This is a genomic window from Lentzea rhizosphaerae, from assembly GCF_042649515.1.
GTDB classification, from domain to species: Bacteria; Actinomycetota; Actinomycetes; order Mycobacteriales; family Pseudonocardiaceae; genus Lentzea; species Lentzea aerocolonigenes.
Genome location: NZ_JBHRZI010000008.1, coordinates 1 through 55322 on the forward strand (window position 1 = coordinate 1; position 55322 = coordinate 55322).

Below are 55322 nucleotides of genomic sequence, written 5' to 3' on the forward strand. Positions count from 1 at the left end.
GAAGCTGGAGCTCGCGTTCGGGATGGTGTCGCGGAAGTCGCGGAAGTCCACGTGCGCGACGCCGTCCGCCACCCGCACGCTCTTCAGCGCACGCGCCGTTCCCGGCACGAACATCGACCAGTAACCGTCGGCCTGCTCCGCCGCGGTGGGTCCGGGCAGCAGCTCGTTCAGCGCCGCGGTCGCGACCGCCACCGTCTTCGGCACCGACCGCCGCACCGCGACGACCTGACCCGGATCACCCGGAGCGCCCCGGTGGAAGTACACGAGCAAGTTCGTGGTCTCGCCGCTCTGGGAGGTCGTGGTCGTGGAGTTCGGCGCCGCCGGTTCCGTTCGGTCGCCGCGCACCGTGACCAGCACGACGACGAGACCCAGGACAACGGTCGTGGCGGCGACTGCGGCGATGACGATCCGCGTTCGTCTGGTCATGTCACGCCACCGCCAACGAGCGCAGAACCTGGACACCGGACGCGGTCAGCACGGCCGGCGCCGGTTTGCCGAACGCCGCTTCCCGCGCAGGACGGAACAATCCGCCCGTGAACAGCTCGACCGTGGCGGTGAAGTCACACCACAGGCCATCGACGCTCAGGCTCGGGGTGCGCCCGCACACCAGCTCGCCACGTCCGTCCGCGATCGCCTGCAGCATCGCCCGATGCCTCGCCGTGTAGCCGTTGGTGGTCATGTCGCTCCCCTTCCTCCGCGTTTCCGGCAACTGAGGTGAGCCTGCTCTTCACCGCGGACGTGACGCAGAACACAAGGTGACCATCAGTCCGGGACCATTGCCGCGGACGGGACAGACCTCGGTCCCTGCTCCTCGCCCCGGCCGGATCGGGACGCTGGTCCCATGAACACCGGACTGCCTTCAGTTCCGCTCGGGCGGCTGCGCGGCGTCGCGGTCGGCGCTCACTGGTCCACGCTCGTGGCGGTGATCGTGATCGCTCAGATCGTCGCGACGTCCGTGCTTCCGCAGGCGGCACCGGGCCACGCCGTGGTCGTCTACTGGATCGCGGGCGTGCTGTCCGCACTCGCGTTCATGCTGTCGTTGCTGGCTCACGAGCTCGCACACGCACTGACAGCGCAACGGTTCGGCATCGGCGTCGACCGCATCGACCTGTGGCTGCTCGGTGGCGTGTCGCGGCTGTCGTCCTCGCCGCGCAGCCCGAGGGCCGAGTTCCTGATCGCCGTGGCGGGCCCGGCGACGAGTGTGGTCGTCGCGGTCCTCGCGGGCGCAGCCGGTACCGGGCTGGCGGCGTGGGGCGCGCCCGCGCTCATCGCCTCTCCCCTGCTGTGGCTGGCGATCACCAACGGCGTCCTGGCCGTGTTCAACCTGGTACCCGCCGCACCGCTGGACGGCGGTCGTGTGCTCGCGGCAGCGGTGTGGTGGCGCACGGGCGACGAACATCGCGGCACGAAGACGGCGGCCTTGGCGGGCCGGGCTTTCGGCCTGGCGCTGGTCGCGTTCGGGCTGATGCAGGTGTTCGCCGGCGCGCTGTCCGGACTGTGGCTGGTGCTGCTCGGTGCCTACCTGGCCGTGAGCAGCGCGGCGGAACAGTCCGCGAACGAGACGAAGCACCGGCTCGGCGGCGTGCGCGTGCGTGACGTCATGGTCCAGGACCCTCCGATCGCGCCGGGCTGGTGGACCGTGCGGACGTTCCTGGACAGCCTCGCCACCGGCCCGCACCGGTTGGTGTTCGCGGTGGTGTCGTTCGACGGTGCCGTCGTGGGATCCGTCGGCCTCGCAGAGCTCGTCCGCGTGCCGGACCCGCTCAACACCAGGATCGGTGACGTGTGCCGCGCTCCGTCAGCGGAGACCGTCGCGTCCCCCGACGAACAGCTGCTCGACGTCCTCGGCAAGGCGCCGCTCAGACAGGGACGGGATCTCGTGCTCGTCCTGCGCGACGAGCACCTCGTGGGCGTCGTCGGACCCGAGGACGTGGCGTGGGCGCTGGAGCTGTCCCGCAGCGCGCCGATCACCCGTCACGAGGTGACGTCATGAGGTCCGCAGCAGTGGCCGACGGCCCCGCACACGGGACCGAAGGTCACTGCCCTGCGGCCGCGCGCAGGGAGACCGTTGTGGTGGAAGGGAGACCAACCATGTCCATCGAACAGAAGTCCGAGACCCGCCTGCGCGGCGACGCACTCGTGGAGAAGGCCAAGCAGCTCATCCACGAGGGCAACGTCCGGCGCGTCATCATCAAGAACGACAAGGGACACACCGTGATGGAGGTCCCGGTCACCGCGGGTGTGGTGGCCGCGATCGCCGCGCCCGTCGTGACGGCCGTCGGTGCCATCGCCGCACTCGCGAGCGACTGGACCATCGAGGTCGAACGCCAGGGAGAGCAGCCGTGAAACCCGTGCGGCTGTGGATCGGGCTGGTACTGCTCGCACTCGGCGTGTTCGGCATCCTCGACGCCGTCGGCGTGCTCGACTCCGGTTCGGTCATCGCGGACTGGTGGCCGGCCGCGGTGATCGTTCTCGGGCTCGTCGCCGTGATCGCGGAACGCCGGGTGTCGCTCGGGCCGGTCGTGATCGTGGTGCTCGGCCTCGTGCTGCTCGCGGGCACTCTCGACTGGACGAGCGGAGACCTCCTGCTGCCCACGGTGCTCGCCGGGGTGGGGATCGCGGTGCTCGTCGGCCTGCGCCGGCACCACGGGACTCGCACGCCCATCGCGATGTTCGGCGGTGCCAGCACGAAGGAGCGGTCGAAGCACCTGCGGCACGCCGACGTGTCGGCCATCTTCGGAGGCGCCACGCTCGACCTCCGGGAGGCGCACATCGACAAGGACGCGGACATCGACGCGTTCGCGCTCTTCGGCGGAGTCGACGTCCTCGTGCCCGAGGGCTGGCGCGTCTCGGTCGGCGGTCTGCCGTTCATGGGCGGCATCGACGACAAGACGAGCAACGACGAGCGCGAACTCCCCGATGACGCGCCGGTGCTGACCGTGAACGGCACGGCGCTGTTCGGTGCCGTCGTGGTCGCGAACCAACCGAAACCATGACCGACCGCCTGCGCCGGTGGAGCCGGGGCGGAATTGCCGCACTGGTGCTGCTGGCGCTCGCGTACGTCTGCTGGCGGGTCGCGGCGGCGTTGGCCGCGGTGCTGATCCCACTGGCGGTGGCCGTGCTCCTCGCGGCGCTGCTGTGGCCCGCGGTGTCCTGGCTCCACCGGCGCCGAGTGCCGCGGGCACTCTCCGCCGGGCTGGTGCTGCTGACTTCATTGGCACTTCTCGGTGGCATGCTGGCGTTCACCGTCGACGCGCTGGTGAGCGGTGCCGGTGGCATCGGTGCCGCACTGCGCGACGCCGTCGTGGCGACCCGCGACTGGCTCGTGCACGGACCGCTCTCGCTGAGCGAGCCGCAGATCGACGCCGCGGTCGACAACCTGCTCAGCCTCGTCACCGGCCAGACCGAGCGCATCCTGGGCGGTGCGACCGCCACCGCCGCCGCGGTGGGCACCGCGCTGGCGGGTGTGGTGCTGAGCCTGTTCGCCCTGTACTTCTTCCTCTACGACGGCGATCGGCTCTGGCGCAACGCCGTCCAGATCGTGCCGGAAAGCGTGCGCGAGCGTGTCGACCAGACCGGACGACGGGTGTTCCACGCGCTGTCGGGATTCACCAGAGCCACGCTCGCGGTGGCGGTCGTGGACGCCGTGGCCATCGGCGCGGGGCTCGCGATCATCGGTGTTCCGATGGCGATCCCGTTGACGTCGTTGGTCTTCCTCGGCGCGTTCGTGCCATATGCGGGAGCATTCGTAGCGGGCTGTGCCGCCGTGCTCGTCGCTCTGGTGACCGGCGGCCCGGTCTCCGCACTGCTCGTGCTCGCGCTGACGGTCGCCGTTCAGGAGCTGGAAGGCGATGTGCTGCAACCGTTCCTGCTCGGCAGGGTGGTGCGGCTGCACCCGTTGACCGTCATCGTCGCCGTCGCGACCGGTGTGGTGCTGGCGGGCGTGGTCGGGGCGTTGTTCGCCGTCCCGGTCGTGTTGACCGCACGGGAGATCTGGCATCGAGAGGATGGCGACCATGGCGCTGACCGCACGGCAGAAAGCGACACTGCACGAGCTGACGACGCGCGGAGTGCTGTCGGCTGAGCAGGAAGGCGCGGTGATCGCGGCGCTCGAGGACACCGGGGTACCGCCTCGTGTCGCCGATCGCATCGCCGAGATCGCCGCGTACCTCGGCGGAGGACTGGTGCTCGGCGGTGCCGCACTGGTGCTCGGAGTGTCCTGGGAGGACCTGACCAGGCCGGCGAAGGTCGCGGTGCTCGGCGGGGCCACCGCGGCACTGATCGTCGCCGCTGTCGTCGTGGCGGGCTCAGTGTCCGCAGTGCGGACGGTCTCGCACCGCAGGCGGCGGGTGGTGAGCACACTCTTCTCGCTCGCCGCCGTGACAGCCGCGTTCACCGCCGGCACGGCAGCGAGTTCACACGAGTTCGTGGTAGGAGCGACGACGGGTCTCGTCGCGGCGGCCGCCGCGTACGTCCTGGTCACCACCGCACTGGGCTACTTGACGCTGGCAGCGGCGGCGATCCTCGCGGTCATCGCGTGGATCACCGAGCTGGCACCCGACAGCGCGCTTCCCGGCGGCGCGGCGTTGTTCGCACTCGGCGTCATCGGCATGTTCCTGTCCGTTGTGGACGTTCTGCGGCCCGCCCAGCTCGCGCTCGCCGTCGGTGCCGCCACAGCCCTGTTCGGCGCGCAGCAACTGCTGGCCGGCCATGCGCCGGTGGCCTACGCGCTCACCGGCTGCCTCGCGCTCGTCTGCTTCGTCACCTACTTCGGGATGCGGTCGACGGTTCTGCTCGTGGCGGGCGTGGTGGCCACGACGATCGTCGTGCCGGAAGTGGTGTGGGACCTCACCGATGGCGCCGTGGGCGGGGGTGTGCTGCTCCTCGTGGCCGGTGCGGTGTTGCTCGCCACCAGCCTGGGCAGCACGTGGATGCGCCGCACGCGCTGAGATTTGGCCACTTGGGAGACCACCCCGCACCGCAAGAGACTGCTGGCATGGACAACTGGCGAAGATCAGTGGTGCCCGCTCTCCTCGCGACCGCGGGCTTGGTGCTCTGGCCGATCGGCACCGCCTCCGCGCAGCCGCCGCCCACCTGCAACGGCCTGGCCGCGACGCAGGTCGGGACGAACGGCGACGACGTGTTGTTCGGCACCAACGGTCCGGACGTGTTCGTGACCCTCGGCGGCGACGACGTCGTGTTCGGCCTCAACGGAAACGACACGGCGTGCCTGGGGGCCGGTGCCGACGAGTTCTTCGGCGGCAACGGAAACGACTGGGCCAGCGGAGAGGCAGGAGCCGACACCCTCAACGGCGAAGCGGGCAACGACACGCTTCTCGGTGGCGAGGGCCCGGACCGCCTCGACGGCGCCGCCGGCAACGACACCCTCAACGGGGGCGCGGCCGCGGACACCATCGACGGAGGTCCGGACGACGACACCGTCAACGCCGGTGCGGGAGCCGACTCCGTCAACGGTGGTAACGGCGCCGACACCTTGAACGGCCAGAACGGCGCGGACCGGATGAACGGCGACAACGGCAACGACCGCCTCAACGGCGGTGCGGGCGTCGACGACCTCGACGGCGGTGCCGGGAACGACGTCGTCAACGGTGATGCGGGCAACGACACGCTCACCGACCCGTCCGGGCTGGACGTCGGAGACGGTGGAGCCGGTCAGGCCGATCGCTGCGACTCGCGGTTCGAGTCGCTGTCCAACTGCGAGATCATCTTCTGAGAAGTGGCTCCGCCTCGTTCCACGCCTGTGTGGCCGTGTTCGCGTCAATCCACGACCACGGCCACACCTGGACGGATCCGTCGGCGACTACGTCACCGAGGCCGCCGTGCCGTCGCGCCGGGACCGGCCGGCGGTGAGCGCGGCCGCCAGCATCAGGACCAGTCCCAGCACCGCCAGCACGCCGCCACCGACGATCAGGCCGATCGACACCGGCCGCAGCGCGGGCACTTCGGCCTGCGCCGCGAGACGGGTGTCGACCACCCGCGAGCGGTCGGCGTTCAGAACGACGGCGGTCCAGTTGCCCTGGTCTGCTCGCCAGGTCACCTCACCGGTGCCTGAGGCCGCCCAGAACGTCTGCGTTGCCGGGTCGGCGGGCGCGCCGCCGCCGCGGTGCAGGTAGCTCACCCGCGACTGCGCCATCGTCACCTCGTCGTGCTCCACATCGGACAGATAACGCGTGACGTCGTCCGTCCTGGCGATGCCGATGAACACGTCGTCGTCCGCCTTCACCCGGACCTCGCCGAGCCAGCTGTCCGCGAGCCCCCAGTCCGCGTCCGTCCACCGCAGTTCCACCGTGCCGAACTCCAGTGCGTAGCCCGTGCCGCGGAACGACTCCGCGCGGGTGCTGAGGAACCCGGCCGCGTCGCGTTGCGTCGAGTCGGCCCAGAGCCCGAACCCACCCGTGCCGCCGATCGCGGCACCGGTGATCAGCAGCAGTGCCCCGATCACCACCGAGATCACGCGCCCCGGCGTCCAGCCGGGATGTCCTGGCGCGGGAGCGGGTGGCGCCTGGTCGATCGTCGTCGTGCCCGGTTCGTCGCCGCCGGAGTCGAACCGGAACGGCGGATAGGCGTCCGTCATCAGTCCGGCGTAGGCGGCCACGCGCAGCGCCCAGCGGTCCATGCCGAGCACGAAGTCGAACAGGCTCTTCGGATACTTGCCGGTGAAGAGCAGCGCCACGCCCGCGAAGACGACCAGCAGGCCGATCAGGCCGCCGCCCGCGTTGCGGATCGTCTCCCCCGCCTGGTAGGTGACGTACGTGCCACCGCCGACGAAGAATCCGACGATCAGGTAGTGCGGAACGGCGAGCAGCCACCACTTCACCAGAACCAGCCCGCGGGACAGGTGTTCCGGGTAGGCGATGTCGAGCGTCGCCGGGTAATCCGGCTCGGCGCCGAGGCTGAACGGCGGGTAGCGGTCGGTCGCCAGCGCGCCGTAGGTGTAGTAGGCGACGCGCCACGACCAGCGCAGCACGCCGACGTTGAAGTCGAACAGGGCGCGCGGATAGCGGCCGGTGAACAGGATCGCGAAGAACGCCACCACGCTGAACACCGCGAACCCCAGCCACAGGAACGCGAGCACCAGGTAGTGCGGAATCGCGAGGAACCACTTCACCAGCCACAACCACCGGCTCAGGCCGGGGTCGAGTCGCGCGTGCACGTGCACCGGATAACCGGCGGCAGCAGTCGTCATCATTGCCTCCCTGCGTTTCCTCGCCCGGCAGGTGCTCGTTCGGCGGGATCACCCTCGTCACCGGAGTCGACCCGGATCTCGACCGCCGGCGGCTGTCGGAGCGTGTTGTGGACGGTGCAGTGGTTCGCGACAGCCTGCAGCGCTGCTTTCTGCTGCGGCGTCAGCGAAGTCTTGACCTGCACGGTGACGCGGATCTCGGCCACGCGGGCCGGCCGGTCGGTCGCCATCTCGTACTCGGCGTGCACGACGTGCCCGGCGTCCGAGAGCTCGTGCCGGCGCAGGTACGTCCCGGAGTAGTGGGCGACGCACGTCGCGAGCGACACCACGAACAGCTCGATCGGTGACGGCCCGCGGTCGGTGTCCGGTTGGTCGGTGTGCAACTCGTGGGCACGGAGCCGGACCACGAACTCGTCGCCGCGGACGTGCTCGACGGTGAGACGGTGCAGGCCCGAGCTCATGACGACTCCTTGATCACGACGACGGGGCAACTGGCGTGGTGCACGCAGTAGGCGCTCACCGATCCCAGGAGCAGTTCGACCGCCGCGCCGTGCCCCCGGTTGCCCACGACGAGCATCCGCGCGTCCCGGGACATCTCGACGAGCAGCTTCTTCACGTCGCCCTCGATGAGGATGCGCCGCACGTCCACGTCGTCGACGTCGGCCGTCGCCGCGTCGAGCACGGACCGGTTCGCCGCCTCGATGCTCGCCGGGTCCAGCCCGGAGGCGGCGGCTCCAGGCGACATCATCACGCCGTAGTCCATGTGCCACACGGAGACGGCGTCGATCGGGCAGCCGTGCTGACGTGCTTCCTCGGCGGCCCAGCGAAGTGCCGCCGCACCGGCCGCCGACCCGTCGACGCCGACCACGATCGGCCGAAGTTCGTCATCGCTCATGTACTTCAGCGTCGCGGTAGGCGCGCGTGCCGGTCAGTGGCCCGGGGCCTGCCCTGCTCGGGACCTTCGTCCTCAGGACGCGACCTGCGTCCCGCGCACGCCGGGCACCGTGCGCACGAGAGCCTCGACCACCTTGCGCTCGGCCACGTCCGCGAACGGCCCGGACACGCTGACCTCGCCGTCGTGCACCTCCACCGTCCACCGCGGACTGCCGCTGTACGACCGCAACGCCGCGTCGACCCGCGCCGCGAGCACGGCGTCGGCCGGGGTCAGGATGCGCAGCAGGTCGCTGCGGCTCACCACCCCGACGAGCAGTTGCCCGTTCGACACGATCGGAAGGCACCTGAGCCTCTGCGACAACATGGTCGCGGTCAGCTCCGCCGGTGTCGCCGACATCGGCGCGCTGATCACGGACTTGCGCATCACCCGCGCCACCGGACTGTTCGCGGTTTCCGGCGTCATACCCGCCATCAGCAGGTCGGCGCCGGACACGATGCCCACCAGGCCACCTTCGTCGTCCACCACGGGCAAGGCCGAGAACCCGTGATCGCCCAGCACGGCACTCGCCTCGCGAACCGTGGTGGCCGGGCTGACCACGACCGCCGGGCTGGTCATCACATCTGCAGCGTTCATACCGCTCAGCTTCGATCGCCGGGGTTCGCGCGGGCAGTGCGGTTGGCCATCACGTGGCGGTGACGTAGGTCCCGGCCGTCACTTCACCGGGCGGACGATCGCCAAAGGACACGGTGCGTGGTGCACGAGCGCCTGGCTCGTCGAGCCGATCAGCATGCCCGTGAACCCGCCGTGGCCGTGGCTGCCGACGACCAGCAGCTGCGCCTGGGCCGCGTACCGCATCAGCGCCCGCGCCGGCCGGTCCCGCAGCACCACGCGGTGCACGTCCACGTCCGGGTACTTCTCCTGCCACCCGGCCAGCCGCTGCGCGAGCAACCTGCGTTCGTCCTCCTCCACCTGCGCCCAGTCGACGGCCATGCGCGACACGTTGTAGGCGCTGTCGACGGTGAAGTCCTGCGAGGTCATCACCGCGACCAGCACCGCACCGCGGGTCGAGGCCTCGTCGAACGCGAACGCCAGCGCCGCCTCGCTCGTCGGTGAGCCGTCCACGCCGACGACGACCGGACCGTGCGCTGTCTCCGTCCCGCGCACCACGATCACCGGACTGTGCGCGTGCGCCGTCAACGCCACCGCGGTGGAACCGACGAGCAGCCCGGTGACGGTGCCGAGCCCCCGCGAACCGACCACCACGAGCCGGGCCTTCCTCGACTCCTCGATGAGCAGACCCGCCGCGCCGCAGCACAGGATCTCCGTCGTGATCTCCACGTCCGGGGCCGTCGCACGGGCGGCCGCTGCCGCCTCGGTCAGCCAGTCGCGAACCTGCTGCTCGATCGCGTGCAGCACCTCCGCGCTGGTCACAAGGACTTCCGGGTAGTCACTGGTGGGCAGCATGAAGCCGTGCACCAGCCGCAGCGGCACGTGGTGCCGCGCGCACTCGGCCGCGGCCCAGCTGACCGCGGCGAGCGCGGAAGCGGAACCGTCGACGCCCACCACGATCGGCGCGGAAGGAGATTTCGGCCTGTCGCCACGGGAAGTTCCTCGCATGCGATACACGATTCGCTCTGCGGCGCGGCCTGGGCAGGGCGAACGGGCCTGCCCCGCCCAGGCCTTTCGCCCCTGCTCCGCACCCGCACCGAGCCGCGAGTCTCGAACCGTCGCCGTCAACCGCAGTCACGGCCCGAGGAGCGTTCGATGCACTGGTACAACGGCAGCTCAGCCGGCTTGGGAGGGTTCGCGGCGGCCGTTCTCATGCTGCTGCTGTGGGCTGCTCTCACCGTCGCGGCCACGATCATCGTGGTGTGGTGGCACGAGACGCATCATCGGCCCTAGCGGGTGAGACGTTGCCGCGCGGCCGCGAGGTACGTCGCCGCCGGCATGCCCGCGAACAACTGCAGCTCCTGCGGCACAACGGTTTCCTCGTCCAGGAAGCGCAACGCGGGCTCTGCCGTGCGGTAGCGGAACAACGCGCCGAACGCCCGCTCCAGCTGCGTCGGTTCGCGGGTGACGACGTCGAGCAGCACGCCGTCGAACAGCCTGAACCTCGCCGGTGCCCGCGGCAGGTCGAACGGGTGGCCGTGCCGCTGCATCGACTCGGCGATCGCGGCGCTGTCCCGCTGCACGCGCTCGTAGGCGAAGCCCGTCGAGGCTTTCAGCAGCCCGCCCCGTGCGCCGATCGTCAGCACGTGGTCGTGCTGCCGCGTTGGTTGTGCCGCGCGCAACGGCAGGACCGCGTGTTCTTCCCGGTCGATCTCGTAGTGGCCCGCGCCGGCGACCTCCCCCAGGTATTCGGCGAGCGCCTCTTTCTGCGCGGTCTCGTCCGGTGGCGTTCCCGGAGGGACGAACGAGGTGTGCTCGACCAACGCGTGATGAGCGTCCTCGGGCAGCACGTAGACGAAGCTCGCCCCGTGCGCCTGCGAGGTGCGGAAGTCGAACAGCGTCGGGATCTCCGGGTCGAACACCGCCCGTTCGCTCGCCACCCGCCAGCCGCGGAACACGAGCTCGCCGTCGGGTGGTGGCTCGTCCTCCGGCCCGATCACGCTGTCGAACACCCACCTGGCACGCAGGAAACGTCCGTCCACGATCAGTCCGCCGTCGGTGAGGCCGTCGACGTGTCCGCGCTCGTACGTGAAGTGCCGCAGGGGATCCGTGTACCTCCGGACCACAGCGGCGAGGTCGGCGCCCCGCACAACGCGGTAGCGGTACCTGCCGAGCCGCAGCACCGTGGTGCGGCCGTTCACGTGCACACGGATCTTGTCGAACCACCTGCTGGCCGCCGCGTCGAGCAGACCAGGCCTGGAACTCCACGACGCCCACGTCATGGCGTCCAGCGGACGACTACCGTCATCGATCACGACGACGGGATGCCGGTGGTCCGCGACAGCGAGGTGCGCCGCGAGACTGAGCCCGCTCATCCCTCCGCCGGCGATCACGATGCGCGTCATCACACCACTCTCATCGCCGGACCGTCGCACGGGAAACGGCATTGCGCCCGTCGATGTGAGGACCTTCGTCCCTGCGTGCTCCGACGCCGTTGCCGCACCGTTGAGGCATGAGCACCAAGCAGACGACCAGCACGTGGACGGCCTGGTTCCTCTGGGTGACCGCCGGCGAGTTCGCCGGCTTCCTCGCCCCTGCGGTCACGGGCGCTCTGACGTCGTCCGCGCCGTTGCTCGTTCTCGCAGGCATCACCGAGGGTGCGGTGCTCGGTGCGGCGCAGTGGCTCGTCCTGCGCCGCGCCGTCCGCGGGCTCGAGCCGGGTGACTGGATCGGCGTCACCGCCTTGGCCGCGGGGTTCGCCTGGGCCGTCGCCATGCTGGCCGTGCACTACGGCGAACCACTTCGCACGTTGCCGCTCGGGGTGCTGCTTCCGCTCGCGACGGTGGCCGGTGCGGGAGTACTGCTGTCCATCGGCATCGGCCAGTGGCTGGTGCTCCGCCACCACGTCGACCGAGCGTTCACTTGGGTGTGGGCCAACGCGGTGGCGTGGTGCGGCGGGCTGATCGTGTTCACCGCCTTCACCACTCCCCTGTGGCAACCCGGCCAGCAAGTCGCGCTCATCGCCGGAATCGGCGCCGTCGGCGGTCTGCTCATGGCGGCCACGATGGCCGCGATCACCGGCTTCGCACTCGTCCGCCTCCTGCCACGGCACCTGACATGACTGCCGCACCGGCCACAGCCGCGACCACCCGGCTGAGGCCGCTGTGGACGAGCCTCGCCACCTGGTCGCTGGCGGGTGTGCTGGTGGGCGCCACGCTCTACGGGCTGTTCTCCGAGCGCGCCTACCGCACGGGTTCGCTACCAGGACACCTGCTGTGGCTCGGGCTGCTCGGCTACATCGCCTACACGTACCTCGTCTACGCCTTCGGGGTACCGCACAACTCGGCGTTCCTCCTCTACGTGGACCTGTTCGCCGTCGTGATCGCCGTCTGCACAGCGATCTTGTGGCACGGCAACCGGCAACTCGCCGACCCGGCTCCAGGCCGGCTGCGTCCCGCGCTCTGGGAGTGACCCGGGACCTTCGACGCCCGCACGACAGGTCCGCAGCCCCTGCATACCGGCAACCACGACGAGAAGCATGAAATCGGGATGAACCCGAATGCATTCAGAGGAAGGCGCAGGTTCGATGACGGCGACAGCGCAACTCACGACCAACACCGCCTGGCGCGGATTCCGAGACGGGCCGTGGTGCGACCAGATCGACGTGCGCGGCTTCATCCAAGCCAACTACTCCCCCTACGGCGGCGGCGCCGAGTTCCTGGCCGGCCCGACGCCGCGCACGACCGCGTTGTGGCGGCAGCTCAGCGAGATGTTCGTCGAGGAACGCGCCCGCGGCGTCCACGACGTTGACGCGCACACCCCGTCGTCGATCACCGCGCACGCACCCGGCTACATCGACCGCGACCACGAGATCGTCGTGGGACTGCAGACCGACGCTCCGCTCAAGCGCGCGATCATGCCCCAGGGCGGGCTGCGCATCGTGGAGTCAGGCCTCAAGACATACGGCTATGAGCTCGATCCGCAGGTGCGGGAGATCTTCACCCGCTACCGCAAGACGCACAACGACGGTGTCTTCGACGCCTACACCGCCGAAATCCTCCGTGCCCGCAAGGCAGGCATCATCACCGGGCTCCCCGACGCCTACGGGCGCGGCCGGATCATCGGCGACTACCGCCGTGTTCCGCTCTACGGCATCGATCGGCTCGTCGCCGCGAAGAAGGCAGAACGCGCGGCCCTCGACGAACTGTGGTCCACAGAGGACGTGATCAGGGATCGCGAGGAGGTCGCCGAGCAACTCCGTGCGCTCGAAGAGCTCCGCCAGATGGCGGCTTCCTACGGTTGCGACATCTCAGGGCCGGCCACCACTGGCCGCGAAGCCGTTCAGTGGCTCTACTTCGCCTATCTCGCCGCGGTGAAGGAGCAGAACGGTGCCGCCATGTCACTGGGCCGCACCTCGACGTTCCTCGACGTCTACCTCCAGCGCGATCTCGACGAGGGCCGGCTGACCGAGAGCGAGGCGCAGGAGCTCGTCGACGACCTCGTGATCAAGCTGAGGATCGTGCGGTTCCTGCGCACACCGGAGTACGACCAGCTGTTCTCCGGCGACCCGACCTGGGTGACCGAGTCCATCGGCGGCATGGGCTGCGACGGTCGCCCGCTGGTCACCCGCACGAGCTTCCGGTTCCTCCAGACCCTGTACAACCTCGGCCCCGCACCTGAGCCCAACCTGACCGTGCTCTGGTCCCCGCGCCTGCCGGAGGGCTTCAAACGGTTCTGCGCCAGGGTCTCCATCGACACCAGCTCAATCCAGTACGAGAACGACGAGCTGATCCGACCGCATTTCGACGACGACACCGCCATCGCCTGCTGCGTCTCCGCCATGCGCGTCGGCAAGCAGATGCAGCTGTTCGGAGCCCGCGTCAACCTCGCCAAGGCCCTGCTCTACGCGATCAACGGCGGCCGCGACGAGGTGTCCGGCGTGCAGGTGACGCCGGCCTTCCCACCGATCACCTCGGAGTACCTCGACCCGCGCGAGGTGCGCGCCGCGTTCGACCGGACGACCGACTGGCTGGCCAGGACCTACGTCGAAGCGCTCAACATCATCCACTTCATGCACGACAAGTACGCCTACGAACGCATCGAGATGGCGCTGCACGACCACCCCGTCCAACGCCTGCTCGGCTGCGGCATCGCCGGACTCTCGGTCGTGACCGACAGCCTCTCGGCGATCGAACACGCCCGCGTGCGAGTGATCCGCGACGAGACCGGCCTCGCCGTCGACTACGCCGTCGAAGGCGACTTCCCGAAGTACGGCAACAACGACGACCGCGCCGACGCCATCGCGGTGGAACTCGTCGAGTCCTTCATGAAGAAGGTCCGGCAGCATCCCGCGCACCGCGGCGCCGTGCACACCCAGTCCGTCCTCACGATCACCTCGAACGTGGTCTACGGCAAGCACACCGGCAACACCCCCGACGGCCGGCGCGCGGGCGAACCGTTCGCACCCGGCGCCAACCCGATGAACGGCCGCGACGGACACGGCCTCGTCGCCGCGGCCCTGTCGGTTGCCAAACTCCCTTACGACCAGGCGCAGGACGGTATTTCCCTGACTGCGAGCATCACACCGTCCGGCCTGGGACAGACCGCGGACGAGCAGGTGACCAACCTCGTCGGCGTGCTCGACGCGTACACCGACGCCGGCGGCTTCCACCTCAACGCCAACGTCCTCAACCGCGAAACCCTGCTCGACGCCATGGCACACCCGGAAAACCACCCGCAGCTGACCATCCGCGTCTCCGGCTACGCGGTGAACTTCATCCGCCTCACGCCGGAACAGCAGCGCGACGTCATCAACCGCACCTTCCACGAGTCGCTGTGAGCACCACCGGCTCCGTCCACTCCTGGGACATCGCAACCGCGGTCGACGGACCGGGCACCCGTTTCGTGCTCTTCCTGAGCGGGTGCCCGCTGCGCTGCCTGTACTGCCACAACCCCGACACCTGGCACATGCGCGACGGCCACCGCATGACCGTCGAGGACGTGGTGGCGGAGATGGCCAAGTACCGCCGGTTCATCGAGGTCGCCGGCGGCGGCATGACCATCAGCGGCGGAGAACCGTTGCTGCAGCCCGACTTCACCACCGCCGTGTTCCACCGCGCCAAGGAACTCGGCCTGCACACCGCCCTCGACACCTCAGGATTCCTCGGCGCGCGAGCGACCGATGAGCTTCTTGCCGACACCGACCTCGTGCTGCTCGACATCAAGTCCTGGGACCCGGTCGTCTACCGGCACGTCACGGGCGGCGAGGTCACGCCGACGCTGGAGTTCGCTCGCAGGTTGTCGGCCCTGGGCAAGCCGATGTGGATTCGGTTCGTCCTCGTTCCCGGCCACACCGACGCCGTCGACAACGTCGAGGGCATCGCGTCCTTCGTCAGCACGCTCGACGCCGTCGAGCGCGTGGAGGTCCTCCCGTTCCACAAACTCGGCGCGCCGAAGTACGCCGAACTCGGCATCCCGTTTCCCCTGGAGAACGTGCCCACGCCGGACACCGCGCTGATTCAGCGGGTTCGCGACCAGTTCTCCGCCTGCGGAGTGCCGGTGCACTGACTCCGACGACGAGGAGTTCCGTTGATCGACCGGACAAGTTCCGACGACGTGATGTCGCTGAACTCGGGCATGCAGGTCGGCGCAGTGATCGTGCTCGAACGGGATCCCGGCGACGTCGAATCCCTGCTCGCGGACCGCATCCGCGGTGTTCCGCGACTGCGCCGACGGCTGGTCAGGACGCCGTTCGGATGCGGCCGTCCCATCTGGGTCGACGACACCGAGTTCGACATCACCGGGCACGTGCACCAGGTGGCCTGCCCTGGTCCCGGCGATGAGACAGCGCTGCTGGACATCGCCTCCGCCCTGATGACCCGTCCGTTGCCGCTCTCGTCACCGCTCTGGTCCGCGACGCTGGTCACCGGGCTGGCGGAGAACAGAGCGGCGCTGATCCTGGTGTTCCACCACGTGCTGTCGGACGGCATCGGCGGCCTCGCCGTGCTGGCCAACCTGGTCGACGGAGCACCTCCCACCGAGACCGCAGCATTTCCCGCTCCCGCGCCCACCCGCCGTGAACTGGCCGAGGACGCGTGGCTGAGACTGCCTCGGCACTTCTCGCTTCCCAGGCTGCAGCGTCCGTCACTCGGCGCGCGCTGCTCCCTGAACCAACCGACCGGCCCCCGACGGCAGCAGACCATGGCACGAACGAGCGTCTCCCGGTTGCACGCTGCCGCACACAGCTGCGGAGGCACGGTCAACGACGCCTTGCTCACCGCCGTCACAGGCGCGCTGGGCACGCTGCTGGCTGAACGCGGTGAGAACGTCGAGGAGCTGGTCGTCTCGATTCCCGTCTCGACGCGCCGCTCGACCACGGCCACTCACCTCGGCAACAGCACCGGCGTCATGCCCGTCGCGCTGCCGACCGGGGGTGATCACTGGTCGCGGCTGACCCGCATCGCCGCCATCACCAGGTCGCACAAGAAATCAGTCACGTCGGCCACCCCGATCTTCCGTGCGCTGAAGGCGTTCGGAGTGGCGGACTGGTTCATGAACCACCAGCGCATGGTGCACACCGTCGTGACCAACGTGCACGGGCCTGATCACCCCATGCGCCTGGGCGGCGCAACGATCACCGGCCTCATCCCGTTGTCCGCCACCACCGGCAACGTGACCGTGGCGTTCGCAGCCCTCTCCTACACCGACACGTTCACCGTCACGGTGGTCGCCGACCCCGACCACGTACCCGACCTGCCCGAACTGACCCAGGCGCTGCAGGAGGGGCTTGACGCGTTAGCTAATCATGATAGCTTTTAGCTAATGCCATTAGCCAGCGACCGTGTGGAGACAGACATGACCGAGTTCCTGAACGTCGACGGCGGGACAATCGCGTACGAGGTGACCGGCACCGGGCCGCTGATCGTTCTCGCCCACGGCATGGGAGACAGCCGCAAGGCCTACCGGTTCCTCGCACCCGCGCTGGTCGAAGCAGGATTCCGGGTCGCCGCAACGGATCTGCGCGGCCACGGCGAGTCGAGTGTCAGCTGGTCCTCCTGCACCCGCACCGATCTCGCGCAGGACCTGATCGCCCTGGTGAAGCACCTCGGCGGGCCCGCTGTGCTGGTCGGCCACTCCATCTCGGGCGGCGCGGCCACGATCGCCGCGGCGAAGGCACCGGAACTGGTCACCGCGCTGGTCGAACTCGCGCCGTTCACCCGCAAGCAGCAGGTCCGGCTGTCCGACCTGCGGGTGAGCGGTTACCGCCGCGGCATGACCCGCCTCCTGGGCACCGCCGTCCTCGGCAGCACCAACCAGTGGGCCAAGTACCTGGACATCGCCTACCCCGGCACCAAACCGGCGGACTGGGACGCCCGCCTGGCGGAGATCACCGCGATGCTGAGCGAGCCCGCACGCATGAAGGTCCTCCAGGCGATGGGCAAGACCTCCCCCGCCGACGCCGGCGAGCAGCTGGCCAACGTCACCTGCCCGGTACTCGTCGTCCAGGGAACGCACGATCCCGACTGGGCCTCGCCGCTGGCGGAGGGCGAGGCCGTCATCGCCGATCTCCCGGCCGGCCTGGGCAAGCTGGAGATGATCGAGGGTGCCGGGCACTACCCGCACGTCCAGTTCCCCCGGCAGACTCTCACCGCGATCCTGACGTTCCTGGCCGATGTCCGTGCCTAGGGCGGGCCTGCACGCGGACACGATCGCCGCGGCCGGCGCCGCACTGGCCGACGAGATCGGCTTCACCGAACTGACCATGGGCGGGCTGGCGGAACGACTCGGAGTGCGTGCCCCGTCCCTGTACAAGCACATCGCCGGCCAGGACGACCTCATCCGCCGGATCGCAGCCCTCGCCTACGTGGAGATCGCTGACGCCATCGGCACGGCCACCCGGGGCCGCGCGGGACGCGACGCGCTGGCAGCCGCCGCACACGCGCTCCGCGACTTCGTGCTCACCCACCCCGGCCGCTACGCCGCCACCCTCGGGCTGGCTCCGACCGGTCCCGACGACCCGATCGCGATCGCCGCCTCGCGCGGACTCGGCCCCTTCGCAGCCGTCCTGCGGGGATACGACATCTCTCCGGAGAAGATGACCCACGCACTGCGTGCGCTGCGCAGCCTCTTCCACGGCTTCGCGGATCTCCAGGCCGCCGGCGGCTTCCAGTGGTCCACCGACGTCGGCGAGAGCTTCGAGTGGCTCATCGACCTGATCGACCACGGCCTCCGCCACGCCGCGTGACAGATCCGGCCGACGTCAGCCGGAGTGTGTTCGATCGACCCAGCCGTGCGTCAGGGGAAGCCGGCCGGATCGGTGTGCGGCACGCTGTTCGACCACCCACTGTTCGATCTCGTCGACAGACCGGGACACGGGCTCGTCGGTGGTGTCGACGATGTGGGTGCTCCACCGCGGATCGCCTGCGGTCCAGTCGGTCCAGCGGTGCCAGGCCATGTCCGGGGCGCTGCCGTTGGTGATGGCCTCGGGGAGGTGCCGAGGATCCCTGGCGTGTCCGCGATGCCAGGCGGCCCAGCCCAGGAACGCGTCGACCGCCTTCGAGTCCCACCGGCCGGAGTCGCGGTGGGCGAGCCGGGCGCGGCGGATCTCGTCGTCCACATCGACCAGACAGAGCGCGATCCCGTCCACCTCCGGTGCGGAGGGAGCCGCCAGGACCTCGCCCAGTGGGGACTGTCCGGTCAGCAGCAGGTCCAGTCCGCGTTCCTGGTACTCGAGTGCGCGGCGCACCCACAGCTCGGTGTTGCGGTGGCGCCAGTGGGGGTCGGCGTCCCGCGGCACACCGACCTCGTCGAAATCGTGGACGACGACGTCGCGGAGCCGGTCTGCCACGGCAAAAGCGAGTGTGGACTTGCCCGAACAGCTCGACCCCGTCAACTTCAGCAGCACGTCCTCAGGGTTGCACGGTCCCGGCGCTCGGCACACCCGACTTTCCCTTGCCGACGCCACCTGTGTAGCCGAGCCGTCCCCTGGTGACGACGATGACGACGAGGCTCAGCACGCCGAGGCCGAGCACAGGCCCCCAGAGCAGTTCTTCGCCGCCATCGGGGAAGAACTCGGAGAAGGCGACGGTCTGGAAGTTGTTGATCGAGCAGTGCAGCAGCATGACCAGGGGCAGGCTCTGGCGCCCCTTGTTGTAGACCAGGGTGATCAGGAAGCTCATCTCCATGGCCATGACGGCGAACCGGACGAGCGTTTCGGCCGTGACGTCGGGGCCTCCCCAGGGGGTGAGGAACAGCGGCAGGTGCCAGATGATCCACAGGGTGCCGAGGACGAACGTGGCGATCATCGGCTGGTGGCGCTGCTGCAGGCGGCTGAGGGCGAAGTCGCGCCAGCCGGGTTCCTCGGCGAGGCCGGTCGTGAAGAACTGGAGCACCAGCATCGGCACGTAGACGGCCAGCACCATCAGCGAGGGCGCCCGGAAGCCTTCGCCGTCGGTCACCGCCAGCGTGCCGAGCAGGACCGCCACGGGGACGGCCAACAGAGCGAACGCGTACCACGGGACGCCGGCGCGGAACTGGAAGAGCCGCTTGCGCCACCGCCGGAGACCTTCGCGGCCCTCGGTCACGGCGGTGACGGTGAACGCGGCGGTCAGCGGGCCGAGGTACGCGCCGGGCAGGATCGCGGTGAGCTGGTTGCCCATCAACAGGTCCGGGTACCGGAAGTGCAGGACGCCGAACCCGTCCAACGACAGGATGTAGGGCACCCAGGCCAGCCAGCTGATGCCGTTGGCCAGGGTGAAGAACGTGATCAGCGGGTAGCGCTGGACCAGCGCCTGCCAGCCGCTGGAAGCGACGCGGCCGGAGTCCGCGACAGGGATCGAAGTCATGGTCGGAAGACTAGAAATCGATCTTGCGGGAGTCAGTGCAGTCAAGGGCCGTTCTCGGGGTGGAGTCTGCTCTACCGCGCGTCTCGCTTGGTGAACGTGATCACGGTGACCGCGCACGTGATCACGAGCCACGCAGCCATCACCGCACCTCCTTCCCACGCGGAGAGGACGCCAGGCCGGTAGAGGCTCGCCCCCGCGCGGTCCGGGAGGTACTCGGCAACGTCCGTGGCCGCCGCCAGCAGTGGGGACACCACGAACACGAACGTCACCAACGTCGCGACGGCGCCGACGACGCTGCGCAGCAACACGGCGACGGCGAGAGCGAGGAGTCCGATCACGACCAGGTAGACGGTGGTGCCGGGTAGTGCGGTGCCAGACGCCTCGGCGGCCACGATGGACAGTGCGCCGGTGAGCAATGTTGTCGGGGTGGCGACGGCGAGGTAGGCGAGAACCTTTCCGGACAACAACAACGGCCGGTTCGGGACACTCAACAGACTGGTGCGGATCTGGCGTCCGCCGTACTCACCCGCCGCAGTCAGGATGCCGAGCAGGATGAGGCCGAGCTGGCCGTACTCCACCGCGCGGAAGCCCGCTGCCCAAGCCAGACCCGGTGTGGCGAGGACTGTGATCGCAACGGTGGTGTGCACCGCCGGCAGTGTTGCCAGCTTGCGCAGCTCGGCGGCGAAGACGTGACGAAGGGCGTTGCTCACGATGCCTCCCGCTCACGCGTCGCGGCGGGCGAAGACGACCACGCCCACCACCAGGCCGAGCACGGTCCACGCCGTCAGCACAGCTGCTCCCACCAACGGCGGAAGTTGTTCTGTGAACGCGGTTCCGCGTGCGAACAGGTGAATTCCGGCGGCGTCGGGGAGGAACTTCGCCCACGACGTGACCTTGGACAGCAGCAGTGACACGGAAACCAGCGAGCCGTTGACGATGAGCACGATGAGTGGGACGACGCCGCTGCGCGTGATGGTGGTGACAGCGAAGGCGATCAGCGCCATGCAGACGCAGTAGAAGACGGCGCCGGGCAGTCGCCAGCCGAGTTCACCGGCAGCCTGCCACGGCGAACGCCCGAACGGCCCGAGCAGCGCCTGTCCCACGACAAGCCCCGTGAAGATCGTGGCGGACGAAAGCAGCACGGTCACGAGCGTGAGCGCGCCGGCCTTGGCCACGAGCAGCGAGCCCCGCCTGGGGACGCTGGTCAGCGTGGCCAGGATCTGCCTGCCGCCGCCGACGTCGCCGGCGTTGGCGGTGTACTCGCTGCTCATGATGACGACACCGAGCACGATGCCGGCGATCACCGCGAACATCACGGCCTCGAACCCGCCCTCGGCGACGGACCGGTGGCTCAGCAGACTGGTGTCACCCGCGGCGAGACGGGTGCGCACGGAGTTCCCGTTCAGCCCGGCTATCGCCGGTGCTGCGACGAAGCACAGTCCCGCGGCGACGAGCGACGCGCGGAGCGAGACGAGTTTGCGCAGCTCGGCACTCAAGTGTCTCATCGGTCCTCCGTGCCGGTGAGTGCGAAGAAGGCGTCCTCCAGGGACGTGTGCCCCGCACTCACTTCGGCTGTCGTTCCACTGTGGACGATCGCGCCGTTGTTGATCACGACCAGGTCGTCGGCGGTGCTCGCCAACTCGGTCATCAGGTGACTCGACAGCAGCACAGTCCGGCCGTCCGCCGCGCACGACCGCAGAAACTCGCGCAACCAGCGGATGCCACGCGGGTCAAGACCGTTCACCGGCTCGTCCAGCACCAGCACCTCCGGTTCACCCAGCAGTGCGGTGGCCAGCCCCAGTCGCTGGTTCATGCCCAGCGAGAATCCGCCGACCCGCTTGCGGCCGACGTCGCCGAGTCCGACGAGGTCCAGCACCTCCGGCACCCGAGTCCTCGGGATGCCGTTGCTCGCCGCCACCCACGACAGATGCCCGCGCGCGGTCCGCGACGGGTGTGCGCCACTGCCTTCCAGCAACGAACCCACGGTTCGCAGCGGGTTCCGCAACGTCCGGTACGGCTTGCCGCCGATGAGTGCGGTGCCGGAATCGGCCGAGTCGAGACCGAGCAGGATGCGCAGTGTGGACGACTTGCCGGCGCCGTTCGGGCCGAGGAATCCGGTGACGCGCCCGGCTCTCGCGGTGAAGCTGACGTCCCGCACGGCCACCTTCGGGCCGTGCCGCTTGACCAGGTGGGAGACTTCGATCATGTCCCCAGCCTGCGGCCGCACCGCGCGGGAGTGCATCAGCCAAAGGTTGACACCTATCGCCTGAGCGTGTTCACGAACCCCGACTCGTAGGCGAGGATCACCAGCTGGGTGCGGTCACGGACGCCCAGCTTGTCGAAGAGGCGGCTCAGGTACGTCTTCACCGTGGCCCTGCTCAGAAACAACGCGGTGGCGATCTCGTCGTTCGACATTCCTTCCACGACCGCCGCCACCACGTCGTGTTCGCGGTCCGTCAACTCCGCGAAGCGCGCCAAGTCAGGTTCTGCGCGGTGCTGCTTGGCGAACTCCGCGATCACCCTGCCCGTGACCTCGGGTGCCAGCAGCGAATGTCCGTTGTGGACGGTGTGGATCGCGTGCAGGATCTCCTGAGGGCCGGCGTTCTTCAGCAGAAACCCGGAGGCACCTGCGCGCAACGCCTCGTAGACGTACTCGTCGAGGTCGAACGTCGTCAGGATCAGCACCCGCACCGCTGCCGGCGTCGCGCACACCACACGGGTGGCCTCGAGTCCGTCCAGCACAGGCATCCGGACGTCCATCAGCACCACGTCGGGGCACAGGCGGTGCACGGCGCTGATCGCTTCCGCGCCGTCACGCGCCTCACCGACCAGCACGAGCGATCCGTCGGAGGCGACCAGCTCGCACAACGAACCACGCAGCACCTCGTCGTCCTCGGCGACGAGGACCCTGATCCGCCCGCTCACTCGCCCGGCTCCGGCAGCACCGCGCGCAACGTGAATCCGCCCTGCGGACGTGAACCGAACGTCAGCTCTCCACCGAGTGATTCCACCCGCTCCCGCAGCCCGATCAGCCCGAACCCCTTCTCGTGGTGGCGTGTCTCGACCAGTGTTCCACCATCGTCGGTGACCTCGACGATCACCGTGCCGTCCAGCGCGTCGACGGTCACCTCGCAACGACAGCCCGGGGCGTGCCGGGCCGCGTTCGTCAGCCCCTCCTGCACGATCCGGTACACCGCCAGCCCTGTGCCGGCCGGCAAGCCGTCCGCGCCGCGCACGGTGAGAGCCACCTCGATGCCGGCGGCGCGCATCCGCTGGGTCAGGGCGGAGAGGTCCTTCACTCCCGGCTGTGGCCGCCGTTCGGCAGGCGTTCCGGCGTCTCTGACCGTGCCGAGCACCGCACGCAGATCGGCCATCGCGTCCTTGCTCGCCCGCTCGATGCGAGTCAGCCGGTTCCGCAGCTTCTCGGCGTCACCTGCGTCGACGTGGGCTGACACCCCGGCGGTCACCGCGATCGTGCCGAGCGAATGTGAGACGACGTCGTGCACCTCCCGCGCCACCCGCAACCGTTCCTCCAGCACCGCACGAGCGCCCTCGGCCCGTCCGGCGTGCGCGGCCTCCTGGCGCTCCCGCCGGACCGCCTCACCGAGCCGCCAGGTGCCGGCCAGGACGAGCAGGCTCACGATGACGTACCGCAGGACGTCCTGCCGCTCGGTGACCCCGACCGACAGCATTGCGACCACTGTCAATCCGAGTGCCACCGACATGGCCCGCGACATCCTGGAACTGCCGTGCGCGACCGCCACCGGGTACAGCGTCCACGCCGCGGCCACGAACGGATCCCAGGCCACGCCGAGAAGTGCCCCCGCGAGGGTCGTCGCCGCGACAGTTCCGAACGCCACGACCGGCCACCGCGATCGGAGCAGCACCCCGGCAACGACCAACACGGCCAAGGCACTCGGCGGCGTGCCGCGAGGCAGCCAGAACACCAGTACACAGAGTCCCGCGACTCCCGCGTCGACCAGCAGCCTGGAGAACACCACCCGACCGAGCTTACGGAGCGACGGATGTGCCGGGGGCATCACAGTCGCAGACGTGGACTGCGACTGTGACTGTGATGCCCCCTCAGGCCCTACTTCACCGCGTAGGCCCTGGTGATCGTCTCCGTCACCGAGTTGCCCAGCACGTCGGTGGCTGTCGCGCGCAACGACGCGAAGCCCGCCGGTCCCGCGGGAATCTCCAGCTTCCCGCCGGCGACCTCGACGCGGCGCCACGTGACGCCGTCGTCGAAGGAAACCTCCACGCCGATCGACCGCACACGCGCGGCCTGTGCACCGGGCTGATGTGCGATGGACACCGTGCCGCTCACCGCACCGTGCGCGGTGTTGCGATCGTCGAGGTTCAGCGCGTACCTGATGTCGAGCAACGGCAACGCCGTCCGCTCATCGGTGCCGGACCGCGAGTGGAACCTCCACTCCGAGCGCACCGCGGGAGACAGTGCCGGGTCGAGGTTTCCGAGCGGCCGCTTGGCCTCGGCGGTGAGGGTGAACCACCCCGGACCGGAAGGCACCTCGTACGTTCCGAGCGCGGGCCGGTCTCCGCGGGCGATCTCCTTGCCGTTCCGCGACAACACGGTCGTCCCGGTGTGCAACGGGGTGAAGAAGCTGGCCGTGGCGGGATCGCTGTCGGAGAACATCGGGATCGTCAGGCTGATCCGGTCGCGCGTGCGGTACGCCCACGGCAGCGGTTTGCCGTCCTGCCGCGAGATCGGCGGCGTGGTCAGCTCCGGCCCGAACGGCGCGGCGAAGACGCGGGAGGTCCGCTTCTCCCCCGCCTCGAGCTGCACCGGCAACGTGATCTCCGCGTGCAACTGGTCCTCGTTGTCCAGGTGTGCGCCGGTGTCGGCCAACTGCACCCCGACACCGGGTGTGACGTAGTCCGTGCGGCGCTGCGGCCACTTCGACTCCACCTCTGCCCCTGCACGCATCAGCCCGAGACTCCACGACGCGAAACCGAATCGGTACGTCCTCGGTGGCATGGTGTCGATCAGCCTGCGTTCGATCCGGCCGAGGCCCGCCCTGGCGAACTCGAAGTCGTACCCGCCGGGCAGACCGCCCTTGACCTCCTTGCCGAGGAAGTACGACACCGGGCTGTTCGCCCGCACTGACAACGTGGCCTGCACGGTCCGTTGCGCCATCAGGTCCTGCACGCGGCGCAGATCCGCCGCGTTGTAGACGAGGCCGGTCGGCAACGCGGGTTCGGCGTCCGGGTCCGAGTCGCTGCTGGGCATGAAGAAGGAGAGCACCGCACGCGCGCCCTTCTGCTTCAGCAGCTTCACGCCGTCCATCAGCTGCTCACCCGGCGGGTACACCGGGTCGTCCCAGTTCTTCGGTGTGATCACCGCGATCGCGCCGGAAACGTCACCGGCGGCCTCGATCGACGCCCGGTCCGCCTCACCGACGCCGACCAGCCGGCCGGTGTGCGTGCCCGTGAAGTCGTTGGTCCACGGGAAGTACGTGTCCCCGAGCTCGAAGCCTCCGGTCCCGTTCACCGTCGTCAGCGCCCACGGGTGGTTCCAGTAGCTGAGGCTCGTCAACGTCAGGCCGGGCATCCGAGGGCCCGCGACGCTGTACAACCGGGCGCCTTCCCTGGGCACACCACCGCGCAGGATGCCCGCGAACTCCATCGGCCCGGACTCGTCGGGGTCGGACATGAGCCCGATCCCGCCGCCGAGTTGCGGCCGCGCGTCCGGGTCGTCCACGCCGACCGTGATCGGCTTTCCCGCTGCGGTGTTCACGTCGACGTTGGTGTCCTTGGAGATCTCCACGCGCTGGGCGAACATCGTGTCGTTGCCTGCGGTGTCCACGATGAGCCCGAAGACCCGGTACGGGCCGTTCGCCACGGTGAGGGTCACCAAGTCCGTGGAGGCGGAGGTGAAGTCCGCGTACGCCTGGCCGGTGCGTTCGTTCTGCGCGATGACCAGCGCCTGGAACGTCTCGCCGGACCTCGGGGGGACCTTCACGGTCAACGTCCGCCGCTCGCCGTTGAACTGGCCGGTCACCGGAGTGTTCAGCACCACGTCGCCGCCACGCGCCCGCAGCACTCCGGTGACATCGCCCGCCGGTTGCGCGGACGGACGCGCGGTCACGGTGACCGCCGCCGAACCACCCGCCGGAACGGTCACCGACTTCGGCACCGAAAGGACGCCCTCGCGGTCGACCTCCAGGTCCAGCGCGAGAGTGACCGGAGTGCTCCCGGAGTTGACGTAGGTGATCTTGCGGGTCGACTCGGCCGTGCCCCACACCGCGCCGAACCCGGCCACGCCCTCGGCACGCACCTGTTGCGCGACACCGCGGGCGATGTCGAGCCTGCCCGCGCCCTGGGCCAGCGTGGAGATGCCCGGCAGTCGCTGGGACGACCCGATCAGGGCGCTCTTGATCTGCTCGCCGGTCCAGTCGGGGTGTTGCTGAGCGAGGATCGCGGCGGCACCGGCGACGTGCGGGGACGCCATCGAGGTACCGGAGATCTGCGCGTACCAGTCGCCGGCCGCGTACTCGGGGAGCGTCCCGGCCGCCCGCGCGGCGACGATGTCCGTGCCCGGCGCGGCGATCTCCGGCTTCAGCCCGAAGTCACCCCGCCTCGGTCCCTGGCTGGAGGTCGCGTTCAGCTCGTCCCGCTTGGTCACGTTGGCCACGGTGAGCGCCCTGTCCGCGGCAGCCGGCGAGCTCACGGACTCACGAGCGCCGTTGTTCCCCGCCGCGACGACGAACAGCGCGCCACTGGACTCGGAGAGCTGGTTCACCGCTTGGGACATCAGATCCGTGCCGTCGGTGACGCTGCCGCCGATGCTCATGTTGATCACGTCGGCGCCCTGCTCGACGGCCCACCGCATGCCGCTGAGGATCCAGTCCTCCCTGCCGCCGTACTGGCCGAGCACCTTGCCGACCAACAGCCGGGCGCCGGGTGCGACGCCCTGGTAACGCCCCTGCGACGCCACGCCGCTGCCCGCGATCGTGCCGGCCACGTGGGTGCCGTGCCCGTCCGTGTCCTGCACGCCCTCACCGGTGAAGTCCGCGGACGAGTCCACAACGGACTTCAGATCCGGGTGTTCCCGGTCGTACCCGCTGTCCAGCACCGCGACCTTCACACCGTCGCCGCGGAACCCGGCCTGCCACGCCTTCGGAGCGCCGATCTGCCTCACGCTCCCGTCGAGCACGGGCCGGACACGGCCGTTGAGCCAGATCTTCTCCTGAGCAGCCGCCACACTGACCGAGCCGCGCTCACGCCAGCGTTGCGCCGCCTCGGCCTTCGGGATGTAGACCGCCGTGACGCCCGTGGTCAGGGCTCGCGCGCCGGAGTTCGTCACGATCGTCGGCACGGTGGACTCGTGCCGGTCGTCGTAGTCCTGCTGGACGAGCCCGGTCACGTCGAACAGCCGCTGGTCCAGCTTGCCTGCCTCGAGGTCCGCGACGGCGTCCTCGGGCACCACGTGGTCGTGGCCGTCGAGCCGGTAACGCCAGGCGCGCAGTCGCTCCCGGCCTTTCGCCATCCGCACGGACGAGACCCGGTCGCCCGCCACGACCACCTGGTCACCTGTGATCAGCGTGACGACTCCAGGCGTGGCCGCGGCTTGCGGCGCACCTGCGCTCGCCGTCGCCGGCGTCGCCACCACGACGGAGAGCAGGAGCGCGGCCACCAACGCCGCGCTTCGTTTTCTGTACATGCGCATCCTTCGAGCGGGACCGATGAGTCCCCGAACGTAGGGGTGCGCGCCGCGCCTTGTCTGCGATCTTCATGACCTCTTCACAACCGGGATTTTCGCCGCACACAACGAAACCGAGTCAGGCACCGCTTCTGGCCATCACTCGCCGCGCGATGGCGAGGGCGAAGCGCCGCGGCATCAGCTTGCCGAACAAGGAGGTGATCAGCTTGTTGGTGCAGCCGTCGACGACGGACGGTCGATTGCCTGACAGGGCGCGGAACACCGTGCTGGCAACGGCTTCAGCGGTCCGTGTGCCGTGACTGTTCATCGGCGTCTTCGTGGGACCGGGGCTGACTTCCACCACCCGGACTCCAGTACCACGGGTCTCGGCCCACAGCGCCTGGGTGAACGAGAGGACGTACGCCTTGGTCGCCGCGTACACCGCCAGGTAGGGCGCGGGTGTGTACGCCCCGGTGCTCGCGATGTTGACGACAGCTCCGTGTCCACGGGCGACCATCGCGGGCATGAGGAGAGCGGTGAGCTCGGTCAACGCGGTGACGTTGACGTCGATCACAGACCGGAACCGGGCAGGGTCACCGTCGAGCACCGGCCCTCGCGTGCTGACACCGGCGTTGTTGACCAGCACCTCCACCTCGATACCCAGGTCGGCCAACGTCTTCGCCAGCCGCGTCGGCGCGTCCGCGGTGGCGAGATCGAGCGGGACGGCGTGCACGGTCACTCCGTGGCGCCGGCTCAGCCGCGCGGCCTCTTCCTCGAGCTTGCCGGCATTGCGGGCGACCAGGACGAGGTGCACACCGTGAGCGGCCAGCCGTTCGGCGACAGCCGCCCCGATGCCGCTGGAGGCACCGGTGACGACGGCGAACCTGTCGCGCATCTGCACTGCTGTGATCATGACATCGACGCTAAACCTTGACGTCCACGTCAAGGTCAAGGTGAACTGACGCGTGCGCATCGGGGAGTTGAGCAAGGCGACCGGCGTCAGCAGCCGGGCACTGCGCTACTACGAACAACAGGGCCTGCTGCGCAGCGAGCGCCGGCCCAACGGGTACCGCGAGTACGCTCCCGAGTCGATCAAGATCGTCGCGTTCATCCAGGACCTGTTCCAGGCCGGCCTGTCCTCCGACGTGGTCCGCGAAATCCTGCCGTGCGCCCGAGACGAGCACCCGCCCGGCGACTGCGCCGAACTCCTGACGCGCGTCCGGCAGGTCCGTGACGAACTCGTGCGACAGGAGCAGCACATCGCCGAGCGTCGCCGGCGACTGGACACCTATCTCACCGAGGGCTACGAGGCGCCAAGACGCGGCATCACTTGACCCGTGCGGAAACCTCGTCCAGTGCGGTCGTCTCGTCCGCGGTGAGCTCGAACTCCGCCGACGCCATCAACGCCGGGAGTTGTTCAACGGTACGTGCGCTCGCGATCGGGGCGACGACACCTGGGCGCCCGCGCAACCAGGCGATCGCCACAGTCGACATCTCCACTCCCCTGGCGGAAGCGATGTCCTCGACCGCCTCGACCACAGCGAGCCCCGCCTCGGTGAAGTACCGGCCGGCGACAACGCGACGGACGATCTCGCCGAACTCCTGCCTGTTCCTGCGGTTCTTGCCGGTGAGGAACGCGCCGATCAGCTGGAAGTACGGCAGCGCCTTGCGATGAGCGCCGACCTGGCGGTACTTGCCGGTGAGGAAACCGCTTGCCAGCGCGAAGTACGGCACCGCCACCATTCCCTCCTCAGCCAGCACGGGAGCGATCTCGCGCTCGTAGCGGTGACGCGTCACGAGGTTGTAGTCCGGCTGCACGACCGTCGGCGGCTCGTACCCCTCACGACGTGCGATGTCGAGCCACTCCTTGATCCTCGGAGCGGTGTAGTTCGACAAACCGATCACACGAATCTTGCCCGCCTTGTGCAGCGCGTCGAAGGCACCGGCGGTCTCGGCAAGTGGCGTCTTGGGGTCGTCGAAGTGCGCGTAGTAGACATCGACGTGATCGGTCCCCAACCGGACCAGCGATGCCTCCAGGGCCGCCTTGACGTTGCCGGCGGCCAGACCCTTGAACGCGGGGTGCTGACTCACCTTGGTACCGAGGACCAGGCTGTCGCGATTCCCGCGGGCAGCCAGCCACGAACCGATGATCGTCTCCGACTCACCACCGGAGTTGCCCGGCACGGCCGCGGTGTAGCTGTCCGCGGTGTCGACGAAGTTCCCACCGCCCGCGACGAACGCGTCCAACACCCGGTGCGACCCCTTCTCGTCACTGGTCCAGCCGAACGTGTTCCCACCGAGCACCAGCGGGAACACTTCGACGCCGGAGCGGCCGAGCCGTGCCATTGAAGATCCTTCCGTTGGGAACATAGGGAATCGGGCGTCCCCGAAGAACTTCTTGACCTTGACGCCAACGTCATACCTTAACGTTCGAGGCATGACGTCCGCGCCCTCGAGAAGAAGTGCCTCGGCTGCCCGATGACCGCAATAGCGGCAGTCCACGGCGTCCTTCCCCCGCACAGCTACCCGCAGGCCCAGATCACCGACCAGCTGACGCGGGTGTTCCAGCCCGACACGGCATCGCGTGCCCTTCTGAACCGCTTCCACGCCAGCACGCGGGTCGTCACCCGGCACCTGGCTCTACCGATCGAGGAGTACGTCGACCTCGACGGCTTCACCGCGGCCAACGACGCCTTCCTGGCCGCGGCGGTGGACCTCGGTTGTGACGCCGTGCTCGGTGCTCTGTCCGCGGCCGGGCTCGAGCCGGCCGACGTGGACGTCGTGATGTCCACGACCACCACCGGAATCGCGGTGCCTTCCCTCGACGCCCGCATCGCGACCCGGATCGGGATGCGGGCCGACGTCAAACGGGTACCGCTCCTCGGGCTCGGCTGCGTCGGCGGCGCGGCCGGGGTGGCCCGCCTGCACGACATCCTCCTCGGCACACCGAGTTCCGTGGCGGTGCTGGTGGCCGTCGAGCTGTGCTCGCTCACCTTGCAGCGCCAGGACCTCAGCGCCGCCAACATGATCGCGTCCGGCCTGTTCGGCGACGGTGCCGCCGCCGTGGTGGCGGTCGGCGTGGATCACCCCCTCGCCGCGACAGGTCCCCGCGTCGTCGGCACCGCGAGCCACCTGTACCCGGATTCCGAGCGGGCGATGGGCTTCGACGTCGGCACCACGGGCTTGCGAATGGTCCTCGGCGCGGAAGTGCCCGGCCTCGTGCGCGCGCACCTGGCCGGCGACGTGCGCAACCTCCTGGCACCGCACGCGTTGGCGATCGACGACATCTCCCACTGGATCTGCCACACCGGCGGGCCGAAGGTGATCGACGCCGTCCAGGCGGCGCTCGGCCTGGACCACGGCCACCTCACGATGACGTGGAACTCGCTCAACCGGGTCGGCAACCTGTCGTCGGCCTCCGTGCTGCACGTGTTCGCCGACACGCTCGCCCAACGACCCCCGGCTGCCGGGGACTGGGGTGTGCTGATGGCGATGGGACCCGGCTTCTGCTCGGAACTGGTGCTGCTGAGGTGGTGAGGCCAGCTGTCAGCACTAGCGTCCTGCCAACAGTCCTGTCGGTTACTGCTCCTGTTTGGCGCGAAAAGCACGTTCTGGCCATCTATCGGCCCCAATGTCACGTTCGCGCCAAACAGGCCTGGGGAGCGAACGTGACGTTCGGGCGATCTAGCGGCCCGAACGTGCTTTTCGCGCCAAAACCGGGGCAGCGGCGGTGCGGACAGGAGTTTGGCCTGGTGCTTAGCGGTCGAGCAGTTCCAGGAACCGCTCGAGCATCATGCTCTGGTACTCCTCCTGGCTCCACCCGCAGTCCCGCACCAGCAACGTGTAGGCGCTGTGCTGCGCGGTGACCCAGCACAGGTCGACCGTGCGGTCGACGTCGTCGGGAAGCCGGCAGAGTCCCCACTCCACCAGACGGTGGATCAGGCGGCGGCCTTCCTCCCGCATGTCCTCGATCCTCTTGCGATAGGCGACCGCGAGCGCCGGTTCGGTGTTCGCGCCCTCCACGAAGGCCGACCACATGCCGGCGCTGCGCCGGTTCGCGTCCGTCAGCGTCGCGGAGACGAGTGCGAGAGCGTCGGCGAGCGTTCCGCCCGGCGGCGGCGTGGCGAGTTCCGGGCGTGCGTACAGAGCCGTGCCGTCGGTCGTTCCGCTCAACGTGATCTCCAGCGCACGGAGGAACACGTCGGACTTGCCCCCCAACGTGTAGATCGTGTCCATGGAGACACCGGCGACGGTGGCGAGCTGGCGCATCGACGTCGCCGCATACCCCTGTTCGGAGAAGAGGGGTATCGCGGCCAGGCAGATCTGGACTTTCGTCTGCTCAGCCCGGTTCTCCCGCGACGGTGAGCGATAGGTGCGGGCCACATCTCTCCTTTCGCCCCTTACGAGATAGTCTAAGGCGAAATTGACCGGAACATCGTTCTGCCGAATTCAGGAGAGAGCAACTCGTGAGTCGTGTTGTCGTGGCCGCCAGTCCGCTGGCGGGCCACACGTTCCCGATGATCCAGATCGCCGGCGAGCTCGTCACCGCCGGACATGACGTCACCTTCGTCGGTGGTGAGCGGTTCGCCGACCACGTCGCGCAGGTGGGCGCCACCCTCCGGCCCCTGACCGGGAAGGCCGCCTACGACGACCGCCGGATGGCCGAGTTCTTCCCGGAGCGGTTCACGCTCTCCCCCGGCCCCGAGATGCTCACCTGGGACATCTCCCACGTCTTCGGCGACGCCATCCCCGACCAGCACGCGCTGATCCAGGAGTTGCTGACCGAAGACCCGGACGCGGTGGTCGTCGCCGAGCTGATGTTCCTCGGCGGCCTGCCGTCGCTGCACGGCGCCGGTGTCCGGCCGCGTCGCTGGATCGGCGTCGGCATCTCGCCGCTCTACTACCCCAGTGACGACACCACGCCGTTCGGCCCGGCGCCGGTTGCTCCGGGTACCGAGCAGGTGGAGGCGAACCGCGCGATGAACGCCGGGCTCGCCGCCGCGCTGTCCGGTGCGGCCGAGCACCTGCAGCGAGTGGTCGAAGGCCTGGGCGCAACCGGGTTCACGATGCCGAACTACTTCGCCACGATGTACACCGAGCCGGACGACGTGCTGCAGCTGACCGTGCCGGAGTTCGAGTTCCCCCGCTCCGACCTGCCGGAGAACCTGGTGCGGTTCGTCGGGCCGCTGCCGCCGGTCGCCCCCGAGAGCTGGACCGAACCCGCCTGGTGGCCCGAGCTGGACGGCGACCGCCCGGTCGTCGTGGTGACGCAGGGCACGCTGGCCAACGACGACCTCTCCGAGCTGGTCGAGCCGACGCTGGCCGCGTTCGACGGCGAGGACGTCCTGGTGGTGGCAGCGTTAGGACGCCCGGCCGCCGCCCTGACGTGGCCCGTGCCGGCGAACGCCGTCATCGAGGAGTTCGTGCCGTTCGACCGGTTGCTGCCGCGTGCGGACGTGTTCGTCACCAACGGCGGCTACGGCGCCACGCAGCAGGCGCTCGCCGCGGGCGTTCCGGTCGTGGTGGCGGGCCAGACCGAGGACAAACCCGCGATCGCCGCGCGGGTCGGACTGCTCGGCCTCGGCATCGACCTGCGAACCCAGCGTCCGAAGCCGGAGGAGGTGGCAGGCGCCGTCCGGCAGATCCTGACGACACCGTCCTATCGGGACAGGGTCGCCGAACTGTCACGGGCGTACGAGAAGGTCGACGGTCTGCGGCTGATCACGGACGTCGTCGCGGAAGCGTTCCGGAAGTGAGACGCGGCGGGCGAGGCCACACGGTCTCGCCCGCCGCACAGCGTTCGCTGCACGGTTCAGCACTGCTGCTCCCACTCGATTTTCTCCCAGCGCCTGGCGGCGATGTCCTCGCGGGTTCCCACGGCCAGGTTCAACGTGAACAGGGTCTCGTCGACGCCGTTTCCCGCGATCTGGATCAGCAGCACGAGCCCGTCCTGATCGGGCGGCACCTGCCATTGCCTCGAGAACCCACCGATCTGCGCGACAGCGTGAGGTGCAGGTCCACTGTGGACGCTGTTCACGACCGCCTCCACGAAGCCTTCCAGAACCTCGTCGCGGTCCGGTGCGCTGTCGCCGAACGCCCTCGTCGCAGGGGCGCAGTCCCAGTCGTGGTCGATGGTCAACCCGGCCACCGCGTACAACGAGTGCGGTTCGTGGGGAACGATTTCCTGGTCGTCCATGCCTTCCGGTGGAACACGCTCTGTCGTGGGAACCCCCGCGGGAACGTGAAGCACCGCGGAGCGCTCGGGTTCGTACCGGAAGCTGGTGAAGAACACCAGACGCCCGTCCGGCGGCAGGGCGATGTCCAGACAGCCGCCGGGCAGGGACGCGCAGTCCACGGCCAACGCGAACGGTCCGGCCCCGGCCGGCCACTCGACGCCCTCCGGCAGCGAAGGCAGTCCACCTGTTCGCCCGGCAGGACGACCAGGCGACTCGACGCCGCCCGGCAGGTCCTCGTGCCGCACCAGGAGAACAGAAGGACGCAGCAGCCCGCTCAACTCCTGCGCCACGTCCAGAGGAACTCCGTGTCGCTCGGCCAGTCCTGCGATGACGCGCTCACCGACGAAGGTCACTGCGTGATCCTGCCAGTTGCGCGATCACGCGTTCACGTCTTCCCGGAACTCGCACACGAACTTCTGTCCACTTGGGACCGGCCCGATCTCGAGGCGATTCCCGCCGACAAGCTGTCGCACGGGCCCGATGCGAACCTGTTCTTGTTATCGCTAACAGCGATGCTGCCGAACAGGCAGCAGCGGATCCACTCAGACCGTTCGAGGCCGAATACCACCAGTCGGCGGAGGCCCGACCACCGAAAGATGCAACTTTCCGGAAAGAAGGTCTTGAGCTGCACGTACGGCCGCTGTTAGCGTTCACACCCCCTCGACCCCCACGATGGAGTGGACCGATGAACACTGCTGTTCCGAGGCGGTTCGTCCGCAGACTGGCTGTGGTCGCGTTGGCGGTCGCCACCGCATTCGCAGGCCTGGTGGTGGTGCCCGCGGCGCACGCGTCGCCGGCCGTGCAGTTCACGAACTCGTTGGCGGAGCAGCGGGCGGACCCGCACGTCTTCAAGCACACCGACGGCTTCTACTACTTCACCGCGACGGTGCCGGAGTACGACCGGATCGTGCTGCGCCGCGCCACCACGATCCAGGGGCTGGCGAGCGCGCCCGAGACGGTGATCTGGCGCAAGCACGCCACCGGGGAGATGGGCGCGCACATCTGGGCGCCGGAGATCCACTTCATCAACGGCAAGTGGTACGTCTACTTCACCGCCGGGCGGTCCGACGACAAGTGGCGCATCCGCATGTACGTGCTGGAGACCGCCGACCCCAACCCGCTCACCGGCACCTGGGTGGAGCGCGGGCGGATCGTCACGCCGTGGGACACGTTCTCGCTCGACGAGACCACGTTCGTGGCGAACGGCGTCCGGTACCTGAGCTGGGCGCAGGCCGAGCCCGGCGGCGACTCCAGCATCTACCTCGCGCGGATGGGCGCCGACCCGTGGACGATCACCGGGACGGTCACGAAGCTGACCTCGCCGACGTTGGCCTGGGAAACCCGCAGGAACAGGGTCAACGAGGGACCGGCGGTGATCCAGCGCGACGGCCGGATCTTCCTGACCTACTCCGCCAGCGCCACCGACGCGAACTACTGCCTCGGCATGCTTTCCGCGTCGTCGACGGCCGACCTGCTCAACCCGTCGTCGTGGACCAAGAGTCAGAACCCGGTGTTCGCCAGCAACTCCGCGACGAGCCAGTACGGCCCCGGCCACAACTCGTTCACGGTGTCCGAGGACGGGCAGAGCGACATCCTCGTCTACCACGACCGCAGCTACCGCGACATCGTCGGCGATCCACTCCTCAACCCCGACCGCCGCACCCGCGTGCAGAAGATCTACTGGAACGCCGACGGCACACCGAACTTCGGCATCCCGGTCGCCGACGGCGTCACCCCGGTGCGGCTCAAGTCGTACAACTTCCCGGACCGGTTCGTGCGGCACTGGGAGTACCGGGCCAGGGTCGAGGCCGGTGTCAACCCGTTGGCGGACTCGCAGTTCCGGATCGTGACCGGCCTCAACGGCTCCGGCACGGTGTCGCTGGAGTCGACCAACTTCCCTGGCTACTACCTGCGGCACCGCAACTACGAGTTCTGGGTCGAGCGCAACGACGGCAGCGCGCTGTTCCGCAACGACGCCAGCTTCTTCCAGCGCGCGGGTCTGGCCGACAGTTCGGCGGTGTCGTTCGAGTCGCAGAACTTCCCCGGCCGCTACCTGCGCCACAACGGCACCACCGTCAACCTGACCACCGCGACCGACGCGGTCGCCCGCGCCGACTCCACGTTCGTCCTGGAGTGACGCTTCACCTGTCGTAGCCGAACCTCGGTGGCCGGGCGGTGGTCAGCCCGGCCACCGCCCGGCCACCGCCGCTCCACTCGACCGTGGAGCCGATCGCGCCTGTCCCCGTGTCGTGCAACGCGGCCGTGCGAGCCCGCACGAGTCCGAACCCTGTGGCACCCCGGAGTGATCATGATGTCTTCCCGGCCCCGTCCAGCCTCGCGGCGTCTGCTGTCGCTCGTCGCGAGCTTCTTCCTGGCGCTGTCGTCAGTCCTGATCGGCCAGGGTGTCGCGGTCGCGGCGCCCGGCCCGTCGTTCGTCAACCCCGTCGTGCCTCTGCCGAACAGCGCGGACCCCACGCTGGTCACCTACAACGGCGCGTACTACTACGTGGCGACGACGTGGACGTCCGACATCGTGATGCGCAAGTCGACCACGATCGCCGCCCTGCGCAGCGCTCCGGAGCAGCGGGTCTTCACGGCGACCCAGAACGACGGCTGCTGCACGATGTGGGCGCCACACCTGGAGCAGATCAACAACCGTTGGTACATCTACTACTCGGTGCAGCCCAAGGCGGGGTTCGGCGAGCGCCGCACGCACGTCCTGGAGAGCGCGGGCAGTGACCCGTTGGGGCCGTACACCTACCGCGGCATCCTCAACCTGATGCCCAACGGCGGTTGGGCGATCGACGGCGCGGTGCTCAAGCTCAACGGCGCCAACTACTTCCACTTCTCCGCGTTCGGCTCGGACGGCCTGCAGTCGCTGTTCATCGCGCCGATGGACACGCCGTGGTCCGTCTCGGCGTTCGGCACCCGCATCTCCGCGCCCACGCTGGCCTGGGAGCGGCAGGAGGGCAACGTCAACGAGGGGTCGTTCGCGTTGCAGCGCAACGGCCGCACGTTCCTGACGTACTCGGCCAGCGCGTGCTGGGGCCCCAACTACAAGCTGGGCATGCTGGAGTACACGGGCGGCGATCCGCTGGCGGCGAGCTCCTGGTCGAAGTTCCAGAGCCCGATCTTCGAGCGCAACGACGCGAACGGAGTTTTCGGCCCCGGCCACCACTCGTTCTTCACCTCGCCGGACGGCGCCGAGACGTGGATCGCCTACCACGCCAACGACTCGGCGTCGCAGGGCTGCGGCACGACCCGCACCACCCGCGTCCAGAAGATCTCGTGGAACGCCGACGGCACGCCGAACCTGGGCACCCCGGTCTCCACCTCCACCGTGCTGCAAGGCCCCTCGGGTGAGACCGGCGGTCCGGTGGCGCGCGTGCACATCAAGAACCGGCACAGCGCGTTGTGCCTGGACGACTACAACTTCGGTCTCAAGCCCGGCGCCGAGGTCCGGCAGTGGACCTGCAACACCGCGGCCGTGCAGGACTGGTACCTCACGCCGAAGGGCGACGGCTACTACGAGATCTTCAACGGCTACAACGGATTGTGCTTGGACAACAAGGACTTCGCGACCGCACCGGGCTCACCGGTGCAGCAGTACACGTGCAACGGCCTCGCGGTCCAGCAGTGGCGGCTGACCACCACCAACGGCCGCACCACGCTGGTCAACAAGCACAGCGGCCTGTGCCTGGACAACTACAACTGGGGCACCCAGCCCGGCGCCGAGATCCGCCAGTGGACCTGCAACGGCCTGGCCGTCCAGCAGTGGGACCTCGCCTGACGCGGACACGCCGGCACGGATCGCGAGAGGAAACAACCATGGTACGACTCGTTCGGCCGGTACTCTGCTGGCTCGCGGCGGCGATGTTCGCCGCGGGCACCGGTGCCGCCCCGGCGCAGGCCCAGGCGGCCGACGCCGCCTACGTGATGGGGTACTTCAAGGAGTCCCAGAACGGCTCTGGCAACGTCAACGCCGTCCACCTCGCCGTCAGCGACGACGGTCTGGAGTGGACTCCGCTCAACGACAACAACGCCGTCCTCACACCGACCGCGGGCACCAAGGGCATCCGCGACCCGTTCATCACCCGGCTCAACAACGGCACGTGGGTCGTGCTCGCGACCGACATCCCGGTGGGCGGCTCGTTCACCAAGCCCAACCAGAACATCCACGTCTGGACCTCGCCCGATCTGGTGACCTGGTCGGCCGACCGGCTGCTCAACGTCAACTCGACCAACACCACCTCCTTCAGCTGGGCGCCCGCGCTCCACTGGGACCCCTCGCGCAACGCCTACGGCATCACGTTCTCCACTGTCCCCCCAGGCGGCTCGCACGCGGTGATCTCCGTCGCCTACACCACCGATTTCGTCACCGCGACCACGCCGGTCGTGTTCTTCGACCCCGGCACGTCCGTCATCGACTCCCACGTGATCACCAACGTCAACGGGATGAACTACCTGTACTACCGCAACGACGCGACGACCGGGATCATCGGCGCCCGCTCGACGTCGCTGCAGCCGGGCAGCTTCACCCGCTACAGCGGCGCGATCGGCGACAACCGGTGCACCGAGGCGCCGACGCTGGTCAAGTCGCTGACCGCGGACAAGTGGTGGCTGTGGGCCGACACCTACTGCCCCAACGCCAAGTTCGACCTGTGGGAGGGCGACCTCACCGCGGCGACGTGGACCAAGGTCGGCCGCCAGTCCTACACCGCGCCGTTGAACGGCAAGCACAACACGATCCACCCGATCACCGCGGCCGACCGCGACCGCCTGCTCGCCCGCTACGGCGGCACGAGCTGGAACCGGGTCAAGTCGCTCAACTTCCCCGGCCGCTACGTCCGGCACGCGGACTCCGTCGGCCGCATCGACGAGCTGCCGTTCGAGCCGTACCAGGACTCGCAGTGGCGGCTGCGGGCCGGCCTGTCCGACCCGAACGCGGTGTCGTTCGAGTCGGTCAACAAGCCCGGCTACTTCCTGCGGCACCAGGGTTTCGAGGTCAAGCTCATGCAGAACGACGGGACCTCGCTCTTCGCCGCCGACGCCACGTTCACACGGGTCGCCGGCCTCGCTGATGCCACCTGGTCGTCGTTCCGCTCGGTCAACTACCCGACCCGCTACCTGCGGCACTCGGCCTACGTGCTGCGCATCGACGAGATCACGACCGCGACCGGCCGTGCCGACGCGACCTTCCGCGTCGTGTACTGACACCTGCGGACAGGCATCACCACGAGCGCCCGTCAGCGCTGCCGCCGTCCGGTGGCAGCGCTGACGGGCAGTGGGACCAAGCGGAGCCGATTGAGACGCGATCTGGCGTGGAAGCGCTTACATGCTAGCTTCGAGTGAGAGTGAATCACTCGAAACGGAGCAGCCTATGCCGGCTCTTTGGGGTGTCTCGTTCGATGCCGCGGCCATGTCCGGCGTGGTGGTCGAGTTTCTCAAAACCGCCAGATCCTTCGCTGACCAGGGCTATCGCGTTCATCTCGACCTCGGGTACGACATCAAGGCCGACAAAGGAAGATTCTTCGAACCGTACCGGAACGAACGCGTGCCGGACTGGGTCACGCTCGACCGCGTTGACGGAATTGCGCGAATTGCGGGATACGACCAGGAATTCGTTGCGGCGACGTTGGAAGCCGTGCGCCGCGACGATGTGCCCGAGACTGATCGCATCGCCGAAGAACTCGCCGATGCGATCGTGCGCACCTGGGAGGACCGCGGTGTCGCGCTCGTCGTGGTCGAGAACGGCACGTTGCCGGAGAACGTCGCCTACACGAAAGCGCTCTACCTGGCGATCGCCAGGTACGGTGCGGCGCACGATCTCGGCCGCTACGTGCTGTGGCGCGACCACGACCTGATGTGGCAGAGCGAGCCGGCCAAGTACGGCAGCTTTCCTTACCCCGCAACGCCTGCGATGGTGAACTCGCCGCACATCCACTACTTCGCGTTGCACGAGGACGCGAGACGGCGCACGCTGGAGTGGATGCCGCACCTGCGCAACCTCGACCTGCTGCCGAACACCTTCACCGAACCGAGCCGCCCGGGCCGGCCTGATTTCCTCGCCCACCACGGCATCGCGCCGGGCACCAAGATCATCGCCAGGTTCACGAGGATCATCCCGCAGAAGCGTGTCGATCGCGACCTGCACCTGGCGGCCCAGCTGCCGGGCACCTGCCTGTTCATCGCCGGCGACACCGATGAGGATCCGGCCGAGACCAGGAAACTCCGCGCGCTCGCCGAAGAGCTTCGGGTGCCTGTCGTCTTCGGGGGCGTGCTGGAGCCGTGCGAGTCGGCCGGTCCGGGGTTCTCGGTGCGCGACCTGCTGGCGCACGCCGACGTCGTGTCGTTCCTGACGTCGTACGACTACGAGAGTTTCGGCAATCCCATCGGCGAGGCGATCGCGGCCGGCGTGCCGTACATCACGAGCCGTTATTCCTTGTACGACACGGTTTACGCGGGCTACGAGGCGCCGGTGCTCGACATCCTGTCCCACGACCTGCCGACGCCCGAGTTCGTCCGGCAGGTCCACGAACTCATGACGAACGCGGAGAGGAGGGCGGACGTGGTGGCGCACAACAGGCGGGTCGGCACGCACAGCCGCGAGGCCGCGAACGACCTCGTGGGCAGGTTGTTCCCGCCCGCGATGGGGGCCGGCGTCCGGCTCAGCGTGGTGCTGCCGGTGTTCGACGAGGCCGCGAACATCGAGGACGTGCTGCTGTCCCTGCGCGACCAGCAGGACATCGATCCCGGCAGCTACGAGATCGTGCTGGTGGACAACAACTCCACGGACGGCACGGTCGAGATCGCGCGCAGGTTCGCCGAGAGCTCGCCGGTCGCCGTCCACGTGATCAGCGAACGCGAGCAGGGGGTGGCGTGTGCGCGCAGAGCCGGCATGGAGTTCGCGGTGCGCAGAAGCCGCAACCGCAAGGACCCCGGCGAGCGCTTCTACCTCGTGTCGGCCGACGCGGACTGCCGGGTCGACAGCCGTTGGCTCACCGAACTTCTCGCGGTGATGGAGAGGGACAAGGCCGCTATCGGTGTGTGCGACTACTACTACAACGCCGAGCACTTCGTTGGTAGGCCTCGACTTTGGGACGCCATCCAGCGCACGTTGCGGTGCCGCGCGGTGACCTTCTCGTTGTTCGGCGGGTTTCCCGACGGCAAGGGCTTCGCGGTCGAGCGCGAAGCCTACGAGGACGTCGGTGGCATCGAGATCTTCTACCAGCTGCGGAACGGGAGGTTCGTCAACCACCTGTCCGACGACTGGGACTTCGGCATCAGGGTCGCGAGCTCCGGTCACGACATCACCTACGCTCCGCAATCGCGGGTCGAGATCAACCCGCGGCGCGTGAACCACGCGATCGACGAGGTCATCTCCGGCCGCGCGTACGGCAACGACGGCATCATCGTCATGCGGGACATCAGGCCGGAGGCACCGCCGACGACCGTCGACCTCACCGAGGCCGAGGCGCTGCAGGCCTGGGAGTTCTCGATCAAGGACTTCACCCCGAAGAACACGATCCTCCCGGTCCTGCTGACTCCGTCCCTGCTGGACGAGGACGCCGTGGTCGCGTTCTTCGGCGCGGACCTGGCGGCCGGGCTGCGCACGCGGATCGCGGAGATCAAGGCCGAGATGCGCGTCGTCGACTTCCTGCCCATCCACTCCTACAAGACGCCGTCGTACCGGCTGTACCTGGAGTTCCGCGACGAGATCTTCGCGCGGCTGCGCGCCACCGTCGGCGACGACATCGGCTACCCGCCGCCGCTGCCGGAGTGCTTCGACGCGGTGCCGGAGGACAGGTTCGCCGAGTTCGTGAAGTACTACTGCGAGGATCGCGAGTCCGGGGAGGCACACAACTACTTCGGCAACGGAGGCGTGTTCTGATGGACAGTGTTCTGACGCACGAAGAACCGAGGGTGTGGGCGGCTCTGCAGGACCCCGCCAACGCGCACCTGCTCGACTACGTCACCGAGGACCCGTTCGGGGCGCACGTGTTTCCCGGCAACGTCCCCGGCTACGGCGTCGACGACTTCCTCACCGACCTGAGCGACCAGCTCACCGGAACGGCACCGATCCACCTCTGGTCGTACATCCCGACGTGCGCCTACAAGTGCCGCTTCTGCCAATACCCGGTCGTGCTCGTCAAAGGCGGCCGCGCCGAGGAGAAGCTGTCGCAGTGGGTGGACTGGAACATCAGGGAGGCCGAGCTCTGGCTGCGGCGGGTGCCGGAGCTGAAGGACGCCCCGGTCGGTGAGTTCAACGTCTTCGGCGGCACGCCGTCGTTGTTGCCGGAGAAGGACATCCGCCGGCTCCTCGGCTTCTACCGGGAGAACTTCGGGTTCACGGCGGACACGACGATCCGCTTCGAGGGCGATCCGAGCACGTTCACCCCGGCGAAGCTGGAAGCGTTGCGGGAACTGGGCTGCACCAAGCTTTCCAGCGGCGTGCAGTCGTTCGACGACGACGTCCTGCGGGAGTGCGGGCGCGAGCACACGGCGCAGATGTGCGTCGACTTCGTGCGCAACGCCCAGATCGCGGGCTTCGAGTGGGTCAGCATCGACCTGATGTACGGCCTGCTGGACCAGACCGTCGACAGCGTCAAGCGCGATCTCGACGTGGTGCTGGAGAACGAGATCACCGCCGTGGTGTGCACCAAACTGCACCTGAAGTCCTACGCCGAGACCAGGACCGGCGTGGCCGGGGAACAACCCGCACCGTGGCAGCTGCCGCGGTACCGCGAGAAGCTCGTGCGCGACGGGCACTTCTGGCCGTCGCTGCGGCAGCAGTACCGGATGCGCGAGGTGCTGACCGACGGCCTGCGCGCCGCCGGCTACACCGAGCACCCCACGATGTACTTCGCCCGTGACGGCCTCGGCCCGGAGAAGTGGAAGTCCATCATGGTGGACCAGGACAAGCAGGAGGCCGAGGTGGCGATCGGCCTGGGCGGCAGTTCCAGCTGCCGCGCCTCCGAGGCGATCACCGACGTGAACTGGAAGAACTACGCCCAGGCCGTCGAGGCGGGCCGCGTGCCGCTCGGTTCGGCAACCGGATTCGACGCCACCGCACAGGAGGCGAGGGCGGTCAAGATGGCGCTGTCGACCTTGCAGCCGGTGCGTTCGGATCTGCACCGCGCCCGGTACGGCAGGTCGCTGCACGACAGCCCGTGGCGCGAGAAGTTCGGCTCCCTGGCCGAACGCGGTCTCGTCTCGGTCGACCCCGGCGGAGTCTCGCTGACCGAGGACGGCGAGGTCCTGGTGGAAGCGATCATCAACACGGAACTCTGACACCATGACCCGCACACTGCTCGCGGTGCACGCCCATCCCGACGACGAGTCGACGTCCACCGGCGGCATCCTGGCCCACTACGCCGCGCTCGGCACCCGAATCGTCCTCGTGACCTGCACGAACGGCGAGCTCGGCGACGCACCGGACGGCGCCAAGCCGTTCACCCCCATCCACGACCCCGCACGGGTCGCGTCGCACCGGCTAGGCGAGCTGCAGGCAGCGTGCCGCGTCCTCGGCGTGACAGACGTCGAACTGCTCGGGTACCACGACTCGGGCATCGCGGCGTGGGAGAAGCCGCGCGGCGCCTTCGTGGACGTACCGGTGTCCGTGTCCGCCGATCGGGTGGCACGGCTGATCGAGCACTACGAGCCGCAGGTAGTGGTGACCTACGACGCCGAGAACACGGCGCAGCACCGGGACCACCTGCACGCCGCACGGGTCGCTTCGGCGGCGTTCGACCTGTCCGGAGTGGCGGCCAAGCTCTACTTCAAGGCACACGGCCGGGCGTACTGGGAACGCGTGATCCGGGTAGCCGCCTCGGTCGGAATCCACCGGGACGCGCCCACCGGACTCGATGACGTCGACCGGCGCATCACCACCAGCATCGACACCCGCGCGGTCGTCGACCGGAAGCGCGCCGCGCTGCACTGCCACGCCTCCCAGCTCGACACTTCGATCGCGGGCAGGCTGCCACCAGTGGAGTTCGCCGAGGCTTTCGGCGTCGAGGACTACATCCGGGCACGGGACACCACTGGGTCACCTGTCCCGGAAACCGACCTCTTCGCGGGGCTCGGGTAGCACGGGGCGACACGCTGACCGCAGGTGAGGAATCAGGCGTCGATGATCACGCGCCACGCGGAAACCCAATCCGACCAGGAAGCCGACGAGTTCGTACAACTCCGGCGGCAGCGGCGTGACCCGGTGCTCGTCCTGTCCTTCGCGGTCTTCTCGACCACCCTCGGGACAGGAGCGGGCGCCGTGTAGCCGACCGCACACCCGAGTCGAGCAGGTAGGCATGCGCCATCTCGGTGATCCGCTCCCGGAAGAACACCGCGGCCTCGTCCACCGTCCGCTGCTCGAACGGCACTTCGTCGCGCAGGGCTGCCCACTCACCGGCAGTGGTCCAGTCGCTCATGCCGTCGATGAGGAGACGCACTTTCCAGCCGCCGTACCGGCGGTTGATGTCGAGGTGCGCGTGGACGCTGCTGTTGGGCGTCGGGCAACTGCTTTGACCCGCAGTTCAGCGGCCCTGAACGAGCGCGTACGACGATCACGGCGCAGGTGAGTACTTGGTACCTCTGGGAGTAAGCGCCATGACTCATCTGTCAGCTCCGAACGCACGCTCATGGCTCCCCTCGACCGCGCGGCACGCAGCTCCGGCCTTGTCGAGTTGGGGACAGTCGAGCCGGAACCCGCTGGATATGATCCGGACGTGCTCAGGACTCGTCTTGATCTCGACCGGATCCAGGCTGCCCGCCGTGTGATCGACCCCGTGTACCTGAACACCCCGATGTACCGGTGCGATGCGCTGGGACGCCGGCTCGGCTGCACCGTGAGCATCAAGCTGGAAACGGCGAACCCCGTGCGCAGCTTCAAGGGCAGGGGCACCGAGCTCGTCACCGGCCTGCTGGCCGAGCAGGGCCGGACTGCCGTGGTGTGCGCCAGCGCCGGCAATCTCGGTCAGGCGCTTGCGTGGTCAGGTCGCCGTCGTGGCCTCGACGTGACGGTGGTGGCGTCTGTGCGGGCACCTGTCGCCAAGCTCGATCGGATCCGCGCGCTGGGCGCGGAACTGGAGCTGGTGGACGGCGACATCGAACTGGCCCGCGAGCGAGCGGTGCGGATCGCGCAGGAGCGCGGCATCCGGCTGCTCGAGGACAGCCTCGACATCGAGACCTGTGAGGGCGCGGCGACGATCGGCCTCGAGCTGACGAGCGGGGAAACCACGTTCGACGCTGTTCTGACAGCTCTGGGTGGCGGTGCGATGGCCACCGGCGTGGGCTACGTCGTGAAGACCTTGGCACCTGGCGCCGAGGTGATCTGCGTGCAGCCCACGGGCGCGCCGGCGTTGACCCGCTCCTGGCACGAACGCCGCGTCATCACCACCGAATCGGCCGACACCATCGCCGACGGTGTCGCCGGACGGTTCCCCATCCCCGAGGTCCTGGACGACCTCCTCGCGGTGGCCGACGACGCCGTCCTCGTCCGCGAGTCCTCGATCATCACCGGCATGCAGCTGCTGCTGGAGCACACAGGCCTGATCGTCGAACCCTCAGCCGCACTCGGCGTCGCTGCCGTCCTGGAAGACCGCGACCGTTTCGCCGGCCGTCACATCGTCACCGTGATCTGCGGCAGCAACGTCGACCTCGATGCCTATCACCGCTGGGTTCGTCGATAGCTGCACCGACGCACCTACATGCCGAACAGCGGACGTTCTGGGCGCAGCGCGCCAACACCGACGCACTTGCCGCGCGGTCTGCGAGCACCCTCGTGATCAGCTCAGCCGCTCTGCGCGTGGTCTCGTTCGCTCGCCTCAGCCAGGTCGGGAAGTCCGGCAGCGAACGCGATGAGGCGACGTTGATGGTGCTCGACGGGGGCGGTGGAGAGCAGGTCCGTGATGCGCCGCTGCTGCGTGGCGGTCGGCCGCGAGTACATCGGCAGGTCGCGCTGACGGCCCATGCCGGCCAGCCGCGCGTCGGAGTCGTGGAGGAGCTCGAGATCAGCGATGACTGCTTCCCACCCGCCGCGGCGGCGGTGGATCCACCAGGCCCGCCGGCGAAGTTCCGGGTCCTCGGCCGCCTTGAGCGGGGCCAGTTCGGTGAGGGTCCACATCCCAGGGCTGCCGATGAGGACCTCGGCGGCCAGGCGAGCCACTCGCGAGTGGTCACCGGCCACCGACCGGAGCAACAACGGGATGTCTTCGGCGGTGGCACGGCCCCGCAGCAACGACAGGCCGACTTTCCGCAGCGGAAGCTCCGTGCTGCGGACGAGGGCGACGACCTCCTGGCGTTCGATGGCGGTGCCGGTCTCGGCGAGGCCGATGTAGGCGCGAGCGCGCACGATCGGCGTGGCGGTGGAACGCGCGGACGTGGCATAGACGACGGCCGGATCGTGTCCCATTTCCTGCCAGCGACGACGAGCCCACAGACGGGTGAGCACAGAGGAGTCGAGCAGAAGCCGCTCCACGTCGGCCGGGTCGAGCTGCGCGGCCGTCAGCTTCACCAAGGCCAGGGTGCGGCTCTCGGCGGACCGGTCTCGAAGCAGCACCCTGGCGATCACATCAGGAGTCGCCGAGTCGGCGATGACCTCGATGAGCCGCCGACGGACCACCTGGTCCCTCTCTCCGGGCAGCAGCACGATCGCGTCCGGCAGCCCGAGCAGTCCGGAGTCGAAGCTGTGCAGGAAAGCGGCGCGCCGCAGGTCGTGGTCCGCGGAATTCCTCAACCGGGCCCACACGTTCGCCTCACCGTGCTCGGTGACCAGTGCGTGCAGGTACAGCGCCAGGACCTCGGAGCCCCGGCCGCGCTGCTCGATCCGGTGCAACAGCGGCACCACGCGGTCGGCGTGATCCAACGTCTGTCGTCGCAGCACCTCACGCACAGCGACCTCGCGGATCACCCCGACGTGGTCACTGACCCGGACTGCCAGCGCACGATCGCTCAACGCATCGAGCGAGGTGATCAACGACCGAACGGCGCGCTCACGCACGTGTCCGTCCGGGTGCATGCTGGCCAGCACCGCGACGACAGGCACCGGACTCGCCAGAACCTCGCTCGTCCACTTCTCCGACTTTCCCAGCGCCGGCCCCTCGTAGCGGAACTGGCGAGCATCGTGGTCGATCCGCAGCAACTCACGTGCGGTCACCGAGGTGAGCCAGGACGCGGTCTGGTCCAGAACGAACCGGTCGCCCTGAAAGGCCGCTGCGGCACTCTCACCCAGGCGGCTGTGGATCTGCGGCGGATTCAGCATGCAGCCGATTCTGGCGGCTGCACGTCCAACGGTCATGTCAAATGAACCGGCCGCGGCCGTACGAGGCCGACTGAGCAACGTCGTGTCATGCCGCTGATCGTGCTGCTTGAGTGCGCCCATACCGACGTCAGCGCAATCCGGTTCCTACCGGCCGACCGCGACCGGCTGGAGCAGCTGGTTGCGCGCGAGGATCGCTTCCTGAGTGGGTGGCACGAGAAGCGCACCACCACCTTCGACCGTGCCCTGAGCGAAGTCGACATAGGGCCGTTGGCGGGCCTCGTACCGCGGGAACGCCGTGACGTGGTCACCACCCGATCGCTCCAGTTCCTCGGCGAGGAACTGGGCTCCCGTCAGCGCCAGGGACGTGCCCCGGCCCGCGAGAGGGGACGCGCAGTGGGCGGCGTCGCCCACGAGCGCGACCCGGCCCCGGTGCCAGGTCGGCAGGTGGATCTGGCTGACCGAGTCGAAGTAGAGGTCGGGATCGGCGCGCACCGCGTCGAGGATCGCCGGGACCCTCCACGAGCGACATCCGGCGAACTGGTCGAGCAGGATCCGCTTCTGCGCTTCGACGTCGCGGTAGTCGTAGTCGAAGGGATCGGAAGCGAACATCAGCAGGCCGATCGCCCGGTCCTTGAACCGGGCGATGCCGGCCAGGTGCCCCGGACAGCTGAACATCGGGTTGATCCGCTCGGCTTGGGCGTCGACCTCACCGGGCATGTCGGTGATGGCGGTGTAGAGGCCGAGGTGCCGGATCCAGTTCTGCTCCGGACCGAACACGAGCCGCCGCACCGCCGAGTGCATGCCGTCGGCGCCCAGGACGAGGTCGAAACTCTCCGAACCGCCGGAGGCGAAGCGGACGTCCACCCGGCCGTCGTTGTCCGCGATCGTGGTCACCGACTCGCTCAGCCGCAGGTCCACGACGTCCGGCAGCGCGTCCGCCAGGATTCGGGACAGGTCCTCGCGGGCGATCTCGATGTCGGCGGGCGAGTCGCCGATGTCGGCGGGCAACCGGCCGACGGCGGTGCCGTTCTCGTCGACGAAGTGCACCTGCTCGGTCATGCGGATCCGCGCGTCGCGGATCGCGGGCAGGATGCCCATCTTCGCGGCGACCTCGATCGCATCGCCGCGGACGTCGATGGGCGAACCGTTGCCGCGCAGCCGGTCAGCGCGCTCGACGATCGTGACCTGATGCCCGCGCACCCCGAGGACACGCCCGAGTGAAAGGCCGGCGACGCCCGCGCCGGAGACGAGGATCTTCATGCGTTTCTCCACAACAGTGATGACGAGCGGGACTTATCGCGACGGGTGGGCGAGCACGAACTCGCGGAGCAGTCGGGCGGTCTCCTGGGCGAACTCCACCGTGATCCCGTGGCGTGCGCCTGGAACCACCTCCAGCCTCGCCCCCGGGATCGCGTCCGCGATCTTCCGTCCGACCTCGGGCGTGGCCGCGGGATCGTCCTCGCCGTAGACGAGCAGGGTCGGCGCCGTGATCGCGGACAGGCGGCCGGTGAGGTCGAAGCCCGCAACCGCGGCCAGTCGCCGGGCGTCCGCCTCCGGTGAGCGGTGGACCAGCACCGCCCGGAGTTTCGCCACCACATCCTCGTCCGCCTGCCCGCGTTCGGACAGGGCGAAGGCGAGCATCCGGGCGTCGCGCTGCGCCGGCGACAGCGCGACGATCTCGGACGCCACAGGTGCCTGCAGGGCCGAGGCGTCGGCGAAGGTGGCACCGACGGTCAGCGACTGCACGACGTCGGGTACCGACACCGCGACCTGCAGTGCGATGAAGCCGCCGAACGAGGATCCGAAGAGGTGCGCCCGTGCGCACCCGAGGCCCCTGATCAGCGCGGCGCAGTCCTCCGCGAGGTCGGGGATGCCGTACGGGTCTGGCGGGTTGACCGTCGCTCCGGAGTCGCGCTGGTCGTAGGCGATCGCACGGATGCCGTCGCCCAGCAAGGGCCGGAACGCGTCGTACTGGACGTGCGTGCTTTCGCCGCCGTGCAGCAGGACCAGCGGCTCGCCGACGCCGGACTCCGCGTAGGCGATCTTGATCGCACCGGCCTCGACGGTGCCGAATGACGTGGTCACACCTCAACTCCTTAAAGAGACAATTCGTCTCTTTAACTTAGCCGTGAGCCACCGGGCTGTCCACCGGGACGCGGAGGAGGTGTGAGAATCGGGGCGTGCCGGAGAACGTGCAGACCTCAGAGCCCACCGACGCCGGCGCACGACCGGCAGCGCGACCGGGCGGCCGCAACGCTCGGGTGCGGTCGCAGATCCTCGCGGCGACGATGGAGCTCGTTGCCCGCGACGGCGTGACCGGCCTGCGCTACGAGGAGATCGCCGAGCTCGCCGGCGTCAACAGGAACAGCGTCTACCGCAACTGGCCGGACCGCGCCGAGCTCGTCAAGGACGCGTTGCTGCAGTACGCGAAGGACTCCGCGCCTCTGCACGACTCCGGCGATCTCCGCCGTGATCTGGTCGACTTCCTGGTGGCGCTGGCCGAGCGGCTGTCGAGCTCGGTCGGCCGCGCCATGCTGCAGACCACCGTCGCGGCCACCGTGAACACGGATCTGACCGAGGCGATGCGGGCTGCCTACGACCAGCAGTTCGCCGCCGCCCGCCGGCGGTTCGAGAGTGCCGTCGACAAGGGAGAGATTCCGCCTGTCGACAGCTACTTCCTCACCGAGCTGCTGTCCGGGCCGGTGTACCTCTACGTCAACCGGCGGCGCCACCCGTTCACCCGCGAGGTGGCCGAGAAGATCGTCGACGTCGTCCTGGCCGGCATCCACGCCACCACGTCGTAGCGTCCCGGTCGAGCGGTCGCCTCAGCGCAGCACGAAGACGCGCAGGAGTCCCCACACCGCGGACAGCAGGAGGACGAGACCCGCCAAGCTCAGCGCCAGCCACCTCAGTTCGCGTTGCCGTTGCAGCCTGGTCGGTGCACGGATGTCGTCCAGGTGCGCGAAGACAGGTGCGAGCTGCTGCAGCAACGCCATCTCGAGGCTGGTGGCGCGATCGGTGCTGAGGCGGACCGGTTCCGCGGTCCAGTCCTCGCGGAAGTGCAGTGCTGCTCTGACCGTGTGGTCGTCGGCGTCGGGCAGCGGTGCGAGGTCGGGCAGCGGGTGCGGGAACAGGTCCGCCACGTCGGAGCGGAAGTTGTCGTACTCCCAGTTGCCGAACGGGAGCAGGACCACGACGCGGCGCGGGTCGACGGTTGCTCTGACCTGGCCGAGCTCCCAGCGCAGTCCCTCACCCCGTCCCGCACCGATGAGAACCAGCTGGGAGCGGTCGAGGAGCTCACGCACCGTCTCCCGCCAGTCGTCGCCGACGTAGACACGGGGCGCACCGGCCGGTGGAAGTGGCTCGCCGGGCCGCCCGATCGCCACCAGTGGTCCGATCCGGGCGAACGCACGGGCGAGCCGCTCCTCCTCGGTCCGGAAGTAGTCCATCGCGGTCTCACCGGTGCGCGCCAGCAGATCGTCGACCAGGAACGAGCGCAGGTAGAGCACGGGACTCCGGGAATCGGTCTGAAGCGCCGACCATCCGTCCGCCGAGGTGTTCCGCTTGAAACCGACCCAGCACCTGACGACGACATGCCTGCCGATCGGCTGGCAGATCAGGTGGGCCGCGACGAGGCCGACGAAGTAGAGGGCACCACCGCCCAGCCGATCGGTCGTGATCGCCAACGCCACCACGACCGCGAGAATCAGCACGCAACCGGCGACGGCCCAGCAGAGGTACGCCGCAGCGCGCGGCTTCGACCGGCCATCCGTTCGTTCGGGATTTTCGCTCACGTCCGCCCCCGCGGCCACTGCTCCGTGCAGCGACAATCCGGCCAAGCTGTTGGCCCAGGACACTGCAGCACTCCTGGGTGCAGAGGACGAACCTTGTCCTCTTGGGTCGCGAGAGTAGACCCGCACACGCCCCCCAGGCCGTTGTTATCAAAGGAAAAGCGGCATGAATGTGGTCAGTGCGTGGGCTCGGCCAACTGGATCGCCGTGCTCTTCGCCGTTGTCGTGTACACCGTTCTGGACGGTGGCTGCGTCGCGTGTTCACCACTGTGACCAGCCGTGGAAGGCGAAAGACCGGCTCGCGAGCGGATCGGCATGTCGCGCCGTCGATGGACCAGGCGTGGACGTCCGATCTGGTCGTGCGTACCTCGCACCGGCTGGGCGAGAAGGGCGGTTCGACGCGGGTCACCTACCGAGCGGAGTTCACCGAGGCGGCCGCGAACACCGTCAGGCTCGCGAGCGGTCCTGCTGGCCTGCACCAAACTGATGCGTGTCGGCGTGGCCGCGTCCAGGAGGCCGTCCCGTGACCTCGGGGACCGGTGGTGGTGTGGAGGATCCCGCCTCGCCACGACGGCCGCGGCAGGCGGTCAGGACGGCCGCTCCGGCCGCACTGCCCTGGTTGCCGATCAGCGGAACCCTCGTGTGCACCAACGACGAAGGGAAGATCGTTGGCGGCAACGATCGAACGGACATGCCGTTCTCCGGCGAGGCAATCGAGCGCTAGACCCGAAGACTTCCAGCTAGTGCGTTGACGCTGCTGCGAATCGCCTGGCGTGACAGAGCGCTCCTCCTCTGATTTCCCGTCGGCGGATGCGGCGGCCTGAGCTCAGCCGCTGTCATCGGCCTGTTGCGGCATCAGGCCCAGACGGTAACCGCCGCCCTCCCTGTCGCGTTCGACGTCACCGCCGCCGCACAGACACTGCCGCCGGCGGGGTCAGCAGCGGACCGCGACCCGCATCGTCCCTCTCACGGCCCCGCGCGGCGCCGGGCCGATCCCTGGAGCTGCACCGACTCCGGGAGTTGTCGGCCTGGAGGACAGCAACCCGGCCGCGTGGGACTGGCTGTTCTTTGCGGCACAGGCGCGGGAGGCGCTGTTGGTCAGGACGTCGACGACGTTCGCACCTACTTCGAGCTGGAGACCCGTGCGGGACGGCTTGTTCGGCCTGGCGCGCGAGCTGCTCGGCGTGCGCCTGCGGGGATGGCGGTCGAGGCCAACGGCGTCCCGGGCGCCCGTTCGGGTGAAGCGCCCGTCAGGGCTGGCCCCGGATCGGCAGGAGGCGGTGGACTGCCCAGGTGGACATCGTCATCCTGCTCGGCGTGCTGGTGGCCTGCGAATTCGGCCTGCGCGCGCTGGGACACCCGACGCGGTGGGGCACCCGCGCCGCAATGGTGCTGATGGTGGGCTCGTACTACCTCTTCATCAGCCCGGTCCTGCGCCAAGACGAGTCCATGTCCTGGGCAGTCCTCCCGGGACTGCTCGCGTTCCTCGTCGCCCGCAGTGCCTTCGTTCGCCGCTGGCGCGCCGACGAACGGGCGCACCAGGAGCGCTTGGACGGGCAAGCCTCCCAGGTGCGCGACGACCTCGCCGGCGGGCGGCCCGTCCGGCGGTTCGCGCTGTGGCTCAGGCCCTTCCACAGCACCGAGCGGCTGCCCACCCAGGCCGCTTCGTTCCAGGGCGTCGCCACCCAGCACATCGACCTGGAACGCATGCTGCGGGAGGCGTTGTCGCCGGACCTCCCGCTGGTCGCCCTGGGCCTGCCCGGCGAAACCACCGGCGCGGGCCGGATCGCCACCGACGACGCCACGTGGTGGGAGGAGTTCACCCGGCTCGCCACCGCCGCACACCAGATCTTCGTGCTGCCCGCCGCGAACGACGGCACCTTCCGGGAAGTCGCGTGGCTCAAGGACGGCGACCAGTTCGGCAAGTGCGTGTTCGTCATGCCGGAGACCCCGCCCACAGGCGGCCGCGTGCACATCCGCAGGGGACCCCGGCCGTTCGTGATGCACCACGTCCCCCAGCCGGTGATCGACCACCGCGCGCTCTGGGGGAAGGCCGCCCAACGGCTGGGCGCCCTCGAGGTCGAACTTCCGCCCTACGACCGCCGGGGCGCGTTGTTCCGGCCGGCGGGTGGACTCGTACCGCTCGCACTCAGCCCGGTGGTTCGCAAGGTGCGCCGCCTGCGCGCCCTGCTCGCCGCCCTCGACGCCCTCGACGCCCCCTGCTCACCGCCGCCCGCCCACCCAGGGCCCCCGCCGTACTGGACGAGTAAGTCCTGAGCTTGAGTTTCAAGGTCCGGGTGTGCCCCGCGGCTGCGGGCACTCACCGCCGGGCGTAGTGAGCAGCTCGAAGTGCCACATCTCGTTGGCGTAGGCCTGGCACAACCCGTACTCCGCGCCGTGCTGGATGAGCCAGTCGTCGGCGTTGGTCGGCCCGATATCCATCGCCTTGCCGGTGACGTGCGCGGACTTCTCCGGCGGGTGCACCCACCGCCGTGCCTCCTCCTCGCTGCTGTAGAGCTCGATCGCCTCGTCCAGCAGCCGCTGCTGGTACTGCGCGCTGCGCCAGCCCGACGTCACCCGGAACTCGACACCCTGGAGCGTCGCGTCGGCCGCAGCCTTGCGCATGGCGCTGAGCAACACGGGGTCGAGGTTCGCGATCGCAGCGTGCGCGTCGTCGTCCAGCGAGATGAACCCGTTCTTCGGGATGCCGCCGTCACCCGCCACTCGCGTGTTCCCCGCTGCCGGGGCTTCGCCGCCCGCCGGGTGTGGTGCGGAGGGTGTGCAACTCGTCACCAGCGCCAGCAGCAGCGCCGTCGCAATTCTCTTACCAGCCACGACTTCGAGCTTTCAACAGCGATGTCGCCGGACGGCGAGCGGAGTGTGCTCGTTGTGCAATGAACCGGTGACTGAGTAGAACGAGATCATGCCTTCACGGATCACCGCATGCCGCGGCTGCAGCTGCAGCACGGAGCGCAAGCACGCCGAGGTCGACCACGACCGCCAACTGGAGGTCATGCACTCCCGGCTCGAGTACGTGAAGGTCGCCTACTGCCTTGACGCGTGCGAGTGCTGACCGAGCACGACGCGCACCGCCGCTAAGGCACCCCGGCAGAACTCACCGGCCGGGTGGGCGCAGATCGACCGCGAGCTCGCCGTGATCAAGCAGCTCGAGTTCCCGGACTACTTCCTCGCCATCCACGACATCATGAACTTCTGCAAGGACAACATCCTCTGCCAGGACCGCGGCAGCGCGGCGAACTCCGCGGTCTGCTACGCGCACGGCATCACCGCAGTCGACCGGGTCCGCTGGAATTTGCGGCGCACGGTGGCCAAGCCGATGGTCTCTCCGTTCATGCGGATCCATTCCGATGATCACGGGCATCCGGTTCTCCTTGCCTCGACACGGATATCAGCAAGGAGGGCACCGCTACTTCGATGACACCGGCGGGCAGCCGCTGTGAGCGAGCGACTCCCTCTCCGGGGAACGGCTCGAGTGCACGTCCGATTGACGGCGGCTCATCGTCCGTGCTGGTCTCCGTGGACGGTCTCGGCATGACTGCTGGACGTGGTGTTCGTGGCCTTGTGGGCTGTCGTGCGGTTGGCGAGCGCGATCGTGCAGCCGGCCAGGAGGGCTGCACATGCGGCGCCTGCACTGTTCATGACCCAGTCACTGGTGGCGCAGGCACGCCCGAGAGAGCGCACCAGGGCCTGAATGGCCTCGATTCCGGCGGAGACAGCCACACCCGCGGCGAGCATGAGCAACGGTCGCCGGGTCATCAGCGCAGCGAAGTAGACCAGCGGGAACAACAACCCCACGTTGGCCACCATCTCCACGCTGGCCAGCGTGGGCACGTTGAAGTCGACGGTGCAGAGGGGGATGTCGTCCATCCGCCGTGTGGGAGTCGGCACGAGTGTCAGCGCGACAACGGGCACGACTGACAGCGCCGTGAGCGTCCTCAGAGTCCGCTTCCGGCAGGCTCTGAGGAGGAGATAACCGATACCGGTACAGATGATGACCATCACCAGCACCAGCACCGGAACCAGTAGCGGATTCTCGATCAGGAAGACGGCAATCATCAACAGCGATCGTAGCCACCCCTGACAGGGGCGCCGACGTCCGCACACGCCGATGAGCGGAAGTTGACGGCGCTCTCTGAGACTTCGCGTGCAGTCCGGGACACGGAGCGGAGCCTGTGCGCGCGACGACCTACCCACCGCCGACGAACGACGAGCCGCTGCTCACCGACCGGTTCACCGGCAGGCGCGTGCACCGAGGGCATGACCGCGGCCCCCGCAGGTCTCAGAGATCTCACGGCCGCCAAACGAACTTGATGTCGTGACGCACTCAGTCGAGCTCCCCGTCCGGTGCGCGGCCCGGCCTGGTGGAGCTGCTCCGTCCGGGGAGTGACTCCTGTCACCGGCCACCCTCGCGGGCCGCCATCGATCGTTAGCATCGCAAGCCGTGCGCGCCGTTTTCCCAGGCTCCTTCGACCCGGCCACGCGGGGACACCTCGACGTTGCGCGCCGGGCCGCGGCCATGTTCGACGAAGTCGTCATGTGCGTACTGACCAACCCGAAGAAGACCGGTCGGCTCCCCCTCGCCGAACGACTGGCCCTGCTGACCGACATGACCAGCGACCTGGCCAATGTCACGGTGGACTGCAGTGCCGGCCAACTGCTGGTCGACTACTGCCGCGCGGCGGGTATCGGCGTGATCGTGCGAGGCATGCGCACCCCGCGCGACCTGGAGCACGAGTTGCCGATGGCTCAGACGAACCGTCACCTGAGCGGTCTCGAAACGCTGTTCGTCCCGACCAATCCTGCG

The 55322-nt window shown here is 68.9% G+C and carries 58 protein-coding genes and 1 pseudogene (1 of these 59 running past the window's edge); 32 read left to right on the forward strand and 27 right to left on the reverse strand.

Going from position 1 to position 55322, the window contains the following annotated elements:
* Both ACFOWZ_RS05215 and ACFOWZ_RS05220 read right to left on the reverse strand, forming a co-directional pair.
* Positions 1-426, reverse strand: a 426-nt coding sequence (locus ACFOWZ_RS05215; RefSeq protein WP_382369542.1) for a GerMN domain-containing protein, incomplete at its 3' end; no start/stop codon positions are given.
* 1 nt (position 427) lies between these two features.
* The gene (locus ACFOWZ_RS05220; protein WP_382369545.1) at positions 428-679 is read right to left on the reverse strand and encodes a hypothetical protein; all 252 of its coding nucleotides are present in this window, start codon (positions 677-679) and stop codon (positions 428-430) included.
* A 162-nt stretch (positions 680-841) separates the two neighbouring features.
* Here ACFOWZ_RS05220 and ACFOWZ_RS05225 point away from each other — a divergent pair, with 162 nt between their 5' ends.
* From ACFOWZ_RS05225 to ACFOWZ_RS05250, 6 genes are all read left to right on the forward strand, one after another.
* A complete protein-coding gene (locus tag ACFOWZ_RS05225) occupies positions 842-1993 on the forward strand; it encodes a site-2 protease family protein (protein WP_382369548.1) in 1152 nt (383 codons plus the stop codon).
* Between the two features lie 98 nt (positions 1994-2091).
* Positions 2092-2346, forward strand: a complete 255-nt coding sequence (locus ACFOWZ_RS05230) for a DUF4342 domain-containing protein (protein WP_382369551.1) — start codon at positions 2092-2094, stop codon at positions 2344-2346.
* A complete protein-coding gene (locus tag ACFOWZ_RS05235) occupies positions 2343-2996 on the forward strand; it encodes a LiaF transmembrane domain-containing protein (protein WP_382369554.1) in 654 nt (217 codons plus the stop codon). The genes ACFOWZ_RS05230 and ACFOWZ_RS05235 overlap by 4 nt, the downstream gene beginning before the upstream one ends.
* Positions 2993-4084, forward strand: coding sequence for an AI-2E family transporter (locus tag ACFOWZ_RS05240; protein WP_382369557.1), 1092 nt, complete (start codon positions 2993-2995; stop codon positions 4082-4084). Before ACFOWZ_RS05235 ends, ACFOWZ_RS05240 begins: the two co-directional genes overlap by 4 nt.
* The gene (locus ACFOWZ_RS05245) at positions 4017-4949 is read left to right on the forward strand and encodes a hypothetical protein (RefSeq protein WP_382369560.1); all 933 of its coding nucleotides are present in this window, start codon (positions 4017-4019) and stop codon (positions 4947-4949) included. Before ACFOWZ_RS05240 ends, ACFOWZ_RS05245 begins: the two co-directional genes overlap by 68 nt.
* 47 nt (positions 4950-4996) lie before the next feature.
* Positions 4997-5734 carry a calcium-binding protein gene (locus tag ACFOWZ_RS05250; protein ID WP_382369563.1) on the forward strand — a complete coding sequence of 246 codons (738 nt, stop codon included), beginning with the start codon at positions 4997-4999 and terminating at the stop codon, positions 5732-5734.
* A gap of 87 nt (positions 5735-5821) precedes the next feature.
* Here ACFOWZ_RS05250 and ACFOWZ_RS05255 read toward each other — a convergent pair whose 3' ends face one another.
* The 5 genes from ACFOWZ_RS05255 to ACFOWZ_RS05275 all read right to left on the reverse strand — a co-directional run bounded on the left by ACFOWZ_RS05255 (position 5822) and on the right by ACFOWZ_RS05275 (position 9716).
* Positions 5822-7207: a DUF4389 domain-containing protein gene (locus ACFOWZ_RS05255; protein ID WP_382369566.1), complete on the reverse strand. Its 1386-nt coding sequence runs from the start codon at positions 7205-7207 to the stop codon at positions 5822-5824.
* Positions 7207-7665 carry an OsmC family protein gene (locus tag ACFOWZ_RS05260; protein WP_382369569.1) on the reverse strand — a complete coding sequence of 153 codons (459 nt, stop codon included), beginning with the start codon at positions 7663-7665 and terminating at the stop codon, positions 7207-7209. Before ACFOWZ_RS05260 ends, ACFOWZ_RS05255 begins: the two co-directional genes overlap by 1 nt.
* Positions 7662-8099 carry a universal stress protein gene (locus ACFOWZ_RS05265; protein WP_382369572.1) on the reverse strand — a complete coding sequence of 146 codons (438 nt, stop codon included), beginning with the start codon at positions 8097-8099 and terminating at the stop codon, positions 7662-7664. Before ACFOWZ_RS05265 ends, ACFOWZ_RS05260 begins: the two co-directional genes overlap by 4 nt.
* A gap of 72 nt (positions 8100-8171) precedes the next feature.
* A complete protein-coding gene (locus ACFOWZ_RS05270; protein WP_382369575.1) occupies positions 8172-8732 on the reverse strand; it encodes a CBS domain-containing protein in 561 nt (186 codons plus the stop codon).
* Positions 8733-8810: 78 nt separating this feature from the next.
* Entirely contained in the window at positions 8811-9716 is a 906-nt protein-coding gene (locus tag ACFOWZ_RS05275) for a universal stress protein (RefSeq protein ID WP_382369578.1), read from the reverse strand.
* A gap of 147 nt (positions 9717-9863) precedes the next feature.
* On the opposite strand from ACFOWZ_RS05275, the gene ACFOWZ_RS05280 reads away from it, so the two are divergent.
* Positions 9864-10001, forward strand: coding sequence for a hypothetical protein (locus ACFOWZ_RS05280; protein ID WP_382369581.1), 138 nt, complete (start codon positions 9864-9866; stop codon positions 9999-10001).
* On the opposite strand, the gene ACFOWZ_RS05285 is transcribed toward ACFOWZ_RS05280, so the two are convergent.
* Positions 9998-11113, reverse strand: coding sequence for a lycopene cyclase family protein (locus tag ACFOWZ_RS05285; RefSeq protein WP_382369584.1), 1116 nt, complete (start codon positions 11111-11113; stop codon positions 9998-10000). The two genes, ACFOWZ_RS05280 and ACFOWZ_RS05285, sit on opposite strands and share 4 nt — an antisense overlap.
* A 107-nt stretch (positions 11114-11220) precedes the next feature.
* Here ACFOWZ_RS05285 and ACFOWZ_RS05290 point away from each other — a divergent pair, with 107 nt between their 5' ends.
* From ACFOWZ_RS05290 to ACFOWZ_RS05320, 7 genes are all read left to right on the forward strand, one after another.
* The gene (locus ACFOWZ_RS05290) at positions 11221-11829 is read left to right on the forward strand and encodes a hypothetical protein (protein ID WP_382369587.1); all 609 of its coding nucleotides are present in this window, start codon (positions 11221-11223) and stop codon (positions 11827-11829) included.
* On the forward strand, positions 11826-12179 hold the full coding sequence (locus tag ACFOWZ_RS05295; protein WP_382369590.1) for a hypothetical protein: 354 nt from the start codon (positions 11826-11828) through the stop codon (positions 12177-12179). Before ACFOWZ_RS05290 ends, ACFOWZ_RS05295 begins: the two co-directional genes overlap by 4 nt.
* 115 nt (positions 12180-12294) lie before the next feature.
* A complete protein-coding gene (gene pflB, locus ACFOWZ_RS05300) occupies positions 12295-14547 on the forward strand; it encodes a formate C-acetyltransferase (RefSeq protein WP_382369593.1) in 2253 nt (750 codons plus the stop codon).
* Positions 14544-15275, forward strand: a complete 732-nt coding sequence (gene pflA / locus ACFOWZ_RS05305; RefSeq protein ID WP_382369596.1) for a pyruvate formate-lyase-activating protein — start codon at positions 14544-14546, stop codon at positions 15273-15275. The genes pflB and pflA overlap by 4 nt, the downstream gene beginning before the upstream one ends.
* A gap of 21 nt (positions 15276-15296) precedes the next feature.
* Positions 15297-16526: a wax ester/triacylglycerol synthase domain-containing protein gene (locus ACFOWZ_RS05310; protein ID WP_382369599.1), complete on the forward strand. Its 1230-nt coding sequence runs from the start codon at positions 15297-15299 to the stop codon at positions 16524-16526.
* A 36-nt stretch (positions 16527-16562) separates the two neighbouring features.
* Positions 16563-17393, forward strand: coding sequence for an alpha/beta fold hydrolase (locus ACFOWZ_RS05315; protein WP_382369602.1), 831 nt, complete (start codon positions 16563-16565; stop codon positions 17391-17393).
* Positions 17380-17952, forward strand: coding sequence for a TetR/AcrR family transcriptional regulator (locus tag ACFOWZ_RS05320; protein WP_382369605.1), 573 nt, complete (start codon positions 17380-17382; stop codon positions 17950-17952). The genes ACFOWZ_RS05315 and ACFOWZ_RS05320 overlap by 14 nt, the downstream gene beginning before the upstream one ends.
* Positions 17953-17967: 15 nt before the next feature.
* On the opposite strand, the gene ACFOWZ_RS05325 is transcribed toward ACFOWZ_RS05320, so the two are convergent.
* From ACFOWZ_RS05325 to ACFOWZ_RS05365, 9 genes are all read right to left on the reverse strand, one after another.
* A complete protein-coding gene (locus ACFOWZ_RS05325) occupies positions 17968-18612 on the reverse strand; it encodes a hypothetical protein (protein WP_382369608.1) in 645 nt (214 codons plus the stop codon).
* A 4-nt stretch (positions 18613-18616) separates the two neighbouring features.
* Positions 18617-19552 carry a CPBP family intramembrane glutamic endopeptidase gene (locus tag ACFOWZ_RS05330; RefSeq protein WP_382369611.1) on the reverse strand — a complete coding sequence of 312 codons (936 nt, stop codon included), beginning with the start codon at positions 19550-19552 and terminating at the stop codon, positions 18617-18619.
* A 71-nt stretch (positions 19553-19623) separates the two neighbouring features.
* Positions 19624-20262 carry a hypothetical protein gene (locus ACFOWZ_RS05335; protein WP_382369614.1) on the reverse strand — a complete coding sequence of 213 codons (639 nt, stop codon included), beginning with the start codon at positions 20260-20262 and terminating at the stop codon, positions 19624-19626.
* Positions 20263-20274: 12 nt separating this feature from the next.
* Positions 20275-21057 (reverse strand): ABC transporter permease, encoded by a 783-nt coding sequence (locus tag ACFOWZ_RS05340; RefSeq protein WP_382369617.1) that lies wholly within the window; start codon positions 21055-21057, stop codon positions 20275-20277.
* Positions 21054-21758, reverse strand: coding sequence for an ABC transporter ATP-binding protein (locus ACFOWZ_RS05345; RefSeq protein ID WP_382369620.1), 705 nt, complete (start codon positions 21756-21758; stop codon positions 21054-21056). The genes ACFOWZ_RS05340 and ACFOWZ_RS05345 overlap by 4 nt, the downstream gene beginning before the upstream one ends.
* A 53-nt stretch (positions 21759-21811) precedes the next feature.
* The gene (locus ACFOWZ_RS05350; RefSeq protein ID WP_382369623.1) at positions 21812-22477 is read right to left on the reverse strand and encodes a response regulator transcription factor; all 666 of its coding nucleotides are present in this window, start codon (positions 22475-22477) and stop codon (positions 21812-21814) included.
* Positions 22474-23553 (reverse strand): sensor histidine kinase, encoded by a 1080-nt coding sequence (locus ACFOWZ_RS05355; RefSeq protein WP_382369625.1) that lies wholly within the window; start codon positions 23551-23553, stop codon positions 22474-22476. The genes ACFOWZ_RS05350 and ACFOWZ_RS05355 overlap by 4 nt, the downstream gene beginning before the upstream one ends.
* An 89-nt stretch (positions 23554-23642) precedes the next feature.
* Positions 23643-27233, reverse strand: a complete 3591-nt coding sequence (locus ACFOWZ_RS05360) for a S8 family peptidase (RefSeq protein ID WP_382369628.1) — start codon at positions 27231-27233, stop codon at positions 23643-23645.
* A gap of 118 nt (positions 27234-27351) precedes the next feature.
* A complete protein-coding gene (locus ACFOWZ_RS05365) occupies positions 27352-28125 on the reverse strand; it encodes an SDR family NAD(P)-dependent oxidoreductase (protein ID WP_382369631.1) in 774 nt (257 codons plus the stop codon).
* Positions 28126-28177: 52 nt separating this feature from the next.
* Here ACFOWZ_RS05365 and ACFOWZ_RS05370 point away from each other — a divergent pair, with 52 nt between their 5' ends.
* The gene (locus tag ACFOWZ_RS05370) at positions 28178-28546 is read left to right on the forward strand and encodes a MerR family transcriptional regulator (RefSeq protein WP_382369634.1); all 369 of its coding nucleotides are present in this window, start codon (positions 28178-28180) and stop codon (positions 28544-28546) included.
* Here the strand turns inward: ACFOWZ_RS05370 and ACFOWZ_RS05375 are convergent.
* Entirely contained in the window at positions 28539-29558 is a 1020-nt protein-coding gene (locus ACFOWZ_RS05375) for an aldo/keto reductase (RefSeq protein WP_382369637.1), read from the reverse strand. The two genes, ACFOWZ_RS05370 and ACFOWZ_RS05375, sit on opposite strands and share 8 nt — an antisense overlap.
* Positions 29559-29690: 132 nt before the next feature.
* On the opposite strand from ACFOWZ_RS05375, the gene ACFOWZ_RS05380 reads away from it, so the two are divergent.
* Positions 29691-30749, forward strand: a complete 1059-nt coding sequence (locus tag ACFOWZ_RS05380) for a type III polyketide synthase (protein WP_382369640.1) — start codon at positions 29691-29693, stop codon at positions 30747-30749.
* Positions 30750-30968: 219 nt separating this feature from the next.
* Here the strand turns inward: ACFOWZ_RS05380 and ACFOWZ_RS05385 are convergent, their stop codons facing one another.
* Positions 30969-31595, reverse strand: a complete 627-nt coding sequence (locus tag ACFOWZ_RS05385; protein WP_382369643.1) for a TetR/AcrR family transcriptional regulator — start codon at positions 31593-31595, stop codon at positions 30969-30971.
* A gap of 83 nt (positions 31596-31678) precedes the next feature.
* Here ACFOWZ_RS05385 and ACFOWZ_RS05390 point away from each other — a divergent pair, with 83 nt between their 5' ends.
* Positions 31679-32968 carry a glycosyltransferase gene (locus ACFOWZ_RS05390; protein ID WP_382369646.1) on the forward strand — a complete coding sequence of 430 codons (1290 nt, stop codon included), beginning with the start codon at positions 31679-31681 and terminating at the stop codon, positions 32966-32968.
* Positions 32969-33024: 56 nt separating this feature from the next.
* Here the strand turns inward: ACFOWZ_RS05390 and ACFOWZ_RS05395 are convergent, their stop codons facing one another.
* Complete coding sequence (locus tag ACFOWZ_RS05395; RefSeq protein WP_382369649.1) at positions 33025-33801, reverse strand: DUF1963 domain-containing protein; 777 nt, start codon at positions 33799-33801, stop codon at positions 33025-33027.
* Positions 33802-34133: 332 nt separating this feature from the next.
* Here ACFOWZ_RS05395 and ACFOWZ_RS05400 point away from each other — a divergent pair, with 332 nt between their 5' ends.
* Complete coding sequence (locus tag ACFOWZ_RS05400) at positions 34134-35585, forward strand: family 43 glycosylhydrolase (protein ID WP_382369652.1); 1452 nt, start codon at positions 34134-34136, stop codon at positions 35583-35585.
* Positions 35586-35589: 4 nt separating this feature from the next.
* Here the strand turns inward: ACFOWZ_RS05400 and ACFOWZ_RS05405 are convergent, their stop codons facing one another.
* Entirely contained in the window at positions 35590-35724 is a 135-nt protein-coding gene (locus tag ACFOWZ_RS05405; protein WP_382369655.1) for a hypothetical protein, read from the reverse strand.
* 32 nt (positions 35725-35756) lie between these two features.
* Here ACFOWZ_RS05405 and ACFOWZ_RS05410 point away from each other — a divergent pair, with 32 nt between their 5' ends.
* The 7 genes from ACFOWZ_RS05410 (at position 35757) to ACFOWZ_RS05440 (ending at position 45135) form a co-directional block, all read left to right on the forward strand.
* Positions 35757-37238 (forward strand): family 43 glycosylhydrolase, encoded by a 1482-nt coding sequence (locus ACFOWZ_RS05410; protein ID WP_382369658.1) that lies wholly within the window; start codon positions 35757-35759, stop codon positions 37236-37238.
* Positions 37239-37276: 38 nt separating this feature from the next.
* Positions 37277-38662 (forward strand): glycoside hydrolase family 43 protein, encoded by a 1386-nt coding sequence (locus tag ACFOWZ_RS05415; RefSeq protein WP_382369662.1) that lies wholly within the window; start codon positions 37277-37279, stop codon positions 38660-38662.
* A 166-nt stretch (positions 38663-38828) separates the two neighbouring features.
* Entirely contained in the window at positions 38829-41339 is a 2511-nt protein-coding gene (locus tag ACFOWZ_RS05420; protein WP_382369665.1) for a glycosyltransferase, read from the forward strand.
* Positions 41339-42739 carry a radical SAM protein gene (locus ACFOWZ_RS05425; RefSeq protein ID WP_382369668.1) on the forward strand — a complete coding sequence of 467 codons (1401 nt, stop codon included), beginning with the start codon at positions 41339-41341 and terminating at the stop codon, positions 42737-42739. The genes ACFOWZ_RS05420 and ACFOWZ_RS05425 overlap by 1 nt, the downstream gene beginning before the upstream one ends.
* A 4-nt stretch (positions 42740-42743) precedes the next feature.
* On the forward strand, positions 42744-43538 hold the full coding sequence (locus tag ACFOWZ_RS05430) for a PIG-L family deacetylase (protein WP_382369671.1): 795 nt from the start codon (positions 42744-42746) through the stop codon (positions 43536-43538).
* Positions 43539-43580: 42 nt separating this feature from the next.
* Positions 43581-43724, forward strand: a complete 144-nt coding sequence (locus tag ACFOWZ_RS05435; protein ID WP_382369674.1) for a hypothetical protein — start codon at positions 43581-43583, stop codon at positions 43722-43724.
* 448 nt (positions 43725-44172) lie between these two features.
* Positions 44173-45135, forward strand: a complete 963-nt coding sequence (locus tag ACFOWZ_RS05440; protein ID WP_382369677.1) for a threonine ammonia-lyase — start codon at positions 44173-44175, stop codon at positions 45133-45135.
* Between the two features lie 101 nt (positions 45136-45236).
* Here the strand turns inward: ACFOWZ_RS05440 and ACFOWZ_RS05445 are convergent, their stop codons facing one another.
* The 3 genes from ACFOWZ_RS05445 to ACFOWZ_RS05455 all read right to left on the reverse strand — a co-directional run bounded on the left by ACFOWZ_RS05445 (position 45237) and on the right by ACFOWZ_RS05455 (position 48791).
* On the reverse strand, positions 45237-46706 hold the full coding sequence (locus ACFOWZ_RS05445; protein ID WP_382369680.1) for a hypothetical protein: 1470 nt from the start codon (positions 46704-46706) through the stop codon (positions 45237-45239).
* 144 nt (positions 46707-46850) lie between these two features.
* The gene (locus ACFOWZ_RS05450) at positions 46851-47966 is read right to left on the reverse strand and encodes an FAD-dependent monooxygenase (protein ID WP_382369683.1); all 1116 of its coding nucleotides are present in this window, start codon (positions 47964-47966) and stop codon (positions 46851-46853) included.
* Positions 47967-47999: 33 nt separating this feature from the next.
* A complete protein-coding gene (locus tag ACFOWZ_RS05455; RefSeq protein WP_382369686.1) occupies positions 48000-48791 on the reverse strand; it encodes an alpha/beta fold hydrolase in 792 nt (263 codons plus the stop codon).
* 95 nt (positions 48792-48886) lie between these two features.
* On the opposite strand from ACFOWZ_RS05455, the gene ACFOWZ_RS05460 reads away from it, so the two are divergent.
* Positions 48887-49510, forward strand: a complete 624-nt coding sequence (locus ACFOWZ_RS05460) for a TetR/AcrR family transcriptional regulator (protein WP_382369689.1) — start codon at positions 48887-48889, stop codon at positions 49508-49510.
* Positions 49511-49531: 21 nt separating this feature from the next.
* On the opposite strand, the gene ACFOWZ_RS05465 is transcribed toward ACFOWZ_RS05460, so the two are convergent.
* Positions 49532-50500 (reverse strand): hypothetical protein, encoded by a 969-nt coding sequence (locus tag ACFOWZ_RS05465; protein ID WP_382369692.1) that lies wholly within the window; start codon positions 50498-50500, stop codon positions 49532-49534.
* Between the two features lie 326 nt (positions 50501-50826).
* Between ACFOWZ_RS05465 and ACFOWZ_RS05470 the strand changes: the two genes are divergently transcribed.
* The 3 genes from ACFOWZ_RS05470 to ACFOWZ_RS05480 all read left to right on the forward strand — a co-directional run bounded on the left by ACFOWZ_RS05470 (position 50827) and on the right by ACFOWZ_RS05480 (position 52774).
* The gene (locus ACFOWZ_RS05470) at positions 50827-51024 is read left to right on the forward strand and encodes a hypothetical protein (RefSeq protein WP_382369695.1); all 198 of its coding nucleotides are present in this window, start codon (positions 50827-50829) and stop codon (positions 51022-51024) included.
* Positions 51021-51221, forward strand: coding sequence for a hypothetical protein (locus ACFOWZ_RS05475; RefSeq protein ID WP_382369698.1), 201 nt, complete (start codon positions 51021-51023; stop codon positions 51219-51221). Before ACFOWZ_RS05470 ends, ACFOWZ_RS05475 begins: the two co-directional genes overlap by 4 nt.
* Before the next feature lie 569 nt (positions 51222-51790).
* Positions 51791-52774, forward strand: a complete 984-nt coding sequence (locus ACFOWZ_RS05480) for a hypothetical protein (RefSeq protein WP_382369701.1) — start codon at positions 51791-51793, stop codon at positions 52772-52774.
* 9 nt (positions 52775-52783) lie between these two features.
* On the opposite strand, the gene ACFOWZ_RS05485 is transcribed toward ACFOWZ_RS05480, so the two are convergent.
* Complete coding sequence (locus tag ACFOWZ_RS05485; RefSeq protein ID WP_382369704.1) at positions 52784-53332, reverse strand: M15 family metallopeptidase; 549 nt, start codon at positions 53330-53332, stop codon at positions 52784-52786.
* Between the two features lie 88 nt (positions 53333-53420).
* On the opposite strand from ACFOWZ_RS05485, the gene ACFOWZ_RS05490 reads away from it, so the two are divergent.
* Both ACFOWZ_RS05490 and ACFOWZ_RS05495 read left to right on the forward strand, forming a co-directional pair.
* Positions 53421-53570, forward strand: a complete 150-nt coding sequence (locus ACFOWZ_RS05490) for a hypothetical protein (RefSeq protein ID WP_382369707.1) — start codon at positions 53421-53423, stop codon at positions 53568-53570.
* Between the two features lie 30 nt (positions 53571-53600).
* Positions 53601-53936, forward strand: a pseudogene (locus ACFOWZ_RS05495) (hypothetical protein); the annotation flags it as partial.
* A 77-nt stretch (positions 53937-54013) separates the two neighbouring features.
* Here the strand turns inward: ACFOWZ_RS05495 and ACFOWZ_RS05500 are convergent.
* A complete protein-coding gene (locus tag ACFOWZ_RS05500) occupies positions 54014-54574 on the reverse strand; it encodes a VanZ family protein (protein WP_382369710.1) in 561 nt (186 codons plus the stop codon).
* A 385-nt stretch (positions 54575-54959) separates the two neighbouring features.
* Here ACFOWZ_RS05500 and coaD point away from each other — a divergent pair, with 385 nt between their 5' ends.
* Positions 54960-55322, forward strand: the 5' portion of a protein-coding gene (gene coaD, locus ACFOWZ_RS05505; protein ID WP_382369713.1) for a pantetheine-phosphate adenylyltransferase. It continues 48 nt past the right edge of the window; only the first 363 of its 411 coding nucleotides appear in the window; the start codon lies at positions 54960-54962; the stop codon falls past the right edge of the window.

Excerpts from the sequence above, each read along its gene's own strand:
- ACFOWZ_RS05220 (WP_382369545.1), bottom strand. The coding sequence starts at position 679 with ATGACCACCAACGGCTACACGGCGAGGCATCGGGCGATGCTGCAGGCG.
- ACFOWZ_RS05225 (WP_382369548.1), top strand. The coding sequence starts at position 842 with ATGAACACCGGACTGCCTTCAGTTCCGCTCGGGCGGCTGCGCGGCGTC.
- ACFOWZ_RS05230 (WP_382369551.1), top strand. The coding sequence starts at position 2,092 with ATGTCCATCGAACAGAAGTCCGAGACCCGCCTGCGCGGCGACGCACTC.
- ACFOWZ_RS05240 (WP_382369557.1), top strand. The coding sequence starts at position 2,993 with ATGACCGACCGCCTGCGCCGGTGGAGCCGGGGCGGAATTGCCGCACTG.
- ACFOWZ_RS05245 (WP_382369560.1), top strand. The coding sequence starts at position 4,017 with ATGGCGCTGACCGCACGGCAGAAAGCGACACTGCACGAGCTGACGACG.
- ACFOWZ_RS05250 (WP_382369563.1), top strand. The coding sequence starts at position 4,997 with ATGGACAACTGGCGAAGATCAGTGGTGCCCGCTCTCCTCGCGACCGCG.
- ACFOWZ_RS05255 (WP_382369566.1), bottom strand. The coding sequence starts at position 7,207 with ATGACGACTGCTGCCGCCGGTTATCCGGTGCACGTGCACGCGCGACTC.
- ACFOWZ_RS05260 (WP_382369569.1), bottom strand. The coding sequence starts at position 7,665 with ATGAGCTCGGGCCTGCACCGTCTCACCGTCGAGCACGTCCGCGGCGAC.
- ACFOWZ_RS05265 (WP_382369572.1), bottom strand. The coding sequence starts at position 8,099 with ATGAGCGATGACGAACTTCGGCCGATCGTGGTCGGCGTCGACGGGTCG.
- ACFOWZ_RS05270 (WP_382369575.1), bottom strand. The coding sequence starts at position 8,732 with ATGAACGCTGCAGATGTGATGACCAGCCCGGCGGTCGTGGTCAGCCCG.
- ACFOWZ_RS05275 (WP_382369578.1), bottom strand. The coding sequence starts at position 9,716 with ATGCGAGGAACTTCCCGTGGCGACAGGCCGAAATCTCCTTCCGCGCCG.
- ACFOWZ_RS05280 (WP_382369581.1), top strand. The coding sequence starts at position 9,864 with ATGCACTGGTACAACGGCAGCTCAGCCGGCTTGGGAGGGTTCGCGGCG.
- ACFOWZ_RS05285 (WP_382369584.1), bottom strand. The coding sequence starts at position 11,113 with ATGACGCGCATCGTGATCGCCGGCGGAGGGATGAGCGGGCTCAGTCTC.
- ACFOWZ_RS05290 (WP_382369587.1), top strand. The coding sequence starts at position 11,221 with ATGAGCACCAAGCAGACGACCAGCACGTGGACGGCCTGGTTCCTCTGG.
- ACFOWZ_RS05295 (WP_382369590.1), top strand. The coding sequence starts at position 11,826 with ATGACTGCCGCACCGGCCACAGCCGCGACCACCCGGCTGAGGCCGCTG.
- pflB (WP_382369593.1), top strand. The coding sequence starts at position 12,295 with ATGACGGCGACAGCGCAACTCACGACCAACACCGCCTGGCGCGGATTC.
- ACFOWZ_RS05315 (WP_382369602.1), top strand. The coding sequence starts at position 16,563 with ATGACCGAGTTCCTGAACGTCGACGGCGGGACAATCGCGTACGAGGTG.
- ACFOWZ_RS05320 (WP_382369605.1), top strand. The coding sequence starts at position 17,380 with ATGTCCGTGCCTAGGGCGGGCCTGCACGCGGACACGATCGCCGCGGCC.
- ACFOWZ_RS05330 (WP_382369611.1), bottom strand. The coding sequence starts at position 19,552 with ATGACTTCGATCCCTGTCGCGGACTCCGGCCGCGTCGCTTCCAGCGGC.
- ACFOWZ_RS05340 (WP_382369617.1), bottom strand. The coding sequence starts at position 21,057 with ATGAGACACTTGAGTGCCGAGCTGCGCAAACTCGTCTCGCTCCGCGCG.
- ACFOWZ_RS05345 (WP_382369620.1), bottom strand. The coding sequence starts at position 21,758 with ATGATCGAAGTCTCCCACCTGGTCAAGCGGCACGGCCCGAAGGTGGCC.
- ACFOWZ_RS05360 (WP_382369628.1), bottom strand. The coding sequence starts at position 27,233 with ATGTACAGAAAACGAAGCGCGGCGTTGGTGGCCGCGCTCCTGCTCTCC.
- ACFOWZ_RS05365 (WP_382369631.1), bottom strand. The coding sequence starts at position 28,125 with ATGATCACAGCAGTGCAGATGCGCGACAGGTTCGCCGTCGTCACCGGT.
- ACFOWZ_RS05375 (WP_382369637.1), bottom strand. The coding sequence starts at position 29,558 with ATGGCACGGCTCGGCCGCTCCGGCGTCGAAGTGTTCCCGCTGGTGCTC.
- ACFOWZ_RS05380 (WP_382369640.1), top strand. The coding sequence starts at position 29,691 with ATGACCGCAATAGCGGCAGTCCACGGCGTCCTTCCCCCGCACAGCTAC.
- ACFOWZ_RS05400 (WP_382369652.1), top strand. The coding sequence starts at position 34,134 with ATGAACACTGCTGTTCCGAGGCGGTTCGTCCGCAGACTGGCTGTGGTC.
- ACFOWZ_RS05410 (WP_382369658.1), top strand. The coding sequence starts at position 35,757 with ATGATGTCTTCCCGGCCCCGTCCAGCCTCGCGGCGTCTGCTGTCGCTC.
- ACFOWZ_RS05415 (WP_382369662.1), top strand. The coding sequence starts at position 37,277 with ATGGTACGACTCGTTCGGCCGGTACTCTGCTGGCTCGCGGCGGCGATG.
- ACFOWZ_RS05420 (WP_382369665.1), top strand. The coding sequence starts at position 38,829 with ATGCCGGCTCTTTGGGGTGTCTCGTTCGATGCCGCGGCCATGTCCGGC.
- ACFOWZ_RS05425 (WP_382369668.1), top strand. The coding sequence starts at position 41,339 with ATGGACAGTGTTCTGACGCACGAAGAACCGAGGGTGTGGGCGGCTCTG.
- ACFOWZ_RS05430 (WP_382369671.1), top strand. The coding sequence starts at position 42,744 with ATGACCCGCACACTGCTCGCGGTGCACGCCCATCCCGACGACGAGTCG.
- ACFOWZ_RS05435 (WP_382369674.1), top strand. The coding sequence starts at position 43,581 with ATGATCACGCGCCACGCGGAAACCCAATCCGACCAGGAAGCCGACGAG.
- ACFOWZ_RS05445 (WP_382369680.1), bottom strand. The coding sequence starts at position 46,706 with ATGCTGAATCCGCCGCAGATCCACAGCCGCCTGGGTGAGAGTGCCGCA.
- ACFOWZ_RS05450 (WP_382369683.1), bottom strand. The coding sequence starts at position 47,966 with ATGAAGATCCTCGTCTCCGGCGCGGGCGTCGCCGGCCTTTCACTCGGG.
- ACFOWZ_RS05470 (WP_382369695.1), top strand. The coding sequence starts at position 50,827 with ATGGACCAGGCGTGGACGTCCGATCTGGTCGTGCGTACCTCGCACCGG.
- ACFOWZ_RS05490 (WP_382369707.1), top strand. The coding sequence starts at position 53,421 with ATGCCTTCACGGATCACCGCATGCCGCGGCTGCAGCTGCAGCACGGAG.
- ACFOWZ_RS05500 (WP_382369710.1), bottom strand. The coding sequence starts at position 54,574 with ATGATTGCCGTCTTCCTGATCGAGAATCCGCTACTGGTTCCGGTGCTG.